General features: G+C 70.2%; 54 protein-coding genes (2 of these 54 only partly in view). 25 read left to right on the top strand and 29 right to left on the bottom strand.

Annotated elements, in window-relative coordinates; translation table 11 throughout:
- The 5 genes from ACGFI9_RS05275 to ACGFI9_RS05255 all read right to left on the bottom strand — a co-directional run.
- Nucleotides 1-285, bottom strand: partial view of a dihydrodipicolinate synthase family protein gene (locus ACGFI9_RS05275; protein ID WP_393175138.1) — the 5' portion only. It extends 669 nt beyond the left edge of the window; the window shows 285 of its 954 coding nt (coding positions 1-285); it begins with the start codon at nt 283-285; its stop codon lies off the left edge, out of view.
- On the bottom strand, nt 282-1,310 hold the full coding sequence (locus ACGFI9_RS05270) for an oligopeptide/dipeptide ABC transporter ATP-binding protein (protein ID WP_393175136.1): 1,029 nt from the start codon (nt 1,308-1,310) through the stop codon (nt 282-284). The genes ACGFI9_RS05275 and ACGFI9_RS05270 overlap by 4 nt, the downstream gene beginning before the upstream one ends.
- Nucleotides 1,307-3,298: a dipeptide/oligopeptide/nickel ABC transporter permease/ATP-binding protein gene (locus ACGFI9_RS05265; protein WP_393175134.1), complete on the bottom strand. Its 1,992-nt coding sequence runs from the start codon at nt 3,296-3,298 to the stop codon at nt 1,307-1,309. The genes ACGFI9_RS05270 and ACGFI9_RS05265 overlap by 4 nt, the downstream gene beginning before the upstream one ends.
- The gene (locus ACGFI9_RS05260; protein ID WP_393175132.1) at nt 3,298-4,257 is read right to left on the bottom strand and encodes an ABC transporter permease; all 960 of its coding nucleotides are present in this window, start codon (nt 4,255-4,257) and stop codon (nt 3,298-3,300) included. Before ACGFI9_RS05260 ends, ACGFI9_RS05265 begins: the two co-directional genes overlap by 1 nt.
- Nucleotides 4,258-4,332: 75 nt before the next feature.
- Nucleotides 4,333-5,952, bottom strand: coding sequence for an ABC transporter substrate-binding protein (locus tag ACGFI9_RS05255; RefSeq protein WP_393175130.1), 1,620 nt, complete (start codon nt 5,950-5,952; stop codon nt 4,333-4,335).
- A 142-nt stretch (nt 5,953-6,094) separates the two neighbouring features.
- Between ACGFI9_RS05255 and ACGFI9_RS05250 the strand changes: the two genes are divergently transcribed.
- Nucleotides 6,095-6,877: a FadR/GntR family transcriptional regulator gene (locus ACGFI9_RS05250; protein ID WP_393175128.1), complete on the top strand. Its 783-nt coding sequence runs from the start codon at nt 6,095-6,097 to the stop codon at nt 6,875-6,877.
- Nucleotides 6,878-6,938: 61 nt separating this feature from the next.
- Here ACGFI9_RS05250 and ACGFI9_RS05245 read toward each other — a convergent pair whose 3' ends face one another.
- Nucleotides 6,939-7,640, bottom strand: coding sequence for a FadR/GntR family transcriptional regulator (locus ACGFI9_RS05245; RefSeq protein ID WP_393175127.1), 702 nt, complete (start codon nt 7,638-7,640; stop codon nt 6,939-6,941).
- A 214-nt stretch (nt 7,641-7,854) separates the two neighbouring features.
- Nucleotides 7,855-9,756, bottom strand: coding sequence for an exo-alpha-sialidase (locus tag ACGFI9_RS05240; protein WP_393175125.1), 1,902 nt, complete (start codon nt 9,754-9,756; stop codon nt 7,855-7,857).
- A 415-nt stretch (nt 9,757-10,171) separates the two neighbouring features.
- Here ACGFI9_RS05240 and ACGFI9_RS05235 point away from each other — a divergent pair, with 415 nt between their 5' ends.
- Both ACGFI9_RS05235 and ACGFI9_RS05230 read left to right on the top strand, forming a co-directional pair.
- A complete protein-coding gene (locus ACGFI9_RS05235; protein WP_393175123.1) occupies nt 10,172-12,529 on the top strand; it encodes an SGNH/GDSL hydrolase family protein in 2,358 nt (785 codons plus the stop codon).
- Between the two features lie 280 nt (nt 12,530-12,809).
- Entirely contained in the window at nt 12,810-13,052 is a 243-nt protein-coding gene (locus ACGFI9_RS05230) for a hypothetical protein (RefSeq protein ID WP_393175121.1), read from the top strand.
- A gap of 959 nt (nt 13,053-14,011) precedes the next feature.
- Here the strand turns inward: ACGFI9_RS05230 and ACGFI9_RS05225 are convergent.
- A complete protein-coding gene (locus ACGFI9_RS05225) occupies nt 14,012-15,037 on the bottom strand; it encodes a DUF6461 domain-containing protein (RefSeq protein WP_393175119.1) in 1,026 nt (341 codons plus the stop codon).
- Between the two features lie 84 nt (nt 15,038-15,121).
- On the opposite strand from ACGFI9_RS05225, the gene ACGFI9_RS05220 reads away from it, so the two are divergent.
- On the top strand, nt 15,122-15,871 hold the full coding sequence (locus tag ACGFI9_RS05220) for a hypothetical protein (protein WP_393175117.1): 750 nt from the start codon (nt 15,122-15,124) through the stop codon (nt 15,869-15,871).
- Between the two features lie 295 nt (nt 15,872-16,166).
- Here ACGFI9_RS05220 and ACGFI9_RS05215 read toward each other — a convergent pair whose 3' ends face one another.
- From ACGFI9_RS05215 to ACGFI9_RS05175, 9 genes are read right to left on the bottom strand one after another with little or no spacing between them, the layout of a single operon-like run.
- Nucleotides 16,167-17,591, bottom strand: a complete 1,425-nt coding sequence (locus tag ACGFI9_RS05215) for an FAD-dependent oxidoreductase (protein ID WP_393175115.1) — start codon at nt 17,589-17,591, stop codon at nt 16,167-16,169.
- On the bottom strand, nt 17,575-17,850 hold the full coding sequence (locus ACGFI9_RS05210) for a (2Fe-2S)-binding protein (protein WP_393175113.1): 276 nt from the start codon (nt 17,848-17,850) through the stop codon (nt 17,575-17,577). The genes ACGFI9_RS05215 and ACGFI9_RS05210 overlap by 17 nt, the downstream gene beginning before the upstream one ends.
- On the bottom strand, nt 17,847-18,995 hold the full coding sequence (locus ACGFI9_RS05205; RefSeq protein ID WP_393175111.1) for an NAD(P)/FAD-dependent oxidoreductase: 1,149 nt from the start codon (nt 18,993-18,995) through the stop codon (nt 17,847-17,849). Before ACGFI9_RS05205 ends, ACGFI9_RS05210 begins: the two co-directional genes overlap by 4 nt.
- Nucleotides 18,988-19,923 carry an ornithine cyclodeaminase family protein gene (locus ACGFI9_RS05200; RefSeq protein ID WP_393175109.1) on the bottom strand — a complete coding sequence of 312 codons (936 nt, stop codon included), beginning with the start codon at nt 19,921-19,923 and terminating at the stop codon, nt 18,988-18,990. Before ACGFI9_RS05200 ends, ACGFI9_RS05205 begins: the two co-directional genes overlap by 8 nt.
- Nucleotides 19,920-20,372 carry an aconitase X swivel domain-containing protein gene (locus ACGFI9_RS05195; RefSeq protein ID WP_393175107.1) on the bottom strand — a complete coding sequence of 151 codons (453 nt, stop codon included), beginning with the start codon at nt 20,370-20,372 and terminating at the stop codon, nt 19,920-19,922. Before ACGFI9_RS05195 ends, ACGFI9_RS05200 begins: the two co-directional genes overlap by 4 nt.
- Nucleotides 20,353-21,639 carry an aconitase X gene (locus ACGFI9_RS05190; RefSeq protein ID WP_393175105.1) on the bottom strand — a complete coding sequence of 429 codons (1,287 nt, stop codon included), beginning with the start codon at nt 21,637-21,639 and terminating at the stop codon, nt 20,353-20,355. Before ACGFI9_RS05190 ends, ACGFI9_RS05195 begins: the two co-directional genes overlap by 20 nt.
- Nucleotides 21,639-23,012 carry an aldehyde dehydrogenase family protein gene (locus tag ACGFI9_RS05185; RefSeq protein WP_393175103.1) on the bottom strand — a complete coding sequence of 458 codons (1,374 nt, stop codon included), beginning with the start codon at nt 23,010-23,012 and terminating at the stop codon, nt 21,639-21,641. Before ACGFI9_RS05185 ends, ACGFI9_RS05190 begins: the two co-directional genes overlap by 1 nt.
- A gap of 49 nt (nt 23,013-23,061) precedes the next feature.
- Nucleotides 23,062-24,066: a proline racemase family protein gene (locus tag ACGFI9_RS05180; protein ID WP_393175101.1), complete on the bottom strand. Its 1,005-nt coding sequence runs from the start codon at nt 24,064-24,066 to the stop codon at nt 23,062-23,064.
- 3 nt (nt 24,067-24,069) lie between these two features.
- Entirely contained in the window at nt 24,070-24,978 is a 909-nt protein-coding gene (locus ACGFI9_RS05175; protein ID WP_393175099.1) for a dihydrodipicolinate synthase family protein, read from the bottom strand.
- Nucleotides 24,979-25,183: 205 nt separating this feature from the next.
- Between ACGFI9_RS05175 and ACGFI9_RS05170 the strand changes: the two genes are divergently transcribed.
- The 8 genes from ACGFI9_RS05170 (at nt 25,184) to ACGFI9_RS05135 (ending at nt 32,378) form a co-directional block, all read left to right on the top strand.
- A complete protein-coding gene (locus ACGFI9_RS05170; protein WP_393175097.1) occupies nt 25,184-26,356 on the top strand; it encodes a branched-chain amino acid ABC transporter substrate-binding protein in 1,173 nt (390 codons plus the stop codon).
- A gap of 64 nt (nt 26,357-26,420) precedes the next feature.
- On the top strand, nt 26,421-27,314 hold the full coding sequence (locus ACGFI9_RS05165) for a branched-chain amino acid ABC transporter permease (RefSeq protein WP_393175095.1): 894 nt from the start codon (nt 26,421-26,423) through the stop codon (nt 27,312-27,314).
- Nucleotides 27,314-28,351, top strand: a complete 1,038-nt coding sequence (locus ACGFI9_RS05160) for a branched-chain amino acid ABC transporter permease (protein ID WP_393175093.1) — start codon at nt 27,314-27,316, stop codon at nt 28,349-28,351. The genes ACGFI9_RS05165 and ACGFI9_RS05160 overlap by 1 nt, the downstream gene beginning before the upstream one ends.
- Complete coding sequence (locus ACGFI9_RS05155) at nt 28,348-29,163, top strand: ABC transporter ATP-binding protein (protein ID WP_393175091.1); 816 nt, start codon at nt 28,348-28,350, stop codon at nt 29,161-29,163. The genes ACGFI9_RS05160 and ACGFI9_RS05155 overlap by 4 nt, the downstream gene beginning before the upstream one ends.
- A complete protein-coding gene (locus tag ACGFI9_RS05150; RefSeq protein WP_393175089.1) occupies nt 29,156-29,884 on the top strand; it encodes an ABC transporter ATP-binding protein in 729 nt (242 codons plus the stop codon). The genes ACGFI9_RS05155 and ACGFI9_RS05150 overlap by 8 nt, the downstream gene beginning before the upstream one ends.
- A 4-nt stretch (nt 29,885-29,888) precedes the next feature.
- The gene (locus ACGFI9_RS05145) at nt 29,889-30,899 is read left to right on the top strand and encodes a proline racemase family protein (protein WP_393175087.1); all 1,011 of its coding nucleotides are present in this window, start codon (nt 29,889-29,891) and stop codon (nt 30,897-30,899) included.
- 20 nt (nt 30,900-30,919) lie between these two features.
- Entirely contained in the window at nt 30,920-31,624 is a 705-nt protein-coding gene (locus tag ACGFI9_RS05140; RefSeq protein ID WP_393175085.1) for a GntR family transcriptional regulator, read from the top strand.
- A 55-nt stretch (nt 31,625-31,679) separates the two neighbouring features.
- Nucleotides 31,680-32,378: an SDR family NAD(P)-dependent oxidoreductase gene (locus tag ACGFI9_RS05135; RefSeq protein ID WP_393175083.1), complete on the top strand. Its 699-nt coding sequence runs from the start codon at nt 31,680-31,682 to the stop codon at nt 32,376-32,378.
- 105 nt (nt 32,379-32,483) lie between these two features.
- Here ACGFI9_RS05135 and ACGFI9_RS05130 read toward each other — a convergent pair whose 3' ends face one another.
- From ACGFI9_RS05130 to ACGFI9_RS05090, 9 genes are all read right to left on the bottom strand, one after another.
- On the bottom strand, nt 32,484-33,425 hold the full coding sequence (locus tag ACGFI9_RS05130; protein ID WP_393175081.1) for an NADP-dependent oxidoreductase: 942 nt from the start codon (nt 33,423-33,425) through the stop codon (nt 32,484-32,486).
- 23 nt (nt 33,426-33,448) lie between these two features.
- Complete coding sequence (locus ACGFI9_RS05125; RefSeq protein WP_393175079.1) at nt 33,449-34,087, bottom strand: hypothetical protein; 639 nt, start codon at nt 34,085-34,087, stop codon at nt 33,449-33,451.
- A gap of 385 nt (nt 34,088-34,472) precedes the next feature.
- The gene (locus ACGFI9_RS05120) at nt 34,473-35,363 is read right to left on the bottom strand and encodes an alpha/beta hydrolase (protein ID WP_393175077.1); all 891 of its coding nucleotides are present in this window, start codon (nt 35,361-35,363) and stop codon (nt 34,473-34,475) included.
- A gap of 28 nt (nt 35,364-35,391) precedes the next feature.
- Nucleotides 35,392-35,823: a nuclear transport factor 2 family protein gene (locus ACGFI9_RS05115; protein ID WP_393175075.1), complete on the bottom strand. Its 432-nt coding sequence runs from the start codon at nt 35,821-35,823 to the stop codon at nt 35,392-35,394.
- 20 nt (nt 35,824-35,843) lie between these two features.
- On the bottom strand, nt 35,844-36,269 hold the full coding sequence (locus ACGFI9_RS05110) for a nuclear transport factor 2 family protein (RefSeq protein ID WP_393175073.1): 426 nt from the start codon (nt 36,267-36,269) through the stop codon (nt 35,844-35,846).
- A 140-nt stretch (nt 36,270-36,409) separates the two neighbouring features.
- Nucleotides 36,410-37,330 (bottom strand): LuxR C-terminal-related transcriptional regulator, encoded by a 921-nt coding sequence (locus tag ACGFI9_RS05105; protein ID WP_393175071.1) that lies wholly within the window; start codon nt 37,328-37,330, stop codon nt 36,410-36,412.
- A gap of 340 nt (nt 37,331-37,670) precedes the next feature.
- Complete coding sequence (locus tag ACGFI9_RS05100; protein ID WP_393175069.1) at nt 37,671-39,227, bottom strand: carotenoid oxygenase family protein; 1,557 nt, start codon at nt 39,225-39,227, stop codon at nt 37,671-37,673.
- A 55-nt stretch (nt 39,228-39,282) separates the two neighbouring features.
- Nucleotides 39,283-40,656 carry an FtsX-like permease family protein gene (locus ACGFI9_RS05095; RefSeq protein ID WP_393175067.1) on the bottom strand — a complete coding sequence of 458 codons (1,374 nt, stop codon included), beginning with the start codon at nt 40,654-40,656 and terminating at the stop codon, nt 39,283-39,285.
- Nucleotides 40,653-41,441 (bottom strand): ABC transporter ATP-binding protein, encoded by a 789-nt coding sequence (locus ACGFI9_RS05090; RefSeq protein ID WP_393175065.1) that lies wholly within the window; start codon nt 41,439-41,441, stop codon nt 40,653-40,655. The genes ACGFI9_RS05095 and ACGFI9_RS05090 overlap by 4 nt, the downstream gene beginning before the upstream one ends.
- 208 nt (nt 41,442-41,649) lie before the next feature.
- On the opposite strand from ACGFI9_RS05090, the gene ACGFI9_RS05085 reads away from it, so the two are divergent.
- From ACGFI9_RS05085 to ACGFI9_RS05060, 6 genes are all read left to right on the top strand, one after another.
- On the top strand, nt 41,650-42,837 hold the full coding sequence (locus ACGFI9_RS05085) for a sensor histidine kinase (RefSeq protein WP_393175063.1): 1,188 nt from the start codon (nt 41,650-41,652) through the stop codon (nt 42,835-42,837).
- Nucleotides 42,838-42,839: 2 nt separating this feature from the next.
- Nucleotides 42,840-43,538 (top strand): response regulator, encoded by a 699-nt coding sequence (locus ACGFI9_RS05080; protein WP_393175061.1) that lies wholly within the window; start codon nt 42,840-42,842, stop codon nt 43,536-43,538.
- A 271-nt stretch (nt 43,539-43,809) separates the two neighbouring features.
- Nucleotides 43,810-44,640: an SDR family oxidoreductase gene (locus ACGFI9_RS05075; protein WP_393175059.1), complete on the top strand. Its 831-nt coding sequence runs from the start codon at nt 43,810-43,812 to the stop codon at nt 44,638-44,640.
- Between the two features lie 195 nt (nt 44,641-44,835).
- Nucleotides 44,836-46,218 (top strand): alkaline phosphatase PhoX, encoded by a 1,383-nt coding sequence (locus tag ACGFI9_RS05070; protein ID WP_393175243.1) that lies wholly within the window; start codon nt 44,836-44,838, stop codon nt 46,216-46,218.
- A gap of 261 nt (nt 46,219-46,479) precedes the next feature.
- Nucleotides 46,480-46,860 carry a VOC family protein gene (locus tag ACGFI9_RS05065; RefSeq protein WP_393175057.1) on the top strand — a complete coding sequence of 127 codons (381 nt, stop codon included), beginning with the start codon at nt 46,480-46,482 and terminating at the stop codon, nt 46,858-46,860.
- Nucleotides 46,861-46,978: 118 nt separating this feature from the next.
- Nucleotides 46,979-47,266 carry a DUF2277 domain-containing protein gene (locus ACGFI9_RS05060; RefSeq protein WP_393175241.1) on the top strand — a complete coding sequence of 96 codons (288 nt, stop codon included), beginning with the start codon at nt 46,979-46,981 and terminating at the stop codon, nt 47,264-47,266.
- A gap of 67 nt (nt 47,267-47,333) precedes the next feature.
- On the opposite strand, the gene ACGFI9_RS05055 is transcribed toward ACGFI9_RS05060, so the two are convergent.
- A complete protein-coding gene (locus tag ACGFI9_RS05055) occupies nt 47,334-48,617 on the bottom strand; it encodes an MFS transporter (RefSeq protein ID WP_393175054.1) in 1,284 nt (427 codons plus the stop codon).
- Complete coding sequence (locus tag ACGFI9_RS05050; RefSeq protein ID WP_393175052.1) at nt 48,614-49,966, bottom strand: rhodanese-like domain-containing protein; 1,353 nt, start codon at nt 49,964-49,966, stop codon at nt 48,614-48,616. The genes ACGFI9_RS05055 and ACGFI9_RS05050 overlap by 4 nt, the downstream gene beginning before the upstream one ends.
- 66 nt (nt 49,967-50,032) lie before the next feature.
- Between ACGFI9_RS05050 and ACGFI9_RS05045 the strand changes: the two genes are divergently transcribed.
- The 7 genes from ACGFI9_RS05045 to ACGFI9_RS05015 all read left to right on the top strand — a co-directional run bounded on the left by ACGFI9_RS05045 (nt 50,033) and on the right by ACGFI9_RS05015 (nt 55,575).
- Complete coding sequence (locus ACGFI9_RS05045; protein WP_393175049.1) at nt 50,033-50,692, top strand: ArsR/SmtB family transcription factor; 660 nt, start codon at nt 50,033-50,035, stop codon at nt 50,690-50,692.
- Nucleotides 50,689-50,985, top strand: a complete 297-nt coding sequence (locus ACGFI9_RS05040; RefSeq protein ID WP_393175046.1) for a sulfurtransferase TusA family protein — start codon at nt 50,689-50,691, stop codon at nt 50,983-50,985. Before ACGFI9_RS05045 ends, ACGFI9_RS05040 begins: the two co-directional genes overlap by 4 nt.
- Nucleotides 50,986-51,060: 75 nt before the next feature.
- Complete coding sequence (locus ACGFI9_RS05035) at nt 51,061-51,333, top strand: hypothetical protein (RefSeq protein WP_393175043.1); 273 nt, start codon at nt 51,061-51,063, stop codon at nt 51,331-51,333.
- Nucleotides 51,231-51,458: a VOC family protein gene (locus ACGFI9_RS05030; RefSeq protein ID WP_393175239.1), complete on the top strand. Its 228-nt coding sequence runs from the start codon at nt 51,231-51,233 to the stop codon at nt 51,456-51,458. The genes ACGFI9_RS05035 and ACGFI9_RS05030 overlap by 103 nt, the downstream gene beginning before the upstream one ends.
- A 13-nt stretch (nt 51,459-51,471) precedes the next feature.
- Entirely contained in the window at nt 51,472-51,813 is a 342-nt protein-coding gene (locus tag ACGFI9_RS05025) for a YciI family protein (RefSeq protein ID WP_393175041.1), read from the top strand.
- Nucleotides 51,810-53,021 (top strand): RNA polymerase sigma factor, encoded by a 1,212-nt coding sequence (locus tag ACGFI9_RS05020; protein ID WP_393175039.1) that lies wholly within the window; start codon nt 51,810-51,812, stop codon nt 53,019-53,021. The genes ACGFI9_RS05025 and ACGFI9_RS05020 overlap by 4 nt, the downstream gene beginning before the upstream one ends.
- Before the next feature lie 175 nt (nt 53,022-53,196).
- On the top strand, nt 53,197-55,575 hold the full coding sequence (locus ACGFI9_RS05015) for a PA domain-containing protein (RefSeq protein WP_393175036.1): 2,379 nt from the start codon (nt 53,197-53,199) through the stop codon (nt 55,573-55,575).
- On the opposite strand, the gene ACGFI9_RS05010 is transcribed toward ACGFI9_RS05015, so the two are convergent.
- Nucleotides 55,528-55,727, bottom strand: partial view of a helix-turn-helix domain-containing protein gene (locus tag ACGFI9_RS05010; protein ID WP_393175034.1) — the 3' portion only. The gene runs 793 nt beyond the window's last position; only the last 200 of its 993 coding nucleotides appear in the window; its start codon lies beyond the right edge, outside the window; the stop codon is at nt 55,528-55,530. The genes ACGFI9_RS05015 and ACGFI9_RS05010 overlap by 48 nt on opposite strands.

Below are 55,727 nucleotides of genomic sequence, written 5' to 3'. Positions count from 1 at the left end.
CAGGGTGGTCATGTCGATCACGCCGGCGAGCACGGGAACCTGGCCCGCGACGTGGCGCGTCACGGTATCGAGCACGATCTTGCGGTGGCCGTCCGGGAGGAAGGCCACTTCAGAGGTGGAGCCGAGGACGAACAGCCCGTCCACCCCACCGTCCAGCAGATGGTCCACCAACCGGGTCAGCGATGCGGTGTCGACCTCGTAGTCCGGGGTCAGTGGGGTGGACACCGGAGGGATGACGCCGGTCAGTGCGGCCGATCGCGGTGGCGACAGCTCGTGGGTGGTCATGCATTCTCCTGGGCTTGGCTGGTCAGTTCGAGGTCGGCCGCGCCGTCGCGGATCGGGTGGTGGCAGCGGAACAGGTGATCGTCGGGCCGGACGACCGTGTCGGTCTGCGCTGCGGGCATCTCCCGGGCGCACCGGTCGTCGGCCTTCCAGCAGCGGGTACGGAAGGGGCATCCGCTGGGCGGCCGGGTGGCGGAGGGAACCGGCCCGGCCAGCGGGATCGGGTCGATCGGGAAGAGCAGACCGGGGGTGGCCGAGAAGAGGGCCCGGGTGTAGGGGTGGCGGGTCCGGCCGGGCACCGCCTCGGCCGGCGCCTGCTCGACGATCCGCCCGAGATACATCGTCACCACCCGGTCGCTCATTCGCCGCACCGTCTGGATGTCGTGCGAGACGAAGACCATCGCCAGGTTGAGCTGCTCCTTCAGGTCGAGAAGCAGGTTCAGGATCTGCGCACGCACCGAGACGTCGAGCGCGCTCGTCGGCTCGTCGGCGATGAGCAGCCGCGGCTGCAGCGCCAGCGCGCGGGCGATGGCCACCCGCTGGCGCTGCCCGCCGGACACCTGGCCGGGCAGCAGATCCGCGACGCTCGCCGGCAGGCCCACCAGGTCGAGCAGTTCGCGTACCCGCTCCTCGCGCTGTCGCGGCGTGCCGACGCGGTGCACGTCAAGCGGGTCGCGTAGCACCTGCCGGATGGGTAGCCGGCGGTTGAGCGCGGTCGAAGGGTCCTGGAAGACCATGCCGGTGCTCGAACCGATCGCCACCCGGCGTGCCGCGGGGGGCATGGACCAGAGGTTCTGGCCGCGGAACAGCACCGTACCGTCGGTCGGCTTCTCCAGCCCGACCAGGATCCTCGCGAGCGTCGACTTGCCGCAGCCGGACTCGCCGACCACACCCACCGTCTCGCCGGGCTCGATGGTGAGGTCCGCGGCGGTGAGCGCGTGGACCCGTTCGCGCCGAAGGAGGCCGCCGGAGCGTGCCTTGTACACCACGTGCACGTCGGCGAGTTCGACAAGTGGCGTCGCAGTCATCGTGCCTCCGCTGGAGTGGCCGGTGCGGCGCCCGCGCCGCCGGTGAGAACGGACGCCCCGACGTCGAGAGCCGGATGGTGGCAGGCCACTTCGTGGTGGCGCTGCCCGGTCAGCCGCGGGGTCCGCACCCGGCAGGTCTCGGTGACCATGGGGCACCGGTCGGCGAAGCGGCAGCCGCTCGGGAAGCGCGCCGGAGGCGGTACGACGCCGCGGATCTGGGTCAGCCGGTCCGCGCCGGTTTCCAGCGACAGCACGGAGCCGAGCAGCCCGCGGGCGTAGTGATGCGCGGGGGAGCCGACGACCGTCGCCGTCACGCCCGTTTCGACGATCTGACCGCCGTACATGACCACCACGCGGTCCGTCACGTCCGCTACCAGGGCAAGGTCGTGCGAGACCAGGATCAGGGCGAACCCCAACTCCGCTCGCAGCCGCAGGAGCAGCTGGATCACCTGCGCCTGCACGGTCACGTCCAGCGCCGTGGTCGGCTCGTCCGCGATGATCAGCTTGGGGTCGCGGGAGAGGGCCATCGCGATCAGGACCCGCTGCCGCTGGCCGCCGGAGAGCTCGTGCGGATAGGACGGGAGGGTACGCCTGGCGTCGAGGCCCACGAGCTCCAGCAACTCCGTCGGGCTGCGCCGGCCGCCCCGGCGGACCACCTGCTTCAACTGGGCGTTGATGGTCATCGCGGGGTTGAGCGAGGACAATGCGTCCTGGTAGATCATCGCCATGTCGTGGCCGAGCAGCCGGCGACGGGCGGCCCGGGGGAGCGCCAGCAGGTCCTTGCCCTCGAAGAGGATCTCGCCGCGGACGCGGGCGCCCCGCGGCTGCAGACCCATGACGGTCAGTGCGGTCAACGATTTGCCGCAGCCGGACTCGCCGACCAGGCCGAGCACCTCGCCGGGGCGCACGTCGAAGGAGATCCCGTCGACGATGTCCACGCCGTCGTGCCGGCCGTCGAATCCGATCGCGAGCTTGCTCACCCGCAGGATCGGCGCGCCCTGCGGCAGGGGGCGTGCTCGCTGGGCCAGCCGCTGCGCCGCCTCCGCCAGCCCGGGCAGTGGGGTGATCTCGCCGGATCCGGGGAGGGCTTGTTCCAGCGGGTCGACGTCGTTCTGCTTCTTGGCCGGGTCGGCGGGGCGGGCGGCGGGCGCGGCCCAGGCGTCGGACACGCCCTCGGCCAGGATGTTGAGCGCCAGGACCGTGATCAGGATCAGCAGGCCGGGAAAGACGGTGGCCCACCAGCCGCCGAGGAGCACCATGTTGCGGCCGTCGGCGATGACGCTGCCCCACGATGGGTCCGGCGGGCGCACTCCGGCGCCGATGAACGACAGTGACGCCTCGAAGACGATCGCGTCGGCGACCATCACCGTGCAGAAGACCAGGATGGGTGCGGCGCAGTTGATGGCCACGTGCTTGAGCAGGATGTGCGGAGTGCGGGCGCCGATGACGCGCTCGGCGGCGACATAGTCCTCGCCGTACTGGGCCAGCACGTTCGCCCGGACCACCCGGGCCACGGACGGCATGTAGAGGAAGGCGATCGCCAGCACCAGCACGAGGATGCTGCCGCCGAAGACGGCGACCAGGACGGCGGCGAGCGCGATTCCCGGGAACGCCATGACCACGTCGAGGCTTCGCATGAGGGCCTCGTCGACGGCCTTGCGCGCGGTGGCGGCGATGGCGCCGATCAGCGCGCCGCAGAGCAACGCGATGGCGGTCGCGCCGAGGCCGATGATCAGTGACCAGCGGGCGCCGTAGAGCAGCCGGGTGAAGATGTCCCGGTTCGCGCTGTCCAGCCCCATCCAGTGTGCGGCGGTGGGGCCGCCGCCGCTCGGCTCCTGCACGTAGGGCGAGTGCGGGGCGAGCACGGGGGCGAGGACCGCGGCGAGGGCGATAGCGGCGAGGACGGCGAGGGAGATCCATGAGGGCGGGCCGAGCCGCCGGAACTGGATGCCCGGCCGCGAGAGCCTTCGCGCGAGTCCGTTTCGCATCACGTGGCACTCCTGAGGCGCGGGTTCACGAGCAGATAGAGGATGTCGACGGCGAGGTTCACCACGACGAAGCCGGTGGCGATGGTGAGCACGACGCCCTGCACCACGGCGGGGTCCCCGTCGCGTACGCCGTTGATCATGAGCTGCCCCATGCCGGGCAGCGCGTAGATGGTCTCGATGACCACCGCCCCACCGAGCAGGTAGCCGATCCGCAGGCCCAGCACCGTCAGTGGATTGATCAGCGCGTTGCGCAGGACGTTGCGGCCGATCACGACGATCGGCGGCAGGCCGCTGCCGATCGCGGTGCGGACGTAGTCCTTGTCCAACTCCTCGACCATCGACGTCCGGATGATCCGGATCAACTGGGCGGCGACGGGCAGCGACAGCGAGAGCGCCGGCAGCGTCATCGACCGCAGCCAGCCGCTGAACGAGTCGGCGGGATTGATGTAGCCGCTGGTCGGGAACCAGCCGCGGTCGACGGCCAGCCACTGGATCATCAGCAGGGCCAGCCAGAACGCCGGCGCAGCGACCCCGATCAGTGACACCAGCCGGATGAGCTGGTCGGGCCAGCGGTCCCGGAAGATCGCCGCGGTGACGCCGAAGATCACGGCCAGGGCCACGGCGATCGCCAGGCCGAGGAAGGTCAGTTGCAGCGTGAGCGGCAGGGCGGTGACGACCGAGTCGAGCACCGGCGCCTTGGTGAGGACGCTGGTGCCCATGTCGCCGTGGAGCAGGTCGCCGACGAAGCGGACATAGCGCACCGGCAGCGGGTCGAGCAGGCCGTTCTCCACCTGGAACTGGTGGATCTGTTCCGGCGTCGGGTTGGCTCCCTGGAAGTAGGCGTACTCCGGCTTGTTGTTGGAGAACCGCATGATGATGAACACGAACAGGATGACGCCCAGCAGCAGTGGGATCAGGATGAGGACCCGGCGGACCAGCATTCTGGCGACGACAGCCACTGGTTGACCTCCTGACGCGGTGCGACTGATGGGCGGTGCGTGCGGCGCCGGGTGTCCCCGGCGCCGCACGAGGGGTCAGACACGCTGCGCCTGCAGCAGATTGATGCCCGGGTACGCCTGCGGCCGGACTCCGGTGAGCTTCTTCGGATTCCAGGCGGTCATCAGCTCCGTGTGCAGGACGGGGTACAGCACTGCCTGCTCCGCGATGACGTCGAGGTACTGGTGCAGCAGCGCCAGCTTCTTCGTCGGGTCGGGCTCCCGGGTGGCCCGGTCCATCAGCGCGAACAGGTTCTTGGCGTCCGGGCTGGTGTCCCACTTGGTGTACTTCATCCAGGTGCCGCCGGAGGTGTAGTTGTAGCGGAGGATCAGGTCCGCGTCCAGGCCGAACTGGTTCGGGTTCGATGCCGCGGCGACCACCTGGTAGGACTGCGACTGGTCCATCTTGGTGAACAGCGCGGCGGTGTCCTGCGGTTCGAGCGTGGTCTTGATGCCGACCGCTTCCCAGGAGTTGGCGATGGTGGGCAGGCAGTCGGCGATCCAGCTGACGTTGACCGCCATCAGCGTGACGGACAGGTTCGTCACGCCGGCGGCCGACAGGAGTGCCTTCGCCTTCGCGGGATCGTAGTTGTAGACGGTTTTCGCCTTGGCGTACGACGCGTTCTGCTCGTTGAGGAAGCTGGTCGCCGGCGTGCCGTGTCCCTTGAGCGCCACGTCGATCATCTTCTTGGTGTCGATCGCGTAGAGGAGCGCCTGGCGCACGCGTACGTCGTCGAAGGGCTTCTGGGCCGTGTTGAACATGAGGAACATGTGGTTCATGCCCTTGCCGCCCTCGACGGTCAGCCCACCGCTGCGCAGCTGGTCGATGTTGGCGTACGGGATGTTGTCGGCGATCTGGGCCTCGGCACTCGCGCCGGAGATCTTCGCGACCCGGGCGGGTGCTTCCACGATGGACAGCCAGTTCATCTTCTTGATGGCGGGCTTGCGGGGGCCGTTGTAGTCGGCGAACGCTTCGAGCACGGTGTTGGACTTCGGGTTGTGCGCGACCATCTTGTAGGGGCCCGAGCCGACCGCCTTGCCGCCCTTGGCCGCGTCCCAGCCGCCGGGCGCGCCGAAGACGTGCTTCGGCATGATCTTGGCGATCGTCAGGCGCTGCAACGCATCGGGGAACGGGAAGTTGAAGACCAGTTCGACGCTCGTGTCGTCGACCTTGCGCACCTCCTTGAGCCAGGTCCCGAAGAAGGAGTAGGTCAGCGTCTGGGCGGCCGGGTCGAGGATGCGCTGGAAGGTGAAGAGCACGTCGTCGACCGTGACCGGCTGCCCGTCGTGCCACTTGGCCCCCTGCCGCAGCGTGAACTTCCACGTGGTCGCCGAGGTGTCGGCCGGCAGGGCGGTGGCCAGGGCCGGATAGGGGTCGCGGGTGATCGGGTCGGTGTCGACCAGTCCCTCGTAGATGTGGTTGATGGCGGCCATGGAGAAGGCCGACGCGGTCATGGTCGGGTCCCAGCTCTGGTTGTTGCCGTATCCGATGACGGCGGTGACGAGGTCCTTGTCGCCGCCGGCTCCGGCGGAGCTGGTCGAAGCGGGGCCGCTGCAGGCAGACAGAGTCGCGGAGATCGCCGCTGCGGCGCTCACCGCCCCGCTGTAGCGCAGGAAGTCGCGGCGGCTGAAGACTGGCCGAGAAACCGGGGCGCTCACGGTGCCTCCTGTGGTGGTGTGGTTCCGGCTTATCTGATCTATTGGGGTCGCAACATTGGACGTCCCACGTCCCACGTCCTGTAGAGTGGAGGCTAGGGGCCGACCTCGGTCCCGGTCAAGAGCAAATGACCAGGAGATGTCCGTGGTGTTTCAGCACGATCGTCAGCGCGACTCGTCCGGTCGACCGTCCGGGATTCGCCCCGCTCCCACCGGTGCGCGCCGTCGACACAGCCGCGCAGTCGAGGTGCAGGAGGCGGTCAAGGGCATCATCCTGCAGCGCGGATTGACCACCGGGGACCCGCTACCGACCGAGTCCGAGCTGATGGAGGAACTGGGTGTCGGTCGCAACTCGATCAGAGAAGCCCTGAAGGTCCTGCAGGCCGTCGGCATCGTCGACATCCGCCACGGTTTCGGGATGTTCGTCGGGCACATGTCCCTCAACGGCCTGGTCGACGAACTGGCCTTCCACAGCCGCATCACCCTGCAGGACGAGCGCAACCATCTCGGCCACCTTATCGAGATCCGCGAGATCCTGGAGAGCGGGCTGGTGCAACGCCTGATCGACCAGCAGGACGATCGGGACATCGCGCCCGACCTCGCCCCGGCCCGCGACGTCATAGCGCAGATGGAGAGCGAGGCCCGGGTGGGCCCGGTCTCTCCCGAGACCGACCGCCTCTTCCACGACGTGCTCTACCGTCCCTTGGGCAATCCGCTCGTGGGTCGGCTGCTCGGCGCGTTCTGGGAGGTCTATCACCAGCTGAGCGACGACCTCGGCCCGCCCGACGAGACGCCCGCCGACGTGGCTCGTAAGCATCGCGACATCTACACGGCCGTCATCACGGGGGATCGCGCGTCGGCCGCGACGGCGATGCGCGCCCACTTCGACGGCGTACGCGCCCGGCTGGCCCGCCTCGGGCAACACTGACCAGCCCCGACTGCCGTGGTGGACTGTCGACGAGAGGAGAGTTGAGGCTGGCCGACCCGACTCAGGCCGCTTCGCCGTCGAGCGGCTTCGCCGCCTGGGCCGCTTCGGCACGGGCGATGCGCTCCTTGACGTCGCGGAAGTGCCGTTGCATCGCCTCCTGGGCGGCGGACGCGTCCCCGGCGCGCAGCGCGTCGACGATCCGCCGGTGGTTGCCCACCGTCACGTCCATGCGCTCGTCCGGCGCTCCCAGCAGCGGCTCAACCTGGTGGTAGACCTGCCAGAACAGGTCGATCAGCTGCAGCACGAGCTCGTTGCCGCAGGATTCGTAGAGCAGCGCGTGGAAGGCCCGGTCCGCTTCGAGATCGGTCTGCATCGCGGTCACGAGGGCGTCGAGCGCCGCCAGGCGGCTCGGACTGGTCGAGCCGGCGACCCGCGCGACGAGCGCGGTCTCCAGCATCTCCCGCACCTCCACCAGGTCATGGAGCGCGCGGACGCCGTGCGGGCCGGAGCGGATCCGGAACTCCAACGACGGGCCGAGCACATCCAGCGAGGCGCGACCGACGAAGGTGCCGAACCCGTGGCGGATCTCGACGATGCCCAGCGCCTGCAACGCCCGGACCGCCTCACGTACGCTGTTGCGACTCGCCCCCAGCAGGTCCATGAGCTGCGGTTCGGTCGGCATCGGAGCGCCGGGCTGGAGCTGACGATCATGGATCAGGGCCACGATGCGGTCCTGAACCGTCTCGCCGTTGCGTCTGGCCATCCCGTGCCTCCAGGCTCTTCCGCCGCTGCCGACATCCTACGTCCGGAAAGCGCGCTCAGCTGAGGAGCAATCTACACGTGGCCATGTCATCCGCCGCTGGACATCCCATCTCTCGCCGAGTGCCTGGCGGCCGTCGGCGCGTGACCGGTGAACCCATTCGGCACACGTGGCGGTGCCCCGCCAGGCGAGCGCTGGCGGGGCACCGGCGCCGCGGCTACTGCTGAGGCGCGATGGTCGTGAACGGAAGGCGGAGCCGGAGCTGGCCGGCGATCGGGGTGTTGTGTTCCCGGATGTCCCGCAGCTCCTCATCGCTGAGGGCGCGGCCGTAGATGCGGAACTCGTCGACGGTGCCGTGGAACGGGTTGTTGAGGCCGTCGACGCGTCGGCCGAGGTAGACGCTGTGAATGCCGAACTCCTTGCCGGTGGTCACCGAGCCGCGGGGAGCGGCCAGGTCGGCGACGGTGGCGCCGTCGATGAGGACCCGGACCCGGGTCGCCGTGCGCTGCATGGCGACGTGGTGCCAGAGCCCGTCGTTGTACGCGCCCGCGATGGTGATGTTCGCGTCACCCTGGCCGGTGCCGACAACACCCCGGATGCGGTTGCTCGCCGGTTCGGCCCGCAGCCAGATCTGCGCGGCTCCCGTACCCACCTGGTAGAACCACCAGATCACGATGCTGCCGCTGGTTTCGCTGTACCGGAACCACGTCATGATCGTGAACTCGTCGTCCCCCAGGTCGACGTCCGGGTTGTACGGCACCTCCACGTGGTCGTCGACGCCGTCGAGCGCGAGCCCCGTGCCGTACCGCCCCTCGGCCAGCGTCGCGCCGCCGCGCACGTAGGCGGTGTTGTCGTAGCGCGGCGAGGCGTCCGGGGTCGTCGGTCCCGGCGCCGGGGGCGGTGGCAGGTCCGGCGGCGAACCGTTCGGGGTGTCGAGGTACGCCTCGTTGAACCTGACGAACTCGATCACCTCGTACAGGGCGGCCTCGCCGCCTTCGTACAGCACGCCGGCGACCGGTCCCGCGTCCGGGTCGGTCCCGATCTTGACCAGGTCGGAGTACCCGCCCGGACCCCAGGTGATGACCTTTCCTTCCTCCCAGGGCTCCCAGGTCCGGGCCTCGTCGTAGGAGGACCGGATCGTCAGGGCCTCGCGCTTTCCAGGATTGGCGGGTCCGGAGAACAGGATGCGGTCCCGCGCGTCACCTTCGTCGGTGGCGGTGAGGCGGAGCAGCGCCCCCTGCACGACCGGCATCGTCAGCTCGGGCACCATCTGGAACGGCGCGTCGTAGCTCTCGCCGCCGTCGCTGGAGATCGCGTACGCCCGGGTGCCCTCAGCCGTGCCCGCTTCCCGCACGTTGACGTAGATCCGCCCGTCGGTCAGCTCCACCAGCGTCGACTCGTTGACGAAGATGTCGTCGGTGGCGCCACCGGCGCTGGCGCCGAGGTGCCAGGTGTCGCCGCCGTCGTCGCTGTACCCGAGGTGGACGCCGGCGGTGCGGCGCCCGTCGGCTGCGAAGGACTCGTGGTTGGCGCTCATCACCAGCCGCCCGGCGTGCGGACCGCGGGTGAGCTGGATGGCGTGCACCGGGCCGGTTGCGTACCAGGCGGTCCACTCCGGCCGCGTCAGCTCGGTCATCTGCCGCGGCGCGCTCCAGGTCCCTCCGTGGTCGTCGCTGATCTGCAGGAACGGCACCCGGCCACCGCTCCCGGTGCCCGGGTTGTGGGTGGTGAACAGCACGACCCGGCCGGTCCTCTCGTCCACGATCGGCATCGGGTTGCCGTGCGTGTCGCCGTTGCCGCGCGACACGACCTGCAGCGGCCCCCAGGTACGGCCGCCGTCGTGGGACCGCTTCAGCACCAGGTCGATGTCGCCCCGGTCGTCACAGTTGTTGATCCGACCCTCGGCGAACGCCAGCAGGTCCCCGTTGGTGGCCTTCACGATCGCCGGAATCCGGAAGCAGAAATACCCGTCGGTTTTCGCGGTGTAGACGGCCTGTTCCTCGTGGTACGGCTCGGCGGCGTGGGCGGTGCCGCTGGTGAGCAGAGCGGCAGCCATCGCCGCGATCACCATGGTGGACAGCAGTCGACGGCGGGTGTGGCTGTGTCTTTGTCTCGTCATGAAAAGCGATACCTCCACTGGTCACCGCCGGGGCGGATCGTGTCGAGCGGCAGGTGGATCGTCACGGATGAAGAGTTGCAGGACATCCTACGTCCTACGACGGGCATCGCAAGCCCTCCGGGCGACTTGCCGGTCAGCCTCGTCGACGCGTTCGTTTCGAGGCTCGTCGACCAGCGCGGTATGAGGCAGTTTCACATCACCGTCCAGGGCGGCCTCGAAGCCCATGACGTCTTTATTCCCTGCATGTCGCCCGTTGAGGCGATCTGCCTACGTCGATCCGGCGCCGCGCCCGTGGCGCGCCTGCAGCGAGCCGAGTCGCGATCGGACAGAAGATCGGACAGCGGTTGACCACGGCAAGGGCGGGGAGCAAACTCGTTGACGATCGGGAGGAGATCCCATGTCCTACGTACGAAGAATGACGAAAACCGCCGGCACCGTGCTCGCGCTGGTGCTCGGCCTGACAAGCCCGGCCGCCGCAGCGGGCCAGGACGCCCAGTCGACGGCATCGCCGGATGCCTGGGTCGGCACCTGGTCGACCTCGGCTTCCGGCACCGTGCCCAACCTCCCCACCGGATACGCGGACCGGACCATCCGCAACGTCGTGCACACCAGCGTCGGTGGTTCCGGTGTCCGGGTCTCGCTGACCAACGTCCTCGGCACGGTGGCGGTGCGGATGGACGCGGTGACGGTCGCGGTCGCCGCCGCGCCCGACGCGCCGGACGCGGTCGCGGGCACGATGCGACCGCTCACCTTCGGCGGCGCGCCGTCGGTGACCATCCCCGCCGGCGGCGAGGTGCTGAGCGACCCGGTCTCCCTTGCCGTGCCGGAAGATGGCGGCCTCCTGGTCAGCGTGCACACCCCGGTGCCGTCCGGACCGGTGACCTATCACCAGGTCGCCAACCAGACCTCGTTCCTGTCGCAGAACGGTGATCACGCGGCCGACGAGTCCGGTGCGGCGTTCACCGAGAAGATCACCTTCTGGCCGTACGTGAGCGGCGTGGACGTCCTGGGAGAGGCCGAGGGCGCAGTGGTCACGCTCGGCGACTCGATCACCGACGGGAACAACTCGACCCGGAACGCGAATCACCGCTGGCCGGACTACCTGGCCGACCGGCTGATCGCCGAGCCCGGGCCGACACGGCTCGGCGTGCTCAACGCCGGCATCAGCTCGAACCGCCTGCTCACCAACACCTGGAACCCCAACGCGATGTCCCGGTTGGATCGCGACGTGCTGACCGCGACCCGCGTGCGCTCGGTGATCGTGCTCCTGGGAATCAACGACATCGGCGGCCAGCCGCAGCACCACGAGCCGTCGGAGATCATCGCGGCGCTGCGCCAGATAGCGGCTCAGGTCAGGGCGAAGGGGCTGCGGGTCACCGGTGGCACGCTCACGCCGTTCGGCGGGTCGAGCAACTACACCGAGGAACTGGAAGGCGTGCGGCAGTCGGTCAACGACTTCATCCGCCACGGCGGCGCGTTCGACGCGGTGGCCGACTTCGACGTCGCGTTGCGGGACCCCGCGGCACCGAACCGGTTACGGGCGGAGTACGACTCCGGCGACCACCTGCACCCGAAGGACGCCGGCTACCAGGCGATGGCGGCGGTCGTTGACCTGGACAAGCTCGACACCCGCCCGCCGGGTCACTGGGTCGGCACCTGGCAGACGGCCATGGCCCGGACGACGCCCGGCGCCGACCAGGGCATGCCGAACCACTCGATCCGCAACGTGGTGCACACCAGCGTGGGTGGCGATGCGGCCCGGGTGCGCCTGTCCAACGCGCTCGGCACGGCACCGGTCCTGATGGGACGAGCGACGCTGGCGGTGGCGGCCAGGCCCGACGCACCGGACGCGGTCGCCGGCACGATGCGCGAGCTGACCTTCGGCGGCGTGCCTTCGGTGACCATCCCGGCCGGCGGCGAAGTGCTCAGCGACCCGGTCTCCCTTGCCGTGCCGGCGGACGGGGACCTGCTGGTGACCGTCTACACCCCGGCGCCGTCCGGCCCGGTGACCGAGCACCCGCGCTCGTACCAGACGTCGTTCATCTCCTCCGACGGCGACCACGCCGCGGACGAGCAGGGCACCTCGTTCACCCAGCCGACCACGGCCTGGTACTACGCGACAGCCGTGGACGTCCGGTCCAGCTCCACGCACGGCACGGTGGTGACCTTCGGCGACTCGATCACCGACGGCGACAAGTCGACCATCAACGCGAACGTGCGGTGGCCCGACGTCCTCGCCGACCGGCTCGCCGCCGAGCCCGGACCGACCAAGCTCGGCGTGGTCAACAGCGGCATCAGCGGCAACCGGATCCTGGACAGCAGCACCGGCACCGGGATCGGTGGCCCGAACGCCTTCGCCCGCCTGTCCCGCGACATGCTGACCACGTCCGAGGCGCGCACGGTCATCGTGCTCGAGGGCGTCAACGACATCCTCAACCTCGCACACCCCGACCCGGAAGCCCTGAAACTCGCCCTGCGGCAGATCGCCGCCCAGGCACACGCACAGGGCCTGCGGGTCGTCGTCGGAACCATCACGCCGATGAAGGGCTGGCGTTCCTGGACCGAGGAACGGGACACCGTGCGGCAGGCCGTGAACGAGTTCATCCGCACGAGTGACGACTTCGACGCCGTCGTCGACTTCGACGCGGAGGTGCGGGACCCGGCCGACCCGCAACGGATCCACCCGTCGTACGACTCGGGCGACCACCTGCACCCGTCGGACGCGGGCTACCGTGCGATGGCTGAGGCCATCGACCTCGGAACCCTCCGCTGAGTGCTGGCTGCGTGCTGCCCCACCCGGGTCGGCACGCAGCCACCCACCGGCGCGGCCACGCGCGGCGCAGGGGAAGCTCTGCCGGAGCTCTTCCAGGTACGTCGATGGGCGCCCCAACGGGGCCCGTTCCCCTGGACCAGCGTCCAGTACCAGGGTGTCCACATCTCAGGTGGAAGCCCAATCCATAGCTTCGGCAGTGCGTGTCCTACGGCCATTCGGCAACTCCATCCTGGAATCGGCTAGCCCCGCCGGAGGCAGCTTTCGCTGCAATACTGCTGCGATGTTGATGTGGATCGGGCGGGCCGCGTCTCTGCTTGTGGCGCTCGCGTTGGCAGGTGTCGGTGTGCTGCTTGTCTACGGCTCCTGGAGCGCTTGGGATGGTCTGCCGCCGGACGGGCCGCCTCTCGGCGATTCTGATCGGGCCTACGAGATCGTCACCGCCTTGTCCGGTCTGAGTCTCTTGGCCGGCGGCATCTGGATCGCTGTCCGAGTCGGCCGCGGCATGCGTCGGCGCACAGCGTGACCTGAACCCCCGCTGCTGCTGCCGCCCCGAGGCTCCCATAAAGGTCAAGGGGCGCCCAGCCGGACCACTGGTGGGATGGCCTGACGTCCGATCGCTGATCACGCGACACCAGGCTGGAGCAGGATGACGGCTGCATGCGGGCATGGCCCACCGCCGGGGTGGATAGGCGCCGACGGCGGTAAGGCTCACCACCGCCGGGCCTTTCGATAGCCGGCAAGTCTCAGTTCCTGACGTTCTCGGCTCTGGATGGTCGTTGCCGAGGTAGGCGGAAGCCTGCGGTGATCAGCCAGGCGAGGCCGGTGAAGCGGGCGATCGGGAGGAGGATGGCCGCGTTGTCGATGAGCAGGCTCAGGGTGGCGATTTCGGCGACGGCGGCGATGACAGGCCTGACCAGGCAAGCCAGCGTGGCAGTAGCCGGGCGAGGAGGCCGGGCACGGCCACGCCGGCGATCAGTAGACCCAGCGGCACCACGTGCCCGACGCCGCCGGTGGCGAAGGTGAGGTATTGCAGAGGGCGCACGAGGCCGGGCTCGCCCAGCACCTCGGGTTGGGAGGTGACCCAACCGAGCAGGTCGCAGAGGGCGAGGAATCCGGCGGAGAGCGTCCCGCCGATGAGCGCGATGGTCGCGCCGGGTGCCCGAACGCCGAGTTGGTGCAGGCGCCCGGACGCGGTCGCGGTGTAGATGGCCAGCGGGATGGCGGCGGCGGTCCATCGACACCGCCCACGAAGACGACCTCTGCGCCGCCCTCAGCACCGACGAGCGGTCCCAACTCGCCAGCCTGCTCCAGCGGATCGCCGACCAGCAGGGACTCGTTCCGCACGTGCACCCCGGATACCGACACCTGAGCGCCCCGCGGTGACGACCACTTCAAGCCATCGGTTCCAGCTTTGGTGATCGGCGTAGGCAGGCCTGTCCGGGCGGTGCAGGCCCGGGTGTGGGAGCGGATCGAGGCGTCCGGTCAGCCGCGCAGCAGCCCGTCGATTGTCTGGCGCAGGCGGGGCCATTCGTCGGGAATCGCGTACGTGGCCGCGTTGAGCAGGTCGAGCGGTTCGTCCACGTGCGGGCCCGGCCCGGCGGTCGCGGCGTAGAGTCCGTGGACAGCCGACCGGGCGTTATCGCCGCCAGTGGCCTGCGACCGGAACATCCGTGAACGCATCTCTGGGTCGAGCGGCACGCCTCGCTCGATCGATTCCACCGTCGATGCCACTGCCTCGGGGTCACTGAAGGTGAATCGGTCGGCAAGGGCCCGCGCGACCAACGTGAGGGCGGCGCGGCGCGTGGGCTCTGGCGCACTCCGCAGCCGGGAGTCCAGGTCAGGGTCCTTGTACCCGAGCTGGCCCGGCGGCGTCGGGTCCCTCGGGATGTCCCCGATCATCACCGCCTGGCCATGCTCCTCGAGGCCGTCGACCCAGCCGGCGTCGAGCCGGACGCCGGTGCGCCGCTCGACGAGTGCCATCGCCTCAGCGTTGAAGTCGGCGCCTGCCAGGTCGCCGGCGTCCCACCGGCGGCGGGCTTCGCGCAATCCGTCCAGGTCGTTGTCGAGAACGTCTGGCTGCTCACCGTGGCGCCGCCCGGGGTCGTTCTTGTCCACCCACGCCAGGACGTTCCCGTAGACGGCGTAACTGATGCCGCCGTTGCCGTTGATGGTCCAGTCGATGTTGTGCACGCGGGCGCCGTCGCTGAGCCAGCGCAGGACCTCCCGACGGGCGCCCTCGAAGCCGTTGGGCTGGAACATCACCACGGCCGGGCCGACCTGGGTCAGGTATGCCACCTTCGCCTCATCGGGCATCCCGGGCCGGAAGTCGTTGACGTGCGGGAAGTGGATCTCGGTCAGGTCGACTCGCTTGCCGCGCAGCCGTCGCAGGACGATGTCCTCCGTAACCGGCACGCTCGCCGGTTGGATCACCGTCCAGCTCAGCCCTTCGGCGTACCAGGAGCGCTCGTCGAGGAATTGGCGGTAGTACGCGACCACGGCGTCGGACACGCCGGGCAGATTAACGCTTGGAGGCGACAAGATCCGGAAATTGAGGGGCCATGGGGCCTGGATGAGGTCGACTACGCTCCTGGCATGTTGACCACGGTCTTCGCCGTGACGGTCCGCCGCCGGCGGCTGATCCTCACCATTGCGCTTGTCCTGGCCGTGGTCCTGGCAGTCGGCCGCCGACCGTCGAGCCGGCTGGACCTGATCCTGCTCAACGCGACCTTCCTCGCCTGTGTGCTGGCGATGTTGCTGGCCGTGCTCGCCTCGCGGCGACCACGTCCGGCGGCCTTACTGGTCAAGCCCGAGGTTCGGGCGTTCGCCACTGAGCCGAGCGCCTTCCAGATCTGCATGGCCGTGGGGCTCACGTTCTTTTCCTCGCTATTCCTGGGCACTGGCCACCTGGCGGGCATGGGCCTGATCAATGTTCTGCCGTTCCTCCTCCTCGTCGCCGTCGGTCTCCACCTTGCCGGCGGCTGGCGCGGGGTTGCCGTCGAGCTGCGACCGGACGGCGTCTGTCAACGCGACTTCGCCGGATCCTTGACTGTGCCGTGGGAAGCCCTGGCACCCGGCCGTCCTGCCCGGCCAGCGGTCAACGCCTCCGCGTTGGCCCTGACGTACGCCAGACCGGACCTGGTACGCCGCCGCGGCATCCTCGTCCTGGGCCGGCGGCAGCTGCGTATCGACAACGTCCACCCGTGGTTCATCGCCGACACGATCCGGCACTACGTCGACCACCGACAGCACCGGGCCGCGATCGGCGAACCAGCCGAATACCAACGGCTCTGGCAAGCGTTGACGTCGCCGCCCACTGGCCCCGACCACGCGCACGCTTCCTAGGCCCACTGTCAAGCAGGTGCTGGGACGGATTCGTCAAGCACGTAGTGATATCTAAAACAGGTCAAGGCGTCGGTGGGCAAACCACGGCAGTGGTGGCCCTCGGCCGACGGCCGCCGCAACGGCAGCGCTTCCACGAGGCGGTCCTCGACAAGGGGCTGCCGTTCACGCCGGCGGATGACCGGCGCGGAGGCGAAGCTGGCGATGACACGGCGGCGCCATGCCTTGGATGCTCGCCGGAAGCTGACGAACGCGAGTGTGTAGATCGGGAGGACCAGCCGAACTCGCCCCGCCCTACTCACTCAGCTGGCGGTGGGTCGTTCTCCGCCGGAGAAGACGTTGCCAACGCGCCGAGGGTGAGGGGAGACGAGACCGGGCGTTCGGCGAAGCCGGAGGTGGGGGAGGCCTCTTGACCGAGGATGCAGCCGATGGCGTAGCCGCAGGTGCGTGCCTGGCAGTAACCCATGCCGGCTCGGGTGAGCATCTTCGCCGACCGGCCGTCGTGCGCGTCGAGGTCCCGTTGCATGGACCGCAGTGCCCCGAAAGGAACCTCCTCGCAGCGGCAGACGGTCGTGTCGTCGGACAGCCGGTCCACCCATCCTGCGGGCACCGGGTGGGACTGGTGCATCGCCTGCGCGAAGCGGCGCAGCGCCGCCCGCGAGCGGCGCAGTCGAGGTGCGACGGACGAGGCGCCCGCCGCGACGGTACCGGCGATCTCGCCCTCCACCGTCGCCAGCGCGGCGCCGCCGACGCCGCAGGCTTCGCCGGCGACAAAGACGCCCTCGACGGATGAGCGCTGCTCGTCGTCGACCTCGCACACCAGTGACCCGTCGACATCCACGCGCGTCGCGCAGCCGAGCGCCAGCGGCAGTTCCAGTTGCGGGGTGAAACCCCACCCCACGGCCAGCACATCCACCGCGATCGTGCGCTCACTGCCGGGTACCACCCGGCCCTTGTGGTCCAATCGCATGGTGGTGACCCGTTCCAGGGCGTCGGTGCCGTGGGCGGAGACCACGACGGACCGGGTACGGACCGGGATGCGCTGCCGCGCCAGCACCCGGGCGTAGCCGGCGCCCTCACCGAGCTTGTTCACATTACGGATCACGGCGCCGAGCTCACTCAGCCACGCCAACGGGGAGGCGGCCTCGTGAACGCCCACGACGTTCGCTCCCGACTCGGCCAGGCCGGCCGCGACCGGAAGCAGGAAGGGGCCGGTTCCGGCCACCAGCACCCGCTGTCCGGCAACGACGGCGTGACCCTTGAGCAGGGCCTGCACGCCCCCCGCCGTCATCACGCCCGGAAGATCCCACCCGGGGAACGGGATCTGACGGTCGTACGCCCCCGGGGCCAGGATGAGCCGACGGCTGCGGAGCTCGGCCGCTCGTTCGCCCCCACCGGTCCGGTCGATCACGTGCACGACGAAGCCGTCCCGGTCGCGGGTGACCGTCCAGACGTGGTGCTGGGAGAACTGGGCGACGGCCCGGAGTCCGGCCACAAGACGGTGATATGTCGCCAGGTCGTGATGGAGGTGGGCCACCTCGGCGGCGGACACGCCATCGTCGTTGGGCGCCGGGTGGCGCCAGTACTGGCCCCCGGGTGCCACGCCGGCGTCCACGATGGCCGTGCGGGCGCCGGCGCGGGTGGCGCTGGTCGCGGCGGCCAGCCCGGCCGGCCCGGCGCCGACCACCAGCACGTCGAACATCCGCTCAGACTTCGAGGTCACCGTGACCGGTTCCTTCCTGCGTGCTGACCTCCATGCCCGGCTCGGCGAGGCGGAGGCAGGCACGTTCGTTCGGGCGCCCGTCGACGACGACGAGGCAGTCGAAGCACACGCCGATACCGCAGAACAACCCCCGCGGCCGGCCGGCGCGTCGGGTGCTGCGCCACGACCGCACCCCGGCCGCGGTCAACGCGGCGCCCACGCTCTGCCCTGGCCGGAAGGGGATCTGGCTGCCGTCGAAGGAGAAGTGTGGCTGGCTCATGTGGTCACCTGCGCGAACCTCGATGGCGAGAACGCCGAGGGGTCGATGTCCGGCTGACCGTTGGTCAGCAGCTGGCTGATCAGCTTGCCGGTCGCCGGGGCGAGACCGATGCCGGCGCCTTCGTGCCCGCAGGCGTGGAACAGCCCGGGAACCCGGGGGTCTGGACCGATGACCGGCAGGTGGTCTGGGCAGTAGGGGCGGAACCCGCGATAGGTCCGCATCAGCCTTACGTCGGCGAGGAAGGGGAAGATGCGTACCGCCAGCGAGGCCAGCCGCCGCAGCACCGCCACGGACACGGTGTCGTCGAACCCCACCCGCTCCCGGCTCGCGCCGATGAGGACGGTACCGCCCTGGGTACCTTCGACCACGGTGGACGTCTCCAGCCCGGCGACGTCGGACGCGACGTTCTCGACGTAGTCGGCGGAGTACACCTTGTGCCGGACCACCCGGGGCAGCGGCTCGGTCACCAGGATGAACCCGCGGCGGGGGAGGATCGGGATCGGCGCGCCGAGCCGTTCGCCGACCTGACCACCCCAGGTGCCGGCGGCGTTGACCACGGCGTTGGTGGGATAGCTGCCGGTGCGCGTCCGGACCGCCGTGACGCGTCCGTCCGGGCCCCGTTCGGCCGCCACGACCTCCTCGCCGCGGACCACCGTGGCGCCGAGGGAGCGGGCCGCCGCGAGGAGTGACACCGCCGCCAGTACCGGCTGTACCTGCATGTCCTGGGGGTAGAGGACTCCTCCGGGCAGGTCCGGGGCGAGGTTCGGCTCGTGGTCGTGGAGCTGGTCCGCGCTCACCGCGACCGTCTCCACGCCGGTGGCCCGTTGCCCCTCGGCGAACCGGGTCAGGGCCGTGGCACCCGGATCCGAGGTGGCCACCACCAGGCCACCCTTCTCTTCGAGTTCGAACGGGTCGGGGCCGTGCTCGGCGGCCAGTTCCAGCCAGCGCGTACGGGACGCCAGAGCCAGGCTCAGTTCGGGGCCGGGCTCCTTGTCCGAGACGAGGATGTTGCCCTCACCGCGGCTTGTCGTGCCGCCAGCCACCGTCCCCCGCTCGAGGACCGTCACCGACAGCCCCTCGCGCGCGGCATAGTAGGCGCAGGCCGCCCCCACGATGCCCGCTCCGACGATGACCACATCAGGCATGCCTTTTCTCCGTCCAGCGCTGGTAGGCCAGATCGGCCACCACGAGGTCCTGCCAGCCCATGCCGACGCTCTTGAAGACCGATGACCCGGTGGTGGGTGCCAGGTGCACCGCGTCGCGAAGCTCGATGAGGCTGTTCTCGCGGACGACGCCGGCGCGTACGGCCTGAATGATGTCACCCGCTTCGCGCAGGGCGACGCCGGCGGACTCGACCACCACCCGTTCGGCAGAGCTGATCGTCGCGTCGTCGAGTTCACGGGCGTCCGGCTCGTGGGAGCCCACCGCGACGACGCAGGTTCCCGGGCGCAGCCGGCGGCCGTCGAAAAGCGGCTGGCGGGCTGTGGTGGCGCACACCACCACGTCCGCAACCGCGACGTCCTCGTGGCTGCCCACGCGCGCGTCCAGACCGCTGCCCCGAACCCGGGCGACCAGGGCCGCCGCACGGTCGGGGTCCCGGCCGACGACCGTGACGTCGCCGAGGGGGCGAATGGCCCGCAGCGCCTCCACATGCCCCCACGCTTGCGGGCCGGAGCCGAGCACGACCAGGTGCCGCGCCTCGGGCGCGGCGAGGTGGTCCACCGCGACCGCGGAGACAGCAGGGGTTCGCAACGTCGTCAGGGCCGTGCCGTCCAGCAGCGCCACCGGGGTCAGCGTGACCCGGTCGTACAGCACGTAGAGCGCCTGGACGCGGGGGAGCCCGCGGTCGGAGTTGCCCGGAGCCACCGTGCTCAGCTTCACGCCCACGACGGCTCCGGTCTCGGCGGGCATCAGCAGCAGCTGTCCGTGTGCCACGTCGTGAATGGAGCGCTGCAGTGACGCCCGCGGATCGAGCCCGCCGGAAAGGGCCTTCGCCAGTGCGGTGACGGCATCGGCGAACGGCACCAGGCCGAAGATGTCGGCCTCGTCGAGGTACGGCAGTGTCGCGGTCATCGGCTCTTCACCATGATGGTCGCCGCAAGGGGTGCGGAGTGGGCAAGGACGGCGGCTCGGGTGCCGGTGCGCAGTCGTGCCAGGTCGTCGTGGGCGAGCTGCACGATGGGCAGTGCGGTGTCGTAGATCTCGGCGGCGACCAGGGCCCCGATCACCAGGATCGCGTCGCACTCGGCCAGGAGCAGGGCGGCCGGCGCGTGGCCGGACCGGATCAGCTCCGCGAGCACGGCGGTGGAGGAGCTGGATCCGCGCCCGGCCTGCATTGTGAGGACCTGCCCGGCGACCGTGGCGCCGCGTTGCGGGTGGTGGGCGTCGACGATCACTCCGGAAGGGTCGACCCCGCCCCAGAACGAGAGCGGCTCGTCGAGCGCGAGTACGGCGCCGTTCGCCTGTCCCGGATGAAGGGAGCGGCCGGACAGCACCACCGGGTCATCCCCACAGCCGCTCATCGCGTACCACCCTCCCGGCTCTCGCCGAGGCGACACAATCGGCCAGGCTTCCCAATACGGTGTCGATGCCGAGGTTGGCCGGCGCGTACCAGGCCCACTTGCCCGAGTTCGTCATCACGGTGCGGATCCCGTCGCGCAGCACGGGCGTCACGTACGTGCAGGTGTCGGTGAGGATGCGGCCACCCGCGTCGCGCACCGCGTCGGCGTACCCGCGTGCCTCCGCCTCGGCCAGCACGGCCCGGCTGGTCGACACGAACACGTCAACCGACGGGCTGAACGCCGCTCCGCCCCGCAACTCGAGCGCCAGCGCCGCGAACTCGGAGAGCGAGAAGTGCGGGGTGCCGAGACTGATGGCGTCGAGTGATTCCGTAGCGGCGCTACTCAGCCGCTCGCGCGCTCGGCTGAGGTCGGGTGCCGTCACCGGCACCGTGGTGGCCTCAGGCCCGAGCACCGCGTCCAGCGTCGGCGCCTCCGGGGTCACCCCCACAACGTGGAACAGCGCGACGCCGCCGGCGGACGCGGCGGTCGCGCCGAGCGCCTTGAGCCGGTCCTCTGTGACCCCGCCGTCGTTCAGGTCGCCGGGCAGACCGGTGAGGGCCGCGACCCGGGTTCCGGCGAGCTCGCCGAGCAGCGCCCCGATCGCGGGCCAGGCGACGTCGTCGTCGAGCAGCGCGGCGGGGACCGCCGAGAAGTCGAGCACCAGCGCGGCGGCGCGGTTCCGCTTCAGGTGCAGGCCCGAGTAGGGGACCCGGCCGGCAACGCCGGCGGCGATGTCGATGAAGTCGCCGTACCGGTCCGTGCGCGCCCCGAGCACCGAGTTGACGAAGGCGATGGCGTTCGACTCCGCCCACGCCACATGGCTGCCTTCTGCCGGGCGGTGGCCGGACTGGTACGGCGCGCACGACCAGATCGGCTCGCAGCCGAGGGCCACGTGCGCGTCCATCAGGCGCCGGCCGTTCTCGGCCACCTCGGCGTCGGCGCGTACCAGTCCGGGATGCAGCAGGTCGAGCGAGCCGACGTTGAGCGTCGTGCGCACCCGCACCCGGGCGCCGAGCGAGACCAGCCGCTCAGTGAACTCCAGCCCCGCCACGCCGTGGTACAGGCAGCCGTCGGCGTGCGCTGACTCGATCGGCACCAGTCGTGCGGCCCCGTTCGCGCGCGCGACCCCGACGAGCAGCCGCATGCACATCGCGACGGCCGGGCCCTGCTCTCCGGCCAGCATCGACTGTTCCTCGGCCGTGAGGACCGGGCCGTCGGCGCCGGGCATCAGGCGCCTTCGCCGGGGGCCAGCGTCACAGTGTGCAGCGAGGTGAAGAAGTCCTGCGCGGCCTTGCCCTGCTCGCGGCCGCCCACACTGGATGCCTTCTCGCCGCCGAACGGCAGGTAGAAGTCGACCCCGGTGGTCGGTGCGTTGACCTTCACGAGGCCGGCCTCCAACGCGTCCGCCGTGGCGAGGGCGGCGGTGAGATCGCGCGTGTACACGCCGGCGGCGAGTCCCTGTGGAACATCGTTGGCCACCGCCACCGCTTCCTGGAGCGTAGGCACGGCGTGCAGCGTGGCGATCGGCCCGAACACCTCGTCGCACGAGAGCGGGTGATCGGCGGGGACATGCTCGAGCAGGGTCGGACGGACGAACCAGCCGGGGTCGTCGGTCGCCACGCCGCCGGCCAGGAGACGGGCCCCGGCCGCGGTCGCGCTGCCGGCGGCGGCCAACACCTTGTCCCGGGCGGCTTCGTTGATGACCGGCCCCACCGCGGTCGTCGCCTGCGCGGGGTCGCCGAACCCCAGCGCCTCGATCGCCGCGACGAGCGCGTCCCGCAACGGCGCGACGTCCCCGACGACGATCACCCGCTTGGTCGCCGTGCACTTCTGGCCGGCGAACCCCATCGCGGCCGCGGCGATCTGCCTGGCGGTGGACTCCACGTCGGCGTCGGGCAGGACGATCGCCGGGTTCTGGCCGCCCATCTCCGCCTGTACCCGCACCCCGCGGGCCGCGGCCGAGCGCACCACGTCGCCACCGACCGCCGTGGATCCGGTGAACGACACCACGTCGGCCTCGGCCACGATCGCCCGACCGGTGTCGCCGTCACCGGGAAGGACCGTGAACAGCCCCTCGGGCAGCACCTCGTCGAGCAGGGTGGCCAGCCGCAGCGCCGTCGCCGTCGCGTCCGGCGACGGCTTGAGCACCACGGCGTTGCCGAACGCCAATGCCGGTGCGGCCTTCCACAGCGGGATGGCGATCGGGAAGTTCCACGGGGTGATGAGCCCGGCGACGCCGAGCGGTCGGCGCCGGGTGAAGAGCAGACCGAGGGCCGACGGCTCGTGCATCGCGCCCACCGGGTCGTACACCTGCTGGGCGTAGTAGCGGAGGATGGCCACCGCCCGAGCTACCTCACCGCGCGCTTCGCCGAGTGGTTTGCCGACCTCGCGAACCGCCAGTCGGGTCAGTTCGTCGGATGCTGCCGCCACCGCGTCGGCAGCGTCGGACAGTGCCTGCGCCCGGGCGGCCGCGGGGCCGCGCCCCCACTGGGCCTGGGCCGCGCGAGCGCGGGCGAACGCCTTCGCCACCTCGTCGGCACTGGTCACAGGCGCCTCGGCGACGAGGTCTCCGGGTGCGTGCGGTGAGTAGCTCTTGATCACGAAGGCTCCCTCAGCGTCGGTACGTGGGCCGGGTGGGGATGAGGTCAGGTCAAAGCAGGAAACCCGCCGGGAACGGGTCGTCCGGATCGAGGAAGTACTGTGCCGTGCCGGTCAGCCAGGCGCGCCCGGTGATGGTCGGTACCACTGCGGTGACGCCGCCGGCGAGCCGCGTCTCCTCGACGAGCCGGCCGATGAAGCGCGTCCCGATGAAGGACTCGTTGACGAAGTCGACGTCCAACGCCAGCTCGCCACGCGCGTGCAGCTGCGCCATGCGCGCGCTCGTGCCGGTACCGCACGGGCTCCGGTCGAACCAACCCGGGTGGATGGCCATCGCGTGGCGCGAATGCCGGGCATCCGAGCCGGGAGCGATGAGCTGTACGTGGTGACATCCGCTGATGTCGGGGTCGTTGACGTGGACCGGGCGGTCCTGTTCGTTGATCGCTTCCATGATCGCCAGCCCGGCGTCCAGCAGCCGCTGCTTGTGTCCCCGGTCGAACGGCAGGCCGAGGTCCTCGAGGTGGACCATCGCGTAGAAGTTGCCGCCGTACGCGAGGTCGTAGCGGACCGTGCCGAAGCCGGGCACCTCGACCGTCGCGTCCAACTGGTGGGAGTAGGACGGCACGTTGCGAATCGTGACCGCCTTGGCCGCGCCGTCGGAGACGGCGACCTCCGCGACGACGAGGCCGGCGGGCGTGTCCAGGCGGATCGTGGTGACCGGCTCGGTCACCTCCACCATGCCGGTCTCCACCAGCACGGTGGCGACCCCGATGGTGCCGTGTCCGCACATCGGCAGGCAACCGGACACCTCGATGTAGAGCACGCCCCAGTCGGCGTCGGGCCGCGTCGGCGGCTGCAGGATCGCTCCGGACATGGCGGAGTGCCCGCGTGGCTCGTACATCAGCAAGGTGCGGAGGTCGTCGCTGTTGTCGAGGAACCAGCGGCGGCGCTCCATCATCGTGGCGCCGGGCAGTGGTGCCACGCCGCCCGTGATGACCCTGGTCGGCATGCCCTCGGTGTGCGAGTCGACGGCGTGCAGCAGTCGGCGTGCGCGCATGTCTCAGGCCAGTCCGGCTTCGAGGGCCGCCTCGGTCGCGGCGCGGACCGACTGCTCCTGCTCGGCGGTCAGCGGCTGCCGCGGCGGTCGGCAGACGCCGCCCTTACGGCCGACGATGTCCATGGAGAGCTTGATCGCCTGTACGAACTCGGTCTTCGAGTCCCAGCGCAGCAGGGGGTGCAGCAGCCGGTACAGCGGCAGCGCGGTCTCCAGGTCCCCTGCCACGGAGGCCTCGTACAGCGCCACGGTCGACTGCGGAAAGGCGTTCGTGTATCCGGCGATCCACCCCTTGGCGCCCGCGATGCCGACCTCGAGGACGACGTCGTCGGTGCCGATCATCAGGTCCAGTCCGGGCGCGAGTTCCGAGATCTCGTAGGCCCGACGCACGTCGCCGCTGAACTCCTTGACGCCCACGATGAGGCCCTCGTTGTACAGCGTGGCGAGGATCCGAGGCGTCAGGTCGGTCTTGGTGTCGATCGGGTTGTTGTACGCGGTCACCGGCAGGCCGGCCTTGCTGATCTCGCGGTAGTGCTCCAGGACGGCCCGCTCGTCCGTGCGGTACGCGTTCGGGGGGAGTGCCATGACGGCCTGCGCGCCGGCCTCGGCCGCCTGCTCTGCCCAGCGCCGCGACTCCAGGGCGCCGTAGGCGCCCACGCCCGGCATGACGACGAAGCCCTCGGGTGCCGCCTGGACCGCCACCTCGACAGCCTTCGCGCGCTCCTCCCTGGTCAGCACCTGGTACTCGCCCAGGGATCCGTTCGGGGTCACCCCGTGGGCGCCGTTCTCGGCCAGCCACCGCACGTGGTCGGCGTAGGCGTCGAAGTCCACGGACAGGTCGTCGCGGTAGGGCAGGGCGGCCGCGACGAGCACGCCGTGCCAGGGGCGGGTACGGGCAGCGGGGGAAACAGTCATGTCAGAGAGCCCTTTCGTGACGGTCAGTAAAATATCACACAGCAGCTCGCCGTGCTCAAGTCAAGCTTCGGTAACACCTCGACATGCGCCTCTAGAGCGACGATGTGCTCTGTGCCATAGTGCTGTGCTACGTCACACAGCAGTGCTGCCGATCGCTACTTGGGCCGTCCGGGTGTCGGTCCTTGAGGGAAGTGGGTTTTGGACAATGACCACATTTCTGACCCGCCGGCTGTCGCGAGTCGCCCTCGTGGGCGGCGCGGCGGTGGCGGCCATGATGCTCTCCGCATGTGGTAACGGGCTCGCCTCGGGAGGGGGCGGGTCGTCGGACGACGGGCCGATCGTCCTCGGAATGCTGACTCCGCTGTCGGGGAGCAGCTCGGCCATCGGCCCGTACATGAAGAACGGTGCGCAACTCGCCGTCGACGAGATCAACGGCAAGGGCGGCGTCAACGGGCGCAAGCTCGAGCTCAAGGTCGAGGACGAGGCGTGCGACGCCAAAAGCGCCACGGCGGGCGCCAACAAGCTGGTCACCGAGGGTGTGAAGATCTCGGTCGGCGGCTACTGCTCGGGGGCGACGCTCCCGACGCTGCCGATCTTCGAGAGGGCCGACGTGCCCATGCTCATCCCGGCCGCCAACTCCAACGAACTGGTCAAGCAGCACAAGAAGAACGTCTTCCTGATCAATGGCACCGGCGTGCAGCAGTCCGATGCGGCGCTCAAGTTCATGAAGAAGGTGGGTGCCACCAAGGTCGCCCTCATGGACGACAACACCAGCTACTCCAAGGACATCGCGGACACCACCGCCAAGCTGCTGACGGGTTCGCCGGCGCTCGCGGGACGCGAGTCGGTCACCGCGGGTGAGAGCGACTACAGCGCCAACGTCCACGCCATCCTGAAGAGCCAGCCGGACTTCATCTACTGGACCGGCTACTACCAGGAGGGCGGCCTCATCATCCGCCAGCTGCGGCAGGCCGGCTACACCGGCAAGATCATGGTCGCCGACGGATCGGTCGACCAGAAGCTGGTGGACATCGCCGGCCCCGCGGTCGCCGAGGGCGTCTTCGCCACCATGACGCAGACCCCGGACACGATCCAGGGCGCCGACAAGTGGATCGCCGACTACAAGAGCAAGTTCGGCGCCGACCCCGGTCCGTACTCCACCCAGGCCTACGACGCCGTCCGGGTGGCCGCCGAGGCGGTCAAGCAGGCCGGCTCGACCGACGGCAGCGCGGTCATCAAGGCGCTCGAGGGGATCGACGGTTTCCAGCTGTTCTCCGGGCCGCTGAAGTTCACGCCCGACCACACGCTCTCCAGCGGTGGCTTCCAGATCCTCGTGGTGGAGAACGGCAAGATCGTCCTCAAGGACACCCTGCAGTAGACCGTCTGCTCCCGGCGGCGCCCTCCCACGAGCGCGCCGCCGGGGCGTTCCTCGAAGGGCTCCCATGACCCAACTCATCTGGAACGGTCTCTTCGTCGGATCGTTCTACGCCCTGGTCGCGCTGGGCTACACCATGGTGTACGGCATCATCAGGCTCCTCAACTTCGCCCACGGCGACCTGTACATGCTCGGCGCGTTCGTCGGTTTCGGCGTTCTGAGCGTCGCCGGCGGGCTGGCGACCGGCCTCGGCTTCGTGGCGCTGCTCATCGTCCTGATCATCTCGATGCTGGTGACCGGAACCGCCGGCCTCCTGCTCGAGCGGATCGCCTACCGTCCCCTGCGCGGCGCGCCCCGGCTCTCCGTACTGATCACCGCGGTGGGCGCCTCGTTCGCGCTCGAGTACGGGATGCGCCTGGTGGCCGGGCCCAACCCGGAGGTCTACCCGGTCCGGCTGGCGGGCGACTCGATCAACCTGCTCGGCGCCCGCATCACCATCCAGCAGGCCAGTCTCATCCTGATCGCGGTCCTGCTGATGGCCGGCCTCCAGTGGCTCGTCATGGGGACCGGGACCGGGCGGGCCATGCGCGCCATCTCCCAGGACCCGACGGCGGCCCTGTACATGGGCATCAACGTCGACGCCATCATCGCGCGCACCTTCTTCATCGGCTCCGCCCTCGCCGGCGCCGCCGGCGTGATGGCCGGCGGTTACTACGGGAAGATCGACTTCCTGATGGGGTTCATCATCGGGCTCAAGGCGTTCACCGCGGCCGTCATCGGCGGCATCGGCAACATCAAGGGCGCGATGCTCGGCGGCCTGGCGCTCGGCATGCTCGAATCGTTCGGCACCGCCTGGATCGGCGGGCAGTGGCGCGATGTCTTCGCCTTCGGCTTCCTCATCGTCTTCCTCACGCTTCGTCCGACCGGCATCCTCGGCGAGCGCGTTACGGAGCGTGTCTGATGACCACCAATGTCGCACCGTCGTCCGCCGGCGCCCGCGCGCTCTTCGAGCGCATCCAGCAGAACCGCTACCTCGGCCTGATCGCACTGGCCGTCGCGTTGTTGGCGCCGTTCATCACCGCGACCAACTACGCCCTGTCGGTCATGACCTCCGCGCTGCTCTTCGTGATGCTCGCGGTCGGCCTCAACATCGTCGTCGGCTACTGCGGCCTGCTCGACCTCGGGTACGCCGCGTTCTTCGCCATCGGCGCCTACGTCAGCGGTGTCCTCGCCACCAGGTACGGGTGGCCGCTGCTGGCCACGGTGCCCGTCGTCATCGTCGCGGCGGTGGTCGCGGGCATCGTGATCGGTGGGCCCACCCTGCGGCTGCGCAGCGACTACCTGGCGATCGTGACACTCGGCTTCGGGGAGATCATCCGGATCACGGCGAACAACCTCACCATCACCGGTGGGCCGTCCGGCATCTACGGGATCCCCGGCATCACGCTGCCTGGGCTCGACCTGAGCGGCCCGGTCGGCCTCTATTACACCTGTGTGGTCGTCGTCGCCCTGGCCGTCCTCGGCGCGGCGCGGCTCGGACGCAGCCGGCTCGGACGCGCCTGGCGGTTCATCCGCGAGGACGAGGACGCCGCCGAGGCGATGGGCATCAACACGTACCGCGTGAAGCTCGCCGCCTACATCGGCGGCGCCATCTGGGGTGGCCTTGCCGGCATCCTCTTCGGCGCCCAGCTGTCTGCCATCTCCCCACCGAGCTTCACCTTCCTGTGGTCGGCCCTCATCCTGATGGCCGTCGTGCTCGGTGGCATGGGCTCGACGCCCGGTGTCGTGCTGGGCGCCATCTTCATCAGCGTGCTGCCCGAGCTTCTCCGGCAGGCCGCCGACTACCGGTACTTCGTATTCGGGGTCCTGCTCATCGTCGTGATGATCTTCCGTCGGCAGGGACTGTGGCCGGCGCGGGCCATGGAACGGCAGTCCCGGCGTGACATGCGCAAGGCCAAGGAGCATGACATGGGCAAGGCCAAGGAGGTGGTGCCGTGAGCACGCGAGAACCCGCACCGCTGCTCCAGGTGCAGGACCTGCACCTGGACTTCGGCGGTGTGAAGGCCGTTGACGGGCTGACCTTCCAGGTCAACGAGGGCGACGTCCTCTCGCTCGTCGGACCCAACGGCGCCGGCAAGACCAGCGCGTTCAACTGCATCACGGGCTTCTACAAGGCCACCGGTGGCTCGGTCACGCTGGAAGGCGCGAACATCACCGGCCTGCGGCCGTCCGCGATCGCGGCCCGGGGGATGTCGCGCACCTTCCAGAACCTGCGCCTGTTCGGTGAGCTGACGGTGCTCGACAACGTCCGCGCCGGGATGCACTTGCGGCTGCGGCAGAACGCCCTGGACGCGCTACTGCACACGCCGCGGTTCCGGCGCTCGGAACGGGAGGCGACCGACGAGGCGAACCGCTGGCTCGACTTCGTGGGCCTGCGCGGTGACCGTGGTGGCCTGGCGCGGAACCTTCCGTACGGCGAGCAGCGGCGGGTCGAGATCGCCCGCGCCCTCGCGCGCGGGCCCAAGGTGGTCCTGCTGGACGAGCCCGCCGCGGGCCTCAACTACGGTGAGAAGAACGAACTGCTCGATCTGCTGCACCGCATCAGTGTGCTGGGCATCGCCATCGTGCTCATCGAGCACGACATGGATCTCGTCATGCAGGTGTCGCGTCGGATTGTCGTGCTGAACTTCGGCCGGGAGATCGCCGACGGCACTCCCGAGGAGGTACGCCGCAACCCGGCCGTGATCGAGGCGTACCTCGGCAAGGACGACGCGGAGGAAGCCACGAGCGAGGAGATGAGCCATGACTGATGTCGCCGGCCGCTGTGCACTCGAAATCGACGCTCTCGACGTCCACTATGGCCGCGTCCACGCCATCCGGGGCCTGACCCTGACCGTCGGCGAGGGCGAGATCGTCACGCTGCTCGGCAACAACGGCGCGGGCAAGACCAGTACGCTCGCCACGGTTTCCGGGGTGGTGCGGTCCACCGGCGGCACCGTGCGCGCGTTCGGCACGGACATCACGAAGGCCAAGCCCTGGGAGATCGTGGGCGCGGGGCTGGTGCACGTACCGGAGGGGCGCCGCATCTTCTCCCGGCTGACCGTTCACGAGAACCTCCAGCTCGGCGGCTACCTGGTGAAGGACGCGGCCGCGGTCAACCGCCGGATCGACGAGGTCTACTCCCTGCTGCCCCGGCTGGCCGAGCGGCGCAACCAGCAGGGCGGGAACCTGTCCGGCGGCGAGCAGCAGATGCTCGCCGTCGGTCGCGCGCTGGTCGCCGGGCCCAAACTGCTGATGCTGGACGAGCCCTCGATGGGGCTCGCACCACTCGTGGTGGCCCAGATCATGGATCTGATCCGCCGGATCAACGCGGACGGCACGTCGGTGCTGCTCGTCGAGCAGAACGCCCGCGCCGCACTCAAGATCGCTCACCGCGCGTACGTGGTGGAGAACGGTGTGATCACCCTGCAGGGAGCGGCCGGCGAGCTCGCGCGCGACTCCCGCGTGGTCGAGGCGTACCTGGGGGCCTGAGGCGATGCGGGACATTCGTGCCACCGACTACCACACGGCGGGAGAGCCGTTCCGTATCGTCACCGAGGGCGCCCCGGAGATTCCCGGCACCACCGTGCTGGAACGGCGCGAGCACGCCCAGCGCGACGAACAGGTCGACGCGGTGCGCCGGCTCCTGGTCAATGAACCTCGTGGCCACGCCGACATGTACGGCTGCTTCGTCGTGCCACCCGACGACGAGGGCGCACACTTCGGGGTGCTGTTCTGGCACAAGGACGGCTACTCGACAGCGTGCGGACACGGCACCATCGCGCTGGGTGTGTGGGCCGTCCGGAGCGGGCTCGTGGACGCCGCCCCGGACGGGGAAACCGACGTGGTGATCGACGTACCGTCGGGTCGCGTCACGGCCACAGTCTCCTGTGTGGCCGGCGAGGTCCGCGGGGTCAGCTTCCGCAACGTGCCCGCGTACGTACTGGGTCAGGACATCGCCGTGAACACCAGCCGGGGCCCGGTGCGCGCGGACGTCAGCTACGGGGGCGCGATCTACGCCTCCGTCGACGCCTCGGCCCTCGGACTGTCGGTCAGCCCGGAGCACTACGGTGACCTGCTGGCACTCGGCCGGGAAGTCAAATGGAAACTCAACGGGACCGAATGGGCCCGGCATCCGAGCGAATCGCGGCTCGACGGTATCTACGGCACGATCCTGTTCGAGGATCTCGGCCGGCTGTCCGGCGGTCCGCACCAGCGCAACATCACCGTCTTCGCCGACGGTGAGGTCGACCGGTCGCCGTGTGGGTCCGGCACCTCCGCGCGGGTCGCGCTGCTAGCATCATCGGGGCAACTCGCCCCTGGTCAGGTGCTCACGCACGACTCGGTGGTCGGAACACGGTTCCTGGGCCGGGTGGTGCAGGAGCTGAAAGCAGAGGGTCGTCCGGCCTACGTCTCAGAGGTGCGAGGGATGGCCTACCGAACTGGTGAACACCATTTCTTCCTCGAGGCCGGCGATCCCGTCGGATTCGGATTCACGCTCCGATGAAGAGGACAAGGAGTGACACCGTGACGGACGCCACCGGGCGCCTGGCCCCGGACGCGCTCTCTCTGCCGCAGTTAGGGGGCCGGCCCAACCTTCGGCAGGAGATCGCCCATGCCCTGCGTGGCGCGGTCATCACGGGACAGATGCGCGCCGGCGTGCTGTACTCCGTGCCGACGCTCGCGGAGCAGTTCGGTGTCTCCGCCACGCCGGTACGCGAAGCGATGCTCGACCTCGCCAACGAGGAACTGGTCACGATCGTTCGGAACAAGGGCTTCCGGGTCAAGGAGCTGAGTGACCGGGACCTCGACGAGATCACCTCGCTGCGCGCGCTGATCGAGGTGCCCACCGTGGCCGAGATCGCCCGAACCATCAACGAGCCCACCCGGGCGGCGGTCGAGGAGCTGCGTCCCCTGGCGAGGGAGGTGGAGCGGCTCGCCGAAACCGGCGACCTCATCCGCTATGTCGAGGTCGATCGGCGTTTCCATCTCTCGCTTCTCGCCCTCGCCGGCAACCGGCATCTCATCGACGTGGTCGGGAACCTACGGGCCCGCAGCCGGCTGTACGGCCTGCAGGGGCTCGCCGAGCGTGGCGAGCTGGGGCGTTCGGCCGCCGAGCACGAGCAGATCGTCGATCTGGTGGTGGCTGGCGATGCGCCGGGGGCGGCGGCGCTGATGCGGCGCCACATCGGCCACGTCCGCGGCTCCTGGGCCGGCTACCACGAACCCTGACCGCCAAGGAGCCGATCGTCCTGAGCCGCCGAACCGGAGGATGAGGAGGAACGCCGTGGCCGAGCGGGTTGCCGTGGTCACCGGCGCCAACCGGGGCATCGGCAAGGAGGTGGCCCGCCAGCTCGCCGCCCGTGGCGACACCGTCCTGCTCACCGCCCGGGACGCGAAAAAGGCCGCTGCGGCCGCCGACGAACTGGCCGCCATGGGCGGCACAGTCGTCCCGCACCGGCTGGACGTGACCGATCCCGCCGCCGCAGCCGCCCTCGCCGCCGTCATCGGCGACCGGTACGGACGGCTTGACGTGCTGGTCAACAACGCTGCCATCTCGTACGACACCTGGGCCGAGGCGAGTAGTGCCGATCTCGACGCGGTCCGCGTCGCCCTGGAGACCAACCTGTTCGGCGCCTGGTCGCTCACCCAGGCGCTGCTTCCGATGCTGCGCGCCAGCGGTCACGGCCGTGTCGTCAACGTCTCGAGCGAGGCCGGCTCCCTGACCGGCATGGGGGGTGGCCTCCCCGCGTACAAGCTGTCCAAGGTCGGGCTGAACGCGCTCACCCGGATGCTCGCCGCCGAACTGCGCGGCGACGGCATCCTGGTGAACGCCGTCTGTCCCGGCTGGGTCGCCACCGACATGGGCGGCCCGGGCGGCCGTCCGGTGGCTGACGGGGCCGCCGGCATCGTGTGGGCCGCCACCCTGCCCGACAACGGACCGACCGGCGGCTTCTACCGGGATCGGCGACCACTGCCCTGGTAGACCGACGTACCGGCACTGGTCCTCGGGACAGGAACCGGGCGATGAACGAGCCGCACCGCCCGACAGGGGCCGCCGCGGCGCAGGCCGTCGCCGATCGGTGCGTCGTCAGGCAGCGTCCAGGGTGTTCAGGACGAGCCGGCCGTGGACATGGCCGCGCTCGCCGATGGCGTGTGCGGCGGCCGCCTGCTCAAACGGGAACACCTGTTGCACCTCGACCCGCAGTCGTCCGTCGCCCAGCAGTTGCGCCACCTGGGCCATCGCGGCGCCGTCCGGGGCCACGTAGGTGAAGGCCAGCCGCACGCCCCGCTGGGCCGCCACGGATTCCAGCCGAGGGTTACGGCCCTTGAGGGTGACCAGGAGGCCGCCGGGACGCAGCGTGGCCAGCAGCCCGACCGCGACATCGCCGCCGATCGGGTCGACCACCACGTCGGCGTCACGAACGACCGCCTCCACCGGTTGACGGGTGTAGTCGATGACCTCGCTGGCGCCCAGTGCGCTGACCAGATCATGGTTGCGGGCGGAGGCGGTGCCGATGACGTGGGCGCCTGCTGCCGCGGCGAGTTGCACGGCCAGGTGGCCGACCCCGCCGGCGGCGCCGTGGACCAGCACGCGCTGGCCGGCGGTGACCTGAGCGTGGGTGACGACGGTCTGCCAAGCGGTCAGCGCCGGCATCGGGGTGGCAGCCGCGGTGGCGTGGTCGATGACTTCCGGCTTGCGGGCCAGCGCGTCCGCGGCCACGACCGCGTACTGCGCGTACCCGCCGATCAGGCGGGGAAAGCCACCCATGCCGAAGACCTCGCTGCCCACCGGCAGTCCGTCGACCCCCGTTCCGGCGGCGGTGACCACGCCGGAGACGTCCCAGCCCAGCACGGCCGGGAATCGCGACACGGCGACGCCCTGGCCGGCGCGGGTGAGCCAGTCGATGGCGTTGACGCCGGCAGCGTGCACCCTGACCAGCACCTCACCTTCGCCAGGTGTGGGAGTCGGCAGGTCACGCACCTGCAGCGACTCGGGCGGACCGAACTGCTCGATCACAACGGCGCGCATCGTTCCCCTCCCGGTCCGGTGGCTCATGACAGCCCGGACTCCAACGCCTTGTAGCGGCGGTCCTGATACCGCAGGAACCCGCTCATGCCTGCGATCGCCGCCAGCAGCCCCAGCGGGAGCGCAACCACCGTCTGTGGCCTGCCTGTGATCCACACCCAGGCCAGGGCCACGCCGACGCCGGCAACGAGGCTGTTGACAGCGGCAACCATGCTGGCCATGGTGAACAAGCCCGCCTGCCAGCTTCGTCGTACCCCGAGCGTAGCGAGGGCCTCGGTGGCACCGGCCGCGCCGGTAGCGCTCCACGGGGCGAAGAACGCCGGGGCCTGGGGGCTGAGTGTCCGGTAATACGCCCGGATGTTCGCGATCTTCGCCAGCAGCTGCACGTTCTGCACGCCGGTGTCCACCAACCGTACGACGGTGAAGACGCCGAGCATGACGATGACGGGAATGGTCGTGGCCACGAACGGCACCAGCAGCGTCCGGGACTGGGCGACGAAACCCAGCGCGACCAGGGTGCTGGAGAGGGTGAACGTGAACAGCGAGGCGCGGCCGGCGGCCTCGCTGACCGTGGTGCTGGCTGCCGATTGCAACACGAAGTGCTCGGTGACCAGCGCGGACATGAACGTCGCCTCGTTGGCCGCGCCATTGGCTTCGTCGGTCATTGTTCCCTCCACGGGTGCCGGGCGCCGTGTCGACAGCCGGCTCGTCCGTACATCCCGGTCTTGTCGGTCAGTGGAACTCGTCGGCGTGCGCGCCGGCCCGCTGCCCGCAGGCGCGCGGCCGACGCTGTCCCGGACGGTCGGACAGATGCGTTGACGTAGCAGCTGAGGGGCATGGGCGGCTCGTCGCCGCGCGGTGAACGTGCACCTTCTGGGCCGCGGGACGTGCCACGACGGCCCCGACTCGCGGACCGCACGTCCGGGCGACCGCGTTCGGCGTGAGGTGCGGATGTCAGGGGCCCGATGGACAGTGATCGTTCGGTGGTCAGCGGTTGCTCCTGGACGGTAGCGGGCCCCGGGCGTGGCGCCCGGGGCCGCACGTGGGGGTCTAGTGGTGCAGGTGCCGGCGCAGGTGAGCCGCGACGGTGTCGGTGGCGGTAGTCACCTGTGGCTCTTGGTCGTAGAAGTCGAACTGGGTGCCTTGGCTCCAGAGGATGTCCTTGGGGCCGGCGAGGCTGGCGTGGAACCGGCTGGCGCCGTCGGGGATGGCGGCATCCGTGCTGTGGACGATGACGGTCGGTTGGGTGATCTGCGGCGCGAGGCTGATGGCGTCGTAGGTGAGCCAGTCCGGCCAGGCCATGACGGCGAATCGGTTGGGCCAGGCGGGGACGCCCCCGCGGGCCGGGTTGAGGTAGAAGTCGATGTCGTAGGGCATCGCCGCTCGCGGGTCGGTGGTGCTGACGACCGGGACGTAGTCGACCTCGCCGGTTTCGTCGTATCGGGCGCGGGCCTCCCGGCCCGTTTTGATCTTGGTGGCGACGGCGTCAGCTCCGCCGTAGGCGGCTTCGCAGATCGTCGCGTCGTGGAGCCATGGGGCGACCAGGGCGAGAGCTTTGACCCGCGGGTCGTGGGCGGCGTTGTCGGCCATGTACATGGCCGCGGCGCAGATGCCGAGTTCGGCGAGCCGGTCGCGGTCGACTGCCGGATGTGCGGCGAGGTAGGTGAGCGCGTGGTGAATGTCGGTGACCTTCCGTGCGGGGTTCTCCACGTCGCGGGGCTCGCCTTCGGACTCGCCGAAGCCGTTGAAGTCGAACGACAGCGCCGCGTAGCCGTAACCGGCCAGGCGTTGGGCGTATCGGTCGGCCATCAGTTCCTTGACGCTGGTCCAGGTGCCGGCCACGACCACCCCGGGCACCGGCCCGGCGGTCGTGTCGGGCAGGTGGAGATTGCCGACGAGAGTGGCTCCGTCGCTGTCGAAGGTGACGCGTTCGTGCTTCATGGTGTTGCTCCTGGGTCTGGTCGGGTCGTCAGGCGTACTGCAGGGCGGCCCGGCTGATCAGGCCGTCGGTCAGGGTGAGGCGGTAGTTGGCGCGGAAGCCGCCGATGCCGCCGGGCTGGAAGCGGACCAGCACGGTGACGCCGTCTGGGTGTGGGGTGTGGCCGAGCAGCGTGTAGACGCCGCCGATGACCTCGCGCTCGGCCCAGCGGCGGATGGCGTCGCGACCACGGATCTCGCGACCGACGTCGACGACGACCGCGTCGGCTGCGAACGCGGCCGCGACAGCGTCCGGGTCTTTGGCGGAGACCGCGTCGAAGTAGCGTTGCGCGGCTGGATCGAGAGGTCCCTGCGATCCGGTCGGGATCGGCAGCGGCGTGACGGCGTCCTCGGCGACCGCCCGCATGTGCTCGCTGCTGATCATTGCGATCGCGGCTCCCGCGACGACGACGGCCGCTGTCACCGCGATGATCGTGCGCGCTCTCATGGCAGCAGGCCCCGGTTGCCGTCGCCCCACGTGGCCGTCATGACCACCCTGGTGATCCGCCAGCCGCCCGTGCCACGGGTCAGGCTGAACGAGTAGGTGCCGCCGAGCGTCCACAGCGCTGCCCCATGAGGGTTGGCCTTTCGATGGGTGGCCTGAAATGCTGCCGTGCAGACGGCGGCGTCGCCCTCGACCGTGACCAGGTGGTTGGCCAGCAGGTGCTGGGCGGCGTCGAAGCCGCCGAGCGTGTTCTGCCAGGCGTTCACGACCTCGGCCGGGGTCAGCGTGATCGGTTCCCCGCCGTTCAGGCTGGTGTAGTCCAGCGTCACCTGTTCGGCGAGCACCTCGGTGAGGCGGTCCCATTCCCGCCGGTCAGTGTGCCAGACCAGGCGGGTGCAGGTGTCAATGACATCTAGACGATCCATGCGTCGAGCGTCGCAGCCCGCCAGGCGATCACGGCAGATGAAGTCGCTGCAGGCCGCCTGCAGGATCCTGCAACTTCCGTGCGTCGCGTGCCTTCGATCAATCAGGGCGGGATCCGCGCAGTGGCACAACCCTCCACTGGCTATAGCCAGCCGCGGTCCTTGGCGTATAGAGCGGCTTGGAAGCGGGTCCTGGCGCCCAGGCGGGCCATCAGGTCGGCGACGTGGGCCCGGAACTTGCGAACCGAGATGTTCAGGGCCCGGGCGGCGGCGTCGTCGGTGTCGTACCGGGTCAGCGCCTCCAGGACCTGATGCTCGACGGGAGACAGGGGTCGGTCGTCAACGTCCCGGGCGCGGCTCCACATGCCCTCGTACACGTCGACGAGCACGGCCACGAGTCCGGGTTGGCGAATCTGCAGCGCGCCGGCCTCCGGCCCGGCCGGATCGGCCTGGACGAACGCCACGCTGCGGTTGACGATGGCCAGATGCCGCACCGGCTCGGAGGTGACCCGGTGCAGGTCTCCGCGAGCATGCCAGAGCCTCGCGTGCCGGACCTGCCGTGGGTCGCGCAAGGCCTGAGCCGAAAACAACGTGCGGCAGCGTAGCCCGGCGGCGAGCAGCTTGTGGAGCCGTCCGGAGGAACTGCTGTATGTCGCGAGCGGCTTCATGTACATGAAGTCCTCCGGGGCACCGGCCATCACCGCGTTCATGCGCTGGGTGACGCCAGGACCGTCGGGAATGTGCTCAACCAGGTGGACCCCCTTGCCGCTGCGGTGCTCCTCCGCGAGTTCGGTGAGCACGTCCCACGCGGTGGTCAGCTCGGTCAGCTGCCGTTGCGTCTGTTCCACGCGACGGCGTACCAGCAGATCGACGGCGACCGCGGGTTTGGTCGCGACCAGGCTGCCGGATATCAGTCCGAGGGTGCGCAGCTCGGCGACTGTCGCACTCAGCCCGGGACGGTCGAGGTCCGCGGCCGCCGTCGCGAGGTCCGCGTGCGGGCGGCGCAAGAAGTATCGGTAGACACGTTCCTGTTCGGCGGTGACACCGAGACCGGCAAGACTCACCGGGTACCTCCGGATTCTGCAAACGGTGAAACAGTTGCGCCGCCCGCGTGATCCGGCTGGCCGCCAACCAGGCGCAGGGGTTCGCAATCGCGGATCCTCGGTGGCCGCGCCGGCGCCCACTCGATGGCGACAACATCGAGTGGGCGCTGGCAGGGCGGACTGCTGCTCAGCGACCCCTCGCCGGACACGGCGACGACGGGCCACACCTGCGACAAGCCCGCCCGTCGCGAACGGAATCCGCGGCCGGCTGTGCCGAGTTGTCCTCGCCGGCTCCAGACCATCGTCGCGGGCGAGGCCGATGGCCGTTGTATCGGAGGCGGTCGGGAAGGGGGTGGTTCCGTTACGCGTCGGGAACCCAGCTGCCATGGAAGCCGAGGGGCACCCGGGCCGGAAGCTGGACCCGGGCGACCGGGGCGCCGGTGAAGTCCTGAGCGGCCAGGATCACCAGGTCCGATGCGTTACGGTCCGGGTTGTGCACGTAGGCCAGGGCGTAACCGTCGTCCTCGGCCGCCCGGTGGTCCCCGGCTGCCGGGCCGTGACCGGGGTGGCGGGCTGCGACGAAGACCGGCTCGCTGGCTGCCGCGCCCTTGGGGAAGCGGTGCACTTCAGAGGTGCCGCGCAGCAGGTCGTGCTTGATCAGCGCGTTGTGGAACGCCCGGTCCGGCGGAACGCCGTCGACGGCCAGGTACGCCTGGAACATCTCGGCCGCCGCGGCTGAGTAGCCGAATCGGTGGCGGCGGGAGACCAGGGCATCGTTGATCCGCGGGTATTCCTGCGGCCGGTCGTCGATTCTGCTCATCCGGACCTGGCCGCGGGCGAGGTCGATCGTCCATCGATCCAGCGACGGTGTGCCGGTGGCCCCCGGGCCGCCGGATCCGCGGCCTGCGGCGTAGAAGGGCGCCGGGAATGTGGTCAGGTCCACCACGATCGACGTCCCGTGGTCGTAGGCGTTGAGGGTGTGCGAGTACACGACCACCGCCGGCGCGTCGAACCAGCGCACCTCGCCGCCGGCCCGAGGCAGCACGCCGACCCGGGCGGGATGCCGGTCGTTCCAGATGTAGGGCACGGGGTGGCCCGCTGCGGCCGCTTCCGGATCGAAGGTCACGGGCACGTCGAACAGGACCACGTGCCGTTTGGTGAGGGCGAAGTCGTGCATCATGGGACTGCCGGCCACCGGGATCGTGGTGGTGCGGGCGACGCGACCGGCCGGGTCCACGACGAGGTGGCGTACGTGGTCCCACGTCGGGCTGTAGGTGACGGCGTGCAGCTCGCCCACCTGTGCGTCGAGCTTGGTGTGCGCGGTGAACGCGCCGGTCAAGGTCCCGCCGAAGTCGTACGGGCCGAGGGTGTTGAGCTCCCCGTCGAGCTCGTACGGCAGGGGGCCGCTCTCCAGCAGGGTCAGGATCCGGCCGTTGTGCGCGATGACGTGGGTGTTGCAGGCATAGTCCTGCTCCGGCACCGGCCACGGGTACGGTTCGCCGAGCTTCGCGGCAACGGCGGCGGAGCGGACCCACCGGTTCCGGTACCACTCGGCGCGGCCGTCGCGCAGCCGGACGCCGTGGACCATGCCCTCGCCGAGCATCCAGTGGTGCGCCCGGGGGTCTTCCAGCCCGAGGACATTGGGGCCGATACGCAGGTAGCGCCCGTTCAGCTCACGGGGAATCCGGCCGGTGACGGGCAGGTCGAAGGCCGTGACCTCCTCCCGGACCGGCGCGAACGCGCCCTCGAGGAACGGGTGTCCGCCCGACCGGCGGACGGGTGGGGTGGCGTACGCCGGGGCGGTCTGCGCCGTAGCGGCGCTGCCGATCAGCGGGAGTGCGCCGGATCCGGCTGCGATGGCCCCTCCCGTCAGGGCTGCCGCCGAACGCAGGATGTCTCGCCGGGAATGCCTGGCCATTGTTTGACTCCTAGCTAGCAGGTGTGGATGTCGAAGGGTCGGGTGCCGGTCGCGGTCAGCCGCGGGTCGGCCCGGCGGCGTCGATCATGGGCACCGTCAGCGACCGGCGGGCGGCCGGGAGACTCGCGACGAAAGTCAGGCCGATGACGAGGGCGACGACGGCGAGGTACGGGGTGCGGTCGAGGTCGAGATTCACCGAGCCGGTACGCCCGTACGCGAATCCGGCGATGCCGATCGCGGCCGAGACGGTGCCCAGGGCCAGCCCGCACGTGGCCGCGATGCTCGTCTCCCAGGCCACCGCCCGCAGGAGCTGCCCGGGCGTGGCGCCGATCTTGCGGGTCAGGCCGAACTCCTGCCGTCGCGCCAGCAGGCTCGCGACGCAGTTGTTGACGAGCACCACCGCTGCGAACAGGCTGATCATGCCGATGATGATCAGGTTCAGCGTCTGGACGCTCCTGTCCTCGACCGTGATCACGATGCCTTCGGCGGCGTTCGCGTCGTTGTGAATCCGCTGGATGTAGAGGGTTCCAACGGCCAAGCCGGTCAGGACGATCACCGGCATGGTGACGGACGCGATCTGTCTTGTGCGCTCGCGTACGGCCGAAACCGCCAGGTACGCCGACGCTGCCGCCGACCGCCGCGTCGCTAGTTCGATCGGCAGGGCCACCACCCGCAGCACGATCGGCGAGAGCAGCGCGAGTCCGATCGCCGAGGCGATACAGGCCTGACCGGCGACGCTCAGCGTGGTGAAGCCTTCGTCCTTGAGTACGGTCGCGATCGTCAGGGCGCAGCCGACCCCTGCGGCGAGCAGGACGCCACCCGCGATCACCCGTCCGGTGCCGATCGCTCGGCTGTCGGCGGTGGCCTGGCTCAACGCCTCCCGGGCACTGACCCGCCCGGCCGAGCGGGCGGTGACCGCGGTGGCGCCAAGGGTGGCGAGCAGGGTTGTCGACAGTCCGGCCGCGAGGGCGAGAGACCCGAACCGATAGGAGACATCGTGGCCGATCTGGTCGGTGCGGCTGAGTGCCTCGAGCACCGCGCGGCCGATCAGAAAAGCGGGGAGGACGCCCAGGGCGGCGGCCACGACGGCGACGACCGCCCCTTCGCCGATGATCAGGCGGCTGATCTGGCGGGGTGTGGCACCGACGGCTTTGAGCAGTGCGAGTTCGGCCTGCCGTTGCCGTACCGCCAGGTTGGTCGTGGAGGCGACGCCGAACCCCACGATGACCAGGCCCCACCCACCGACGGCGCCGGCGATCGTCCGCAGTGATGACGCGTCGGCCGCGGAGACGGCATCCCCCTGGGCGGTGTCGAGCAGCGAGGCGAACGCCATGAGCACGGCTGCGCCGGCGAACACGTTGATGAACGTCGCGATGAAGGCGCCTCGGCGGAAGCGCAGTGAGCCGAACGCGAGCCTGAGCGTCGTCATCGCAGACCGCCACTGCGGCGGCCGGCGTCGAGCCGCACCATCTGCTCCGATACCGCGGCAGCGGTGGGCGCCTGCAGGGTGCCGACGATCCGCCCGTCGGCGAGGAAGACGACCGAGTCGGCGAACCCGGCCGCGATGGGATCGTGCGTCACCATGACAACTGTCTGGCCGTGGTCGTCCACGGCCCGGCGCAGCAGCGTGAGCACCGCGGACGCGCTGGCGCTGTCGAGCGCGCCGGTCGGCTCGTCGGCGAACACGATCGACGGTCTGGACGCCAGCGCCCGGGCGATCGCGACCCGTTGCTGCTGGCCGCCGGACAGTTCCGTCGGCCTGCGTTCGGCGTGGCCACCCAGACCGACCTGATCGAGCAGGGCCAGGCACCGCCGGCGCTGGGCGGGGTTTCCGGCCAGCTGCATCGGCAGCATCACGTTCTGCAACGCGGTGAGCGTCGGCAGCAGGTTGTACTGCTGGAAGATGAACCCGATCCGGGTGCGCCGGAAGCGGGTGGCCTGCGCCTCGCTGCCGTACGGGAACTCGCGGCCGTCGACGAAGACAGCGCCCGCGGTGGGCCGGTCAAGCCCCGAGGCGCACTGCAGGAACGTGGTCTTGCCGGAGCCGGACGGCCCCATTACCGCGGTGAACGTGGCGGCCGCGAAGGACGCCGTGACGCCGGCCAGGGCAGCCACCTTGCTGCCGGAGGGCCCATAGGACTTCGTGAGCCCGACGACCCGCAACGGGTCCTGCGCGGCGTCACGTGTGAGATTCGAGCTGATCAAGCTTGCCATCCGATCGGTCCGTTGGTCGAAGATCAGCTCGAGTCTGGAAGCCGTGACCCGGTTTCCACACCGCCTCAAGCAGGGCGAATCGTCCGACCAGCGAAGGGTCCGGCGCCCTACCAAAGTAGGTTGGTGCGGCGTGGCAGGCTGGCTAACCTCGGACAACGTGACAGGTCCGCCGGCTGCGCCGCCGTCCCGGCCCCGCGGCCGTTGGCATATGCTCGTCTACTCCACCGTCGCCGGTTCAGGAGATCGCCTCGGTCTGATCCGCCGCCAGCTTCTGGTCGACGTCGTCCTCGTTCTCGCCGCGATCGGCTTCGGTGGGTTCATCCTGATCCCGACCATCGGCGCCCACACGCGCGCCGGCCTGATCACCGACGTCGTGCTCGGCGTCGTCGCGTGCGGATCGCTGGCATGGCGGCGAAGATGCCCGGTGACGGTCGCGGGATTGACCATCGCCGCGTCAGCCGTGTCCGCTTCCGCCGCCGGCGCCTCCATGGTCGCGCTGCTCACCGCGGCCATTCGCGTACGCCCGAAGGTCGTCGCTGCGCTGACCGCAGCGCAACTGGCTGCCACCTTCTGCTTTCCGCTGCTGTATCCCCAAGCCGCCGGCTACAGCTATCGCACCCAGATCACGATGGGCGGCCTGATGAACCTGGCCGTGGTGGGCTGGGGCCTTATGATCCGCGCCCAGCGGGGGTACCTGCGCGCCGTCCTGGAACGCGCCCACGATCTGGAGGCCGGGCAGGCACTGCTCGCGGCGAACATCCGCGACCAGGAGCGGCGTCGGATCGCCCGGGAGATGCACGACACCCTGGCCCACCGCCTGTCGCTGCTCAGCGTTCACGCCGGGGCGCTCGCCTTCCGTTCTGACCTGTCGCCGGAGCAGACGCGTTCCATGGCCACCATCGTCCGGCAGGCCAGCCACGACGCGCTCGGCGACCTCCACAAGGTGATCGGGATCCTGCGCGACGGGCAGGCCGGCGAGGCAAGTGCGCTGCAGCCCCAGGTCACGCTGGACGACCTGACCAGGCTCGTGCAGGAGTCCCGGCTCAGCGGTACGGAGGTCCATCTCGACCAGCGCGTCGACCAGGCCGACCTGACGATGTCACCAAACGTCGCCGCGACCGCGTACCGGATCGTCCAGGAGGGCATGACGAACGCCCGCAAGCACGCACCGACGTCACCGGTCCATATCACGGTCAAATCGCACGAAACGGGGGAGATCATCGTCACCGTCAGTACGTCCCTCGACCCAGGGCCAACGGCGGCGGCGGACATCCCCGGCACCGGAACCGGGTTGATCGGGCTCCGGGAACGGGTCTCACTCCTGGGAGGCAGCTTCAGGTCAGGACGGGCCGGCGACCAGTTCGTCGTCCGGGCGCGGCTTCCGAGGGAGATCTAGTCATGGAAGAACCACGGGCGATGACCCGGGTCGCGCTGGTCGACGACGACCCGTTGGTGCGGATGGGCCTGAGGGCCATGCTGGACGGCGTCCATGGCATCCGCGTGGTCGCCGAGGCGGCCGACGGCTCCGACGTGCCCGGCATGGTCGACCGGCATCGCCCTCATGTCGTGCTGATGGACCTACGGATGAAGACGATCGACGGCATCACCGCGACCCAGCGCCTGCGGGAACGCGGCGACAGCCCCGCGGTGGTCGTCCTGACCACGTTCGACGACCACGATCTGGTCGCCAGGGCCGTCCGGGCCGGCGCGGTCGGCTATCTGCTCAAGCACGCCCCACCGGAAGACATCGTCCGGGCCGTCCGATCGGTCCGCGACGGGGGCAGCATGCTGTCGCCCGAGGTCGCCCGCCGGGTCATCACCATGCTTGCGGCAGACCCCGGTCACGGCACCCACCGACAGGCGGCGCAACAACGTCTCCAGCAGCTCAGCGCCCGGGAGATCCAGGTCGCCACCGCGGTCGCCGATGGCAAGTCGAACGCCGAGATCGCCGCCGACCTCAACCTCACCGTCCCGACCGTCAAGGGCTACATCAGCACCATTCTCAGCAAGACCGCGACCCAGAACCGCGTCCAACTGGCCCTCACGGTCCAGGCAGCCAACCTCCCACTCTCGCCCCCGGGCCGTACCGGCGCCTGACGATCCACCCGCCGGTACGTGTGCCTCACCGCCAGCGGGCCGCGCAGGTTCATGCAGGCGTTCCTGCAGCCACTTCGTCTTCTGCGCGGTGTCGGTGCGCTGACAGGCTCGGGCATGGATCGTCTGGACCGTGTCGAACTGTCTACGCCCCTGGCGTGGAGCACCGATCGGCGGACGCAGGCCGGCGCCACCCCGCGGGATCGGGGCAAGCGACCGCCGGGCTGCCCCGCCGTGAGCCCCACGCCTCGTACCCACTCAGGAGAAGGACGGCATGTTGCTCATAGCTGGAGCCACCGGCAACGTCGGTGGCGAACTCGTCCACGCACTGCGCCGGGCCGGTGAGCCGGTGCGCGCACTCACCCACACCGATCAGGACTCGGCACTGCCGCCCGACGTGGAACGGGCGGCCGGCGATCTCAACGACCCCGCCGGCCTGACCACGGCGCTCAACGGGGTGCGCGGCGTCTTTCTCCTCAGTGGGTACGCCGACATGCCCGGCCTGCTGACGAAGATCCGCGACGCCGGAGCCCGGCACATCGTCCTACTGTCATCGGGAGCCGTCGACGGTGGCGACCCCGCCAACGTGGTCGTTCGCTACCACGCCGTCGCCGAGGCGGCCGTCAAGGACGCCGGCCTCCCGTGGACCATCCTGCGTCCCAGCGGTTTCCACTCCAACGCACTCCGCTGGCTGCCGCAGCTACGTGCCGGAAACGTCGTGAGAGAGCCGTTCGCCAACGTGCCTGTCGCCGGCATCGACCCCTTCGACATCGCCGCGGTCGCCGCGGTCGCTCTCACCACACCAGGCCACGACCACGCCGTTTACCGGCTCACCGGCCCCGAGGCCATCCTGCCCGCCGACCGCCTCCGCGTCCTGGCCCACCTTCTCGGTCGAGACCTGCACCTGCACCCACTCACCGACGACGAAGCCCGCGTGGAACTGGGCGCCACCATGCCGTCCGAATATGTCGACGCGTTCTTCAACTTCTTCGTCGACGGGTCGTACGACGACGCCGTCGTGCTTCCGACGATCTCCGAACTCCTCGGTCGGCCGGCGAGGACGTTCCGTCAATGGGCGGAGGCACACGCCGACGCCTTCCGCTGATCACCTTCTTACGGCCCTGCCCTGCGCATACTCCGTTTTGACCGGTTGAGCCAAGTCGGCTGCCGCAGTTGGCGGGATCAAATCGATCGGCGTCTTGACGGGTGGGGCGGATTGTGACGTAGTGGATCGAGCGGTTCGGGTCGATATCGGCTGGCCCGCAGCCGTCCGTGACGTCTAGGAGGCTTGTCCGTGTCTATGTCTCGCCGCCAGTTCCTGTCCCGCTCTGCCGGAGCCGGTCTTGCTGTGGCCGTGGTCGGTTCGGTCGACGCCCTGTTCACGGCGGCACCCGCGCTGGGGGTGTCCGGCCCGGAGATCGGGTACGGTCCGCTCGTGCCTGACCCGGCCGGCATGCTCGACCTGCCGGTGGGCTTCCGCTACACGGTGCTGTCTCGCGAAGGCACCGTCCGGCCGGACGGTGGCAGCGTGCCGAGCCGGTTCGACGGTATGGGTGCCTTCGCAGACGAGGCGCGCGGCAGTCGCCTGGTCCGCAACCATGAGTGCTCCCCGACCGCGAAGATCAGGGTCGTGGCTCCGCCGGAACGCACGTACGACCCGGCCGCCGCGGGCGGGACCAGCACGCTCGCCGTCGACGCGTCGAACCGCGCCGTCTCTGAGCACGTCAGCCTGGGCGGCACGGCCATCAACTGTTCCGGTGGCCGGACGCCGTGGCACACCTGGCTGACCTGTGAGGAGACCGAAGACAAGGCGGGTGCCCGCGGGTACACAAAGGACCACGGCTTCATCTTCGAGGTTGATCCGTACGACGATGCTCGCAACACCGATCCGACACCGCTGACCGCGATGGGTCGGTTCCAGCACGAGGCGGTCGCGGTCGACCCGCACACCGGCATCGTCTACGAGACCGAGGACGCGTTCGTGGCGCCGCTGGGTAGCTTCTACCGTTTCCTGCCGAACCGGCCGCTCGGTGGTCACGGGAGCCTGCGGGCCGGCGGCGTGCTGCAGGCTCTGCACGTCCCGGACCTGCCGGACCTGTCAGTGGTGACCGAGGCGGGCACGGCCTTCTCCGGCGTCGAGTGGCTTGACGTGCCGGACCCGCTGGCGACAACGGAGTCGGTCCGTGCCCAGGACTACGCCAAGCCGATCACCGGTGGGTACAAGATCGAGGGCGCCTGGTGGGGGGAGAAGGACGGCTGCGCCTACTTCGTCTCGTCGTTCGCCCGGCGTGAGCTGGGCTCGGCCCGCGACCACGACGGCCAGGTCTGGCGGTACGACCCGCGAGCCAACACGTTGCGGCTGGAGACCATCTTCACCCGACCGACGCCGGCGCCGGAGAACCCCGAGTTCGACGCCCCGGACAACATCTGCATGTCGCCGTACGGGGGCCTGATGATGTGCGAGGACGGGATCGGGGACCAGCACATCCTTGGTACGACCGCCGACGGCGAGGTGTTCGTCTTCGCGCGTAACCGGGTCAACATCGGCACCGCCGAAGACCCGGAGTACGGCGAGCTGGCCGGAGCGACGTTCTCCGCCGACGGCCGGACCATGTTCTTCAACGTCTACAACCCGGGCATCACGTACGCCGTCACCGGCCCCTGGAACCGCCGCCAGGGCTGACCCCGCAGCCACCGGGCGATGCTCCCCGGTCCATATGTGATCGGGGAGCGTTCCGGGCACCGCCGAGCAGTGGACCAGGCGGCTGGCGCTCGCCATCGATCGTGCCTGGACCTGACCGAGTCCGAACCCTGCTCACGTCATCCAAGCCCGCCCTGGCGATGTGTGAGCCCCGGGTTTGGCTGCTCGCGGTCTGCCAAAGATGGACAAAACGGAAGCGTGTTGGTCTAGTGCTGGTTACGCTGCCGCAGGAGGTGAGCCATCATGTTGACACACGCACCGATGGAGGCGGCCCTACCAGCGAGCGACATGGAACGGGCCAAAGGCTTCTATCGCGACACCCTGGGCCTGACCATCTCGCGCGAGGCCGAGGACGCCGTCCATTTCGAGTCCGGTGGAACGACGTTCTTCATCTATCCCACCCCCAACGCCGGGCAGGCCCCCCACACGCTGGCGGCCTGGATAGTCGCCGACCTCGACGCCGAGATGGCGGACCTCCGGCGGCGCGGCGTGACGTTCGAAGAGTACGACCTCCCTGGTCTCAAGACGGTCAACGGCGTCGCAGAGTTGGGGACGTTGCGCGGCGCCTGGTTCAAGGACAGCGAAGGTAACATTCTCGGCGTGAGCCAGCCACGCGAAGGGTGACCCGCCGTAGTCGTCATCCGCTCAGGCGCGGTCACCGGTGCCGGTGCAGAAGCCGGTGGAAGCGGCCAGGGAGCAACCTGGCCCACGCCCGGTCCAGTCGCCTGGCATGGTAGAGGGCATGTGCAGAAATATTCGCGTGCTCCACAACTTCGAACCGCCTGCGACCGACGACGAGATTGAGGCGGCCGCCATCCAGTACGTGCGCAAGGTCAGCGGCATGCCCCGGCCGTCCGCGGCCAACGCGGAGGCGTTCGACGAGGCGGTCCGCGCTGTCACCGCGGCCACCCGAGCCCTGCTGGACAGCCTCGTGACGAAGGCCACTCCCCGTGATCGAGAGGTGGAGGCCGCGAAGGCGAAGGCGCGCGCCGCCGAACGGTACGGCGTTCGGGCGGCGGCTTCGGGCTGACCGCTCCCGATCCGGCCACGCTGGTCCGGGCTTCCGACACGGCGACCTCCTGGGCGACCCGAAGTCGTCACGAGGACGGCGCGACGGCGTGACCGGTCGCGAGGCGGGTTTCGTACATGCGGAGCGCGACGATGAGACCGGAGACGGCGGTGATGACGGCGATGACCCAGATCGCGGGACGCATGCCGAACAGGTCCGCGGTGATGCCGGCGAGAAGTGCGCCGATGGCGTATCCGAGGTCGCGCCAGAGCCGGTAGACGCCGACGGAGCGGGCGCGCCAGGCAGGGTGGGCGACGTCGCCGACGACGGCGAGCAGGGTGGGGTAGACGAGGGCGGTGCCGGCGCCCATCAGGACCGCGGCGACCGCCCACGGGGCGAAGCTGTTGGTGGCGGCGACGAGGCCGATCCCCGCTGCCTGGAGGAGCATGCCGGCGGTGATGAGCCATTTCCGGCCCCAGCGGTCGGACAGCCAACCGGTGAGCATCTGGCCAAGGCCCCAGACGGCGGGGTAGAGGGCGACGAGGACGCCGATGCGGGCGACGCCGAGCCCGGAGGTGGCGAACAGGATCGGGTAGAGGCCCCAGGCGAGGCCGTCGTTGAGGTTGTTGACCAGGCCCGCCTGGCTTGCGGCCGACAATGCCTTCTCGCGGAAGCTGGTGAGCGTGAAGATCTGCCGCCCGGTCAGCTCGTCGTGGTGCTCGGCGTTGCGGGCGATGTGGTTGGCGGCTTCGTGTCGGGCGTGGCCGTGGGTTTCGCGGACGAACGCTGTGGACAGTCCGAGGCCGAGGGCGGCGAAGGTGAGGCCGAGGTAGAACGGGACCGGCCGTAGGCCGTGCTCGGCGGCCAGCCACCCGGTAGCGAGGGCGGTGGTCGCCAGCGCGAGGTATCCGGAAGCCTCGTTGAGGCCCATGGCGAGGCCGCGTCGGGCTGGGCCGACGAGGTCGATCTTCATGACGATGGTGGTGGACCAGGTCAGGCCCTGATTGATGCCGAGCAGGACGTTGGCGGCGATCACCCAGCCCCACGACGGTGCCCAGATCAGCAGGAGCGGCACGGGCAGTCCGATGAGCCACCCGGCGACGAGGACGGGTTTGCGCCCGTACCGGTCGGACAGGTTGCCGGCGGCGAGGTTGGCCAGGGCCTTGGTGATGCCGAACGCGACGATGAAGGTCAGCGACGCGGTGAACGCGCCGACGGCGAACACCCGGTCGGCGAGCAGTGGCAGGATGGTGCGTTCTTGGCCGATCATGCCGCCGACGAGGGCGTTGACCCCCACGAGGAGGGTGAACTGGGCCAGGTTGGGTCGTAGCCCGAGCCGGATGGGGCCGACACGGGGCGTGGTGCTGTTCACGCGCCCTGCTCCAGGTTGCCGCCCGTGGCGCGGGCCCAGTCGGCGGCGCCGCCGTCGAGCACCGACACTTCCCGGTGGCCGTCGCGCCCCGCGGTCATGGCGCGTTCGCCGTGCCCGCACATCACGGTCACCGGACCCGCTCCGACGTCGCCGGTGTGCCTGCCCAGGGAGCCGAGTTCGATGTGCAGCGCGTTCGGCAGGTGCCCGGCCCGGTACTCGTCGCGCTGCCTGATGTCGAGCACGCGCCCGCCCGTCTCCGCCGGTGCGACCAGCGCGGTGGTGGCCACCGGCTGCCCTGCGGTGCGCCAGGCGGTCATGCCGCCGGCGAGCTCGCCGACGATGCGGGTGTAGCCGATGTTGAGGACGGGCCAGAGGATGTCGGCGGCGGGCTGGTCGGCATTGCGGACGATGACGATCGGGGTGGCGCGGTCGACGACCCAGCCGAGCCAGGTCGCGAATGCCGGCCGCAGCGCGATGGACACCGCGCCCGGGATGTGTCCGGCGGCGACGTCGGCGACTGGGCGCACGTCCACCACGACCGCGCCGTCGCGCATGTGTGCCCGGACCTCGTCGACGGCCAGTCCCGGCAGCTGTGGTTCGCCGCCGATGACCTCGGGACCCTGGCGGTTGAGCTCGGCGAGCCAGGTGAAGTAGGTGGGGTAGGTGCTGAGGCTGCCGGTCAACCGGCGCGCGAAGGTCTCCGCGTCAGGCGCCGCCAGCAACGGGTTGGTGGCCTTCTCGGCGCCGATGGTGGAGGTGCGGGCAGCGCCGGGTGGCGCGGAGCAGAACGAGCCCGCCCCGTGGGTCGGCCACAGCGCAGTGGCGTCGGGCAGGGCCGCGAGCCGTCGCAGCGAGGCGTGCTGCACGTGAGCGAGTTCCACGGTGCGCGCCGCACCGAGCAGGTCGGTGCGGGCGGCGGCGCCGACGATCAGTGACCCGCCACTGAACACTCCGACCGGCGTGCTGCCGTCCAGGAGCAGGAACGACAGGTGCTCGTCCGTGTGCCCGGGGGTGGCGAGGGCGCGCAGGGTGAGCCCGCCGAGGTCGACCTCGTCCCCGTCGACCAGGCCCTGATGGTCGAAAGCGCGCATCCCGGCGGCGGAAGCCAGGACCGTCGCGCCGTCGTCGGCGGCCAGCTGTACGGCACCGGAAAGGAAGTCGGCGTGCAGATGAGTGTCCGCCGCGTATGCGACGGTCAGGCCGCGCCGCCGGGCCGCTCGGCGCACGGCGCGCAGGTCCCTGGGCGGATCCACGGCGAGGGCGTGGCCGTCGTCGAGGTCGAGGAGGTAGCAGCTGTTGCCCAGGCCCTCGTCCACCAGCACGGTCAGCTGGTCGTCGATTCTGCCCATCGTCCGCCCCGATCTCTCGTCACCTGCTTCTGATACTATTCCATGGAATCTTGGAGGATGGTGGTCATGGGTGACGCAGGTCGCAAGACCGTGTTGTTCGAGCAGCTTGCCCGGGTCGGCAAGGCCCTCGGCTCGGGAAAGCGCCTCGAACTCCTGGATCTGCTCGCGCAGGCCGAGCGTCCGGTCGACGCTCTGGCCACCGCGGCGGGACTGAACCTGACCACCGCCTCGGCACACCTGCAGACCCTCAAGCAGGCCGGGCTGGTCGCCACCCGCAGGGAAGGTACGAAGATCTTCTACCGGCTCGCCGGGGACGACGTGGCCGACCTGTTCGTCCGCGCCCGCGAGGTGGCCGCCGCCCATCTGCCGGACGTGGTCGCGGCCCGCGACGACTACCTCGGCGGCGACAGGGTGGAGTCGATCGGCCGTGAGGAGCTGCTGCGCCGGGTCGACGCCGGCCAGGTGACCGTGCTGGATGTGCGCCCGGCCAACGAGTACGCGGCCGGGCACCTGCCCGCAGCGGTGAACATCCCGGTCGAGGAACTCGCCGAGCGGATCAGCGAACTGCCACCGGACGCGGAGGTGGTGGCCTACTGTCGAGGCCCGTACTGCGTGTTCGCCCACGACGCCGTGCGGCTTCTCCACGAGCGGGGACGACCTGCCGTCCGCCTGATCGACGGCACCACCGAGTGGCGCCTGGCCGGATTGCCCCTGCACACCGCATGAGCAGCCTCGGCTCGCCACGTGTCTTCGACGGCGCCGGCAAGATGTGCGCTTCGCTCCTGCTGGAGCTGCGCCGGTTCATCGACGCACTGGCCGCGGGAACGGTCGTGCATGTCATCGCGACGGATCCGGCCGCGCCTCTGGACCTGCCCGCGTGGTGTCACCTGACTGGCCATCACTACCTGGGACCGGTCCCGGGCGACCCGGCCACCTTCGCCATCCGCCTCGCGAGCTGTGCCACCCCGACGCGGCCCGACCGGCCGTGGCATCCGGCCGACCCGCACAAAGAATCTTGACGTGGTGTCGTATCCGACGCTCCGCCGGTCGTCTAGGGGGTGACAGCACCTCATCGAGACCGACAGGAGCAGATCATGAAACCGGTCATGGACACCCTGGACATCGTCGTCGCCGACGTCGCCGCCTCGGTGGCGTTCTATCGGTGTCTGGGCCTGGAGTTCCAGGTCGACCCGAACTACGCCGAGCACGCCGGATGCGACCTGCCCAACGGGCTGCATCTGATGCTGGACGAGGAGAAGCCGCGCTGGCCCGCCCCGGTTGGCACCGCGGCGCGGGTAGCCCGCCGGTCTTCCTGGCGTTCCGGTTCGACAGCCCCGCTGATGTCGACGCCACGTACGCCGAGCTGACCGGCGCCGGATACACCGGGGCGCGGGAGCCATGGGACGCGTTCTGGGGGCACCGCTACGCCACCGTGCTGGACCCGGACGGCAACGGCATCGATCTGTACTGCCCGCTGCCCGGCCACAGCTGAGAAGGTGAGAGCTGTGAAATACGTGCTGATGTTCGCCGACACCGAGCAGTTCGCCGCCGACCTCGCCGCGATGGACGAGACCGAGCGGGAGCGGGCCTACGGACGGGTGCGGCAGTGGTTCACCGACAACGCGGACAAGATCACCTCGCACATGCATCTGATGCCCGCGCACACCGCCACCACGGTCCGGCTCGACCAGGCCGAGCCGGTGATCACCGACGGACCCTTCGTAGAGGGCAAGGAGGTGATCTCCGGGTTCGCCGAGATCGACGTCGCCGACCTGGACGAGGCGCTGCGGCTGGTCAAGTCCTGGCCCGCGTGCCCGCTGGTGGAGATCCGCCCGATCGCCGGATGACCGCGGTGGCGACCCGGCGGGATGCCGAGGCGGAGCTGGCCCGCGTGGTGCGCGAGCACGCGGGCCGGCTCGCCGCCTCCCTCGTGTCGCTGATCGGTGACTTCTCCGCCGCGGAAGACCTCGTCCAGGACGCGGTCGAGGCAGCGCTGCAGCACTGGCCGACGGAGGGGACTCCGGCCAACCCCGACGGCTGGCTCTACACCGTCGCCCGCCGTCGTGGCCTGGACCTGCTGCGGCGCCACGCCCGTTACCGCGACAAGCTCGCTCAGGCCGCGTGGCCGCCGCAACCGGTGCCGGACGACCGGCTCCGGCTGATCTTCACCTGCTGCCACCCCGCGCTGCCCCGCACCGCCCAGGTCGCTCTCACTCTCCGGGTCGTCTGCGGCCTGACCACCGCGCAGATCGCCAAAGCGTTCCTCATCCCCGAGACCACGGTGGCCCAGCGGATCACCCGTGCCAAGCGGAAGATCAGCGACGCGGGCATCCCGTACCGGATCCCGGCCGCCGACGAACTCGGCGCACGTCTGGCCGAGGTGCTGACGGTGGTGTACCTGCTGTTCAACGAGGCATACCTGCCGACCAGCGGCCCGCACGCCGAAGCGCGGCACCTCGCTGACGACGCCGCGTTTCTCGCTGCCCTGCTGGCCGGGCTGATGCCGAACGAGCCAGAGGTACTCGGCCTGCTCGCGCTGATCCGGCTGCACCGGGCCCGGGAGGCAGCGCGCTTCAGCCCCACCGGCCAGATCATCCAGCTGCCCCAACAGGACCGGAACCGGTGGGACCGGGAAGCCATCGCCGACGCGATCCGGCTGATCGCCAAGGCCGCCGGCTTCAACAAGCCCGGTCCGCATCAGCTGCAGGCCGCGATCGTGGCGGTGCACGCCGAGGCCGACCGGTGGGAGGACACCGACTGGCAGCAGATCCTGATCCTCTACACCATGCTCGACCGGCTGGCACCGTCGCCGGTCACCAAGCTGCACCGGGCCGTCGCCCTGCGATATGTGGCCGGACCCGATGTGGCGCTGGCGGCAGTCGAGGACCTCCGCCAAGCCCTCGGCGGCTATTACCTCTGGCACGCCACACGGGCCGAACTCCTCCGGGACCTCGGCCGCCCGGACGAGGCACAGGATGCGGACAGGCGGGCGCTGCAGCTGACCGCCAATCCGGCCGAGCAGTCCTTGCTGCGGCAGCGGATCAGCTGGGCTTGACCGCGTACCGCGGGGCCGCTACGGACCGGACCGTGATCACTCCGGACCGTAGGTCGAGCCGGGCCAGCCGATGGCTGACGATCGCCATGTCCGGTAGTCGCCAGCGATCATGCTGTCCACCGCCGACCCGGCTCGACTATGAAAAAGGGACGCATCTCTGACCACTGGGAGTCCCATGACCAAGCCACACTCGGCCCTGCACCGGACGAGCGCCGCCGTCACCTCGCTCGCCGTCGTGGTCGGCCTGCTCACCGCGGCGCCGTGGTCCGCGGCGGACGCGGCGACCTCCACCGACCGCCTCGCCCCAGCGCCGGCCGCGCGGGTTGTCTCCCTGGGCGGCGGAGCCGAGGTCGCCCTGACGCCGCTCGGAGGCACCGGCGCCACCTCGCTCGCCCCACTGCCCGGCGCCGACGGTATGACTCCGGGCCTCGTCGTCGCGACGAGCAAGACAGGCACGACCGTCCAGACGACCGATGCGGCGAGCACGCCGACCGTGATCGAGGGCCACGCCGCCCTTCTGGACGCCGGCGCTGCCGACGCCGTGCCGCTGCACTTCTCCGCGGTGGGCCGGGACGGGCGGGCCGCCCAGGCCTACATCACGGTGTTCGACCTCGAGCACGGCGCGGCGTGGACCCGGCAGATGGCCACCGACCCGGCGCCGGGCAACGAGTGCTCCGAGGCCACCTTCGCCCGGACCACCTGTGTGCTCGTACCGCCCGGCGAGTACTCCGTGATGGCGTTCGTCACCACCCTGCCCGCCGAGAAGCCGACCATCGGAAGCAGCCGCACCTTCCAGAACATCTCGCTCGTGGGCGAGCCGGAGACGACGGTGAGCGGTGAGCGGACCTTCGCGTTCGACGCCCGCGACGCCCGGCAGCTCACGATCACGACCCCGGGGCGCAGCACCAAGGTGCCGCCGCAGGGTGCCATGCTCATCGGCTACGACCGCACCGCCGCGGACGGGTCCGCAGTCCACCTGGACATGCGCCCGGCATACCTCCTCGACCAGCACTTCTACCTGCAGCCGACGCCGCAGGTGTCCATCGGGACGTTCCAGGCGCGCACCCGGGTCCGGCTGGAGGCGCCCGACATCGCCCTGTCCGCGCCGACCGCGCCGACCCTGCACCCCGAGTACGTCGACCCGACCTGGTTCTCCGACGTCTCTTCGGACTTCCCGGTCGTCGACGGCCGGTCCCGCCTCCCCGTGGTGGAGGTCGGCCACGCCACGGCGGCCGATCTCGCCGGCCGGCAGCTGCACGGCGCGCTGGCGCTGGTCACGCACTCCGCCGACATGTCGATCGCGGAACAGTCCAACAATGCCGCCGCGCACGGCGCGGGCGTGGTCGTGATCCGCAACGACGGCCCCGGTGACATCAGCGACCCGGGCGGCACCGGGGTCAAGCTGCAGGTGCCGACGATCCGGCTGAACCGGGCGGAGGGTCTCGCGCTCGCCCACCTTCCCGAGGGAGCCATGGTGACCGTCGAGGGAGAGCCGGCCAGCCCCTACGTCTACGACCTCTACCTGAAGGAGAACGACCGGATCCCCGAGGACCCCAGCTACGTCGCCCTCCCCGGGCAGCTCGCCACTCAGGTGCGTCAGGTGTACGGGCAGCCGACGCTTCCCTCGACGTTCTCCGAGGCGGCGTACCCGTGGCAGCCCGGCAACTCGTTCGTCGTCTCGACGGTGTTCCCCATGAAGAACGGGCCGCGTACGCGCACCGAATACCGCATCCCCGACCCCGACACGGCGTGGAATTTCGCGGTGTTCGCCCCGGAGTCCCCCTACAACGCGATGTTTCCCAAGACGCCGGTGCTGCCGATGAACCTGACCATGCCGGGGCGCCAGGCGTACTCGGAGCGCGAACAGGACCAGCTACCCTTCGGCCGGGCGCCGATCATCGCGGCCCCGAATCCCGCTCGGCCCGTCCAGCGCTCCGGTGATCAGCTGCGCGTGGCCGTTGACGGCTTCACCGACGCGGACGGAAACCACGGAACGGAGTACACCCACCCGAGTGGGGTGCGCACCCATCTCGAGATCAGGGCCGACGGCGCCCTGATCGGGGAGACGGACAACCTCCCCTCCGGCACGGTCCGGCTTCCGACCGGCGAGTCTCGTGTCTCGATCTCGTTCACCGCGGACAACCCGCAGGCGTGGAACGAGCTGTCGACACACACCGACACCGCGTGGAGTTTCCCGTCGACGACGACCGCCGGGGGCGCGGCGGAGGCCCAGCCCCTGCTGCTGCCCGACTACGACGTCGGCGTCGACCTGCACAACCGGATCCGGGCCGACCTCCAGGGCCGAGTTGCCTTCGACCTGCGGCTGCGGCGCGCTGACGGCGTACCGCCCACGCCGGTCGGCGACCCGACCATCGCCGCGTCGTACGACGACGGCGCGACCTGGCGACCGGCGGACGTCACCCGCGGTACCGACGGCTGGCGCGTCGAGCTGCCGGCGGGCAGCGGCCTCGTGTCACTGCGGCTGCACGCGGCGGACACCGGCGGCTCAGCGGTCGACCAGACCATCGTCCGGGCCTTCGACATCGTGCGCTGAGCTCTCCAGCCAACCGAGTCGGACCGCCTGCACGCCCGCCTGAAAGCGCGTGCGGACGTGCAGGTGGTCCATCAGCTCGGCGATCCGGCGGCTGAGCGTGCGGGTGCTGGTGCCCAGCCGGCGGGCGACCACGTCGTCCTTCGCCCCTGAGG

It is taken from the genome of Micromonospora sp. NPDC048930, assembly GCF_043197935.1.
In the GTDB taxonomy this organism is placed as follows: Bacteria; Actinomycetota; Actinomycetes; order Mycobacteriales; family Micromonosporaceae; genus Micromonospora.
This window is presented reverse-complemented; position numbering and strand designations above follow the sequence as displayed.

What these genes read in the sequence shown, in the direction of transcription:
- ACGFI9_RS05040 (WP_393175046.1), top strand. Translation starts at nt 50,689, where the DNA reads ATGAGCAGCCTCGGCTCGCCACGTGTCTTCGACGGCGCCGGCAAGATG.
- ACGFI9_RS05175 (WP_393175099.1), bottom strand. Translation starts at nt 24,978, where the DNA reads ATGACTGTTTCCCCCGCTGCCCGTACCCGCCCCTGGCACGGCGTGCTC.
- ACGFI9_RS05270 (WP_393175136.1), bottom strand. Translation starts at nt 1,310, where the DNA reads ATGACTGCGACGCCACTTGTCGAACTCGCCGACGTGCACGTGGTGTAC.
- ACGFI9_RS05210 (WP_393175113.1), bottom strand. Translation starts at nt 17,850, where the DNA reads ATGAGCCAGCCACACTTCTCCTTCGACGGCAGCCAGATCCCCTTCCGG.
- ACGFI9_RS05130 (WP_393175081.1), bottom strand. Translation starts at nt 33,425, where the DNA reads ATGCGCGCCGTTGTGATCGAGCAGTTCGGTCCGCCCGAGTCGCTGCAG.
- ACGFI9_RS05195 (WP_393175107.1), bottom strand. Translation starts at nt 20,372, where the DNA reads ATGAGCGGCTGTGGGGATGACCCGGTGGTGCTGTCCGGCCGCTCCCTT.
- ACGFI9_RS05070 (WP_393175243.1), top strand. Translation starts at nt 44,836, where the DNA reads ATGTCTCGCCGCCAGTTCCTGTCCCGCTCTGCCGGAGCCGGTCTTGCT.
- ACGFI9_RS05265 (WP_393175134.1), bottom strand. Translation starts at nt 3,298, where the DNA reads ATGCGAAACGGACTCGCGCGAAGGCTCTCGCGGCCGGGCATCCAGTTC.
- ACGFI9_RS05085 (WP_393175063.1), top strand. Translation starts at nt 41,650, where the DNA reads ATGCTCGTCTACTCCACCGTCGCCGGTTCAGGAGATCGCCTCGGTCTG.
- ACGFI9_RS05240 (WP_393175125.1), bottom strand. Translation starts at nt 9,756, where the DNA reads ATGACGAGACAAAGACACAGCCACACCCGCCGTCGACTGCTGTCCACC.
- ACGFI9_RS05110 (WP_393175073.1), bottom strand. Translation starts at nt 36,269, where the DNA reads ATGGATCGTCTAGATGTCATTGACACCTGCACCCGCCTGGTCTGGCAC.
- ACGFI9_RS05120 (WP_393175077.1), bottom strand. Translation starts at nt 35,363, where the DNA reads ATGAAGCACGAACGCGTCACCTTCGACAGCGACGGAGCCACTCTCGTC.
- ACGFI9_RS05125 (WP_393175079.1), bottom strand. Translation starts at nt 34,087, where the DNA reads ATGACCGACGAAGCCAATGGCGCGGCCAACGAGGCGACGTTCATGTCC.
- ACGFI9_RS05095 (WP_393175067.1), bottom strand. Translation starts at nt 40,656, where the DNA reads ATGACGACGCTCAGGCTCGCGTTCGGCTCACTGCGCTTCCGCCGAGGC.
- ACGFI9_RS05170 (WP_393175097.1), top strand. Translation starts at nt 25,184, where the DNA reads ATGACCACATTTCTGACCCGCCGGCTGTCGCGAGTCGCCCTCGTGGGC.
- ACGFI9_RS05245 (WP_393175127.1), bottom strand. Translation starts at nt 7,640, where the DNA reads ATGGCCAGACGCAACGGCGAGACGGTTCAGGACCGCATCGTGGCCCTG.
- ACGFI9_RS05220 (WP_393175117.1), top strand. Translation starts at nt 15,122, where the DNA reads ATGTTGACCACGGTCTTCGCCGTGACGGTCCGCCGCCGGCGGCTGATC.
- ACGFI9_RS05065 (WP_393175057.1), top strand. Translation starts at nt 46,480, where the DNA reads ATGTTGACACACGCACCGATGGAGGCGGCCCTACCAGCGAGCGACATG.
- ACGFI9_RS05075 (WP_393175059.1), top strand. Translation starts at nt 43,810, where the DNA reads ATGTTGCTCATAGCTGGAGCCACCGGCAACGTCGGTGGCGAACTCGTC.
- ACGFI9_RS05200 (WP_393175109.1), bottom strand. Translation starts at nt 19,923, where the DNA reads ATGACCGCGACACTGCCGTACCTCGACGAGGCCGACATCTTCGGCCTG.
- ACGFI9_RS05100 (WP_393175069.1), bottom strand. Translation starts at nt 39,227, where the DNA reads ATGGCCAGGCATTCCCGGCGAGACATCCTGCGTTCGGCGGCAGCCCTG.
- ACGFI9_RS05230 (WP_393175121.1), top strand. Translation starts at nt 12,810, where the DNA reads ATGTTGATGTGGATCGGGCGGGCCGCGTCTCTGCTTGTGGCGCTCGCG.
- ACGFI9_RS05190 (WP_393175105.1), bottom strand. Translation starts at nt 21,639, where the DNA reads ATGCCCGGCGCCGACGGCCCGGTCCTCACGGCCGAGGAACAGTCGATG.
- ACGFI9_RS05235 (WP_393175123.1), top strand. Translation starts at nt 10,172, where the DNA reads ATGACGAAAACCGCCGGCACCGTGCTCGCGCTGGTGCTCGGCCTGACA.
- ACGFI9_RS05015 (WP_393175036.1), top strand. Translation starts at nt 53,197, where the DNA reads ATGACCAAGCCACACTCGGCCCTGCACCGGACGAGCGCCGCCGTCACC.
- ACGFI9_RS05090 (WP_393175065.1), bottom strand. Translation starts at nt 41,441, where the DNA reads ATGGCAAGCTTGATCAGCTCGAATCTCACACGTGACGCCGCGCAGGAC.
- ACGFI9_RS05035 (WP_393175043.1), top strand. Translation starts at nt 51,061, where the DNA reads ATGAAACCGGTCATGGACACCCTGGACATCGTCGTCGCCGACGTCGCC.
- ACGFI9_RS05020 (WP_393175039.1), top strand. Translation starts at nt 51,810, where the DNA reads ATGACCGCGGTGGCGACCCGGCGGGATGCCGAGGCGGAGCTGGCCCGC.
- ACGFI9_RS05165 (WP_393175095.1), top strand. Translation starts at nt 26,421, where the DNA reads ATGACCCAACTCATCTGGAACGGTCTCTTCGTCGGATCGTTCTACGCC.
- ACGFI9_RS05080 (WP_393175061.1), top strand. Translation starts at nt 42,840, where the DNA reads ATGGAAGAACCACGGGCGATGACCCGGGTCGCGCTGGTCGACGACGAC.
- ACGFI9_RS05180 (WP_393175101.1), bottom strand. Translation starts at nt 24,066, where the DNA reads ATGCGCGCACGCCGACTGCTGCACGCCGTCGACTCGCACACCGAGGGC.
- ACGFI9_RS05145 (WP_393175087.1), top strand. Translation starts at nt 29,889, where the DNA reads ATGCGGGACATTCGTGCCACCGACTACCACACGGCGGGAGAGCCGTTC.
- ACGFI9_RS05050 (WP_393175052.1), bottom strand. Translation starts at nt 49,966, where the DNA reads ATGGGCAGAATCGACGACCAGCTGACCGTGCTGGTGGACGAGGGCCTG.
- ACGFI9_RS05150 (WP_393175089.1), top strand. Translation starts at nt 29,156, where the DNA reads ATGACTGATGTCGCCGGCCGCTGTGCACTCGAAATCGACGCTCTCGAC.
- ACGFI9_RS05060 (WP_393175241.1), top strand. Translation starts at nt 46,979, where the DNA reads ATGTGCAGAAATATTCGCGTGCTCCACAACTTCGAACCGCCTGCGACC.
- ACGFI9_RS05045 (WP_393175049.1), top strand. Translation starts at nt 50,033, where the DNA reads ATGGGTGACGCAGGTCGCAAGACCGTGTTGTTCGAGCAGCTTGCCCGG.
- ACGFI9_RS05160 (WP_393175093.1), top strand. Translation starts at nt 27,314, where the DNA reads ATGACCACCAATGTCGCACCGTCGTCCGCCGGCGCCCGCGCGCTCTTC.
- ACGFI9_RS05205 (WP_393175111.1), bottom strand. Translation starts at nt 18,995, where the DNA reads ATGCCTGATGTGGTCATCGTCGGAGCGGGCATCGTGGGGGCGGCCTGC.